45 protein-coding genes and 2 riboswitches are annotated in these 56,480 nt (G+C 65.8%); of the genes, 29 read left to right on the forward strand and 16 right to left on the reverse strand.

What is annotated here, in order from left to right:
- Positions 1-35: 35 nt before the first annotated feature.
- Positions 36-638, reverse strand: coding sequence for a mycothiol transferase (locus AD89_RS0110085; RefSeq protein WP_025778479.1), 603 nt, complete (start codon positions 636-638; stop codon positions 36-38).
- 125 nt (positions 639-763) lie between these two features.
- On the opposite strand from AD89_RS0110085, the gene AD89_RS0110090 reads away from it, so the two are divergent.
- Both AD89_RS0110090 and AD89_RS0110095 read left to right on the forward strand, forming a co-directional pair.
- A complete protein-coding gene (locus AD89_RS0110090; RefSeq protein ID WP_025778482.1) occupies positions 764-1,807 on the forward strand; it encodes a helix-turn-helix transcriptional regulator in 1,044 nt (347 codons plus the stop codon).
- Between the two features lie 131 nt (positions 1,808-1,938).
- The gene (locus AD89_RS0110095; protein ID WP_025778484.1) at positions 1,939-2,328 is read left to right on the forward strand and encodes a universal stress protein; all 390 of its coding nucleotides are present in this window, start codon (positions 1,939-1,941) and stop codon (positions 2,326-2,328) included.
- A gap of 68 nt (positions 2,329-2,396) precedes the next feature.
- Here the strand turns inward: AD89_RS0110095 and AD89_RS0110100 are convergent, their stop codons facing one another.
- Positions 2,397-5,507, reverse strand: a complete 3,111-nt coding sequence (locus AD89_RS0110100; protein WP_231488572.1) for an FAD-binding and (Fe-S)-binding domain-containing protein — start codon at positions 5,505-5,507, stop codon at positions 2,397-2,399.
- 350 nt (positions 5,508-5,857) lie between these two features.
- Between AD89_RS0110100 and AD89_RS20140 the strand changes: the two genes are divergently transcribed.
- The 7 genes from AD89_RS20140 to AD89_RS19920 all read left to right on the forward strand — a co-directional run bounded on the left by AD89_RS20140 (position 5,858) and on the right by AD89_RS19920 (position 12,586).
- Entirely contained in the window at positions 5,858-6,010 is a 153-nt protein-coding gene (locus tag AD89_RS20140; protein ID WP_197021738.1) for a hypothetical protein, read from the forward strand.
- A 526-nt stretch (positions 6,011-6,536) separates the two neighbouring features.
- Positions 6,537-7,502 (forward strand): inositol monophosphatase family protein, encoded by a 966-nt coding sequence (locus AD89_RS0110110; protein ID WP_025778487.1) that lies wholly within the window; start codon positions 6,537-6,539, stop codon positions 7,500-7,502.
- A gap of 169 nt (positions 7,503-7,671) precedes the next feature.
- Positions 7,672-8,661: a siderophore ABC transporter substrate-binding protein gene (locus tag AD89_RS0110115; protein WP_025778489.1), complete on the forward strand. Its 990-nt coding sequence runs from the start codon at positions 7,672-7,674 to the stop codon at positions 8,659-8,661.
- Positions 8,662-8,849: 188 nt separating this feature from the next.
- A complete protein-coding gene (locus AD89_RS0110120; RefSeq protein WP_051505203.1) occupies positions 8,850-9,791 on the forward strand; it encodes an ABC transporter permease in 942 nt (313 codons plus the stop codon).
- Positions 9,792-11,006 (forward strand): iron chelate uptake ABC transporter family permease subunit, encoded by a 1,215-nt coding sequence (locus AD89_RS0110125; protein WP_025778493.1) that lies wholly within the window; start codon positions 9,792-9,794, stop codon positions 11,004-11,006.
- Positions 11,003-11,758, forward strand: coding sequence for an iron ABC transporter ATP-binding protein (locus tag AD89_RS0110130; protein WP_025778495.1), 756 nt, complete (start codon positions 11,003-11,005; stop codon positions 11,756-11,758). The genes AD89_RS0110125 and AD89_RS0110130 overlap by 4 nt, the downstream gene beginning before the upstream one ends.
- A gap of 513 nt (positions 11,759-12,271) precedes the next feature.
- Positions 12,272-12,586: a hypothetical protein gene (locus AD89_RS19920; protein WP_155807407.1), complete on the forward strand. Its 315-nt coding sequence runs from the start codon at positions 12,272-12,274 to the stop codon at positions 12,584-12,586.
- A gap of 227 nt (positions 12,587-12,813) precedes the next feature.
- Here the strand turns inward: AD89_RS19920 and AD89_RS0110135 are convergent, their stop codons facing one another.
- A complete protein-coding gene (locus tag AD89_RS0110135) occupies positions 12,814-13,305 on the reverse strand; it encodes a hypothetical protein (RefSeq protein WP_025778498.1) in 492 nt (163 codons plus the stop codon).
- Positions 13,306-13,483: 178 nt separating this feature from the next.
- Between AD89_RS0110135 and AD89_RS0110140 the strand changes: the two genes are divergently transcribed.
- Complete coding sequence (locus AD89_RS0110140) at positions 13,484-15,403, forward strand: amidohydrolase (RefSeq protein ID WP_025778500.1); 1,920 nt, start codon at positions 13,484-13,486, stop codon at positions 15,401-15,403.
- 98 nt (positions 15,404-15,501) lie between these two features.
- The gene (locus tag AD89_RS0110145) at positions 15,502-16,815 is read left to right on the forward strand and encodes an acyltransferase family protein (protein ID WP_025778502.1); all 1,314 of its coding nucleotides are present in this window, start codon (positions 15,502-15,504) and stop codon (positions 16,813-16,815) included.
- Between the two features lie 109 nt (positions 16,816-16,924).
- Here AD89_RS0110145 and fabG read toward each other — a convergent pair whose 3' ends face one another.
- The 5 genes from fabG to AD89_RS18435 all read right to left on the reverse strand — a co-directional run bounded on the left by fabG (position 16,925) and on the right by AD89_RS18435 (position 21,276).
- Positions 16,925-17,734 carry a 3-oxoacyl-ACP reductase FabG gene (gene fabG, locus AD89_RS0110150; protein WP_081770423.1) on the reverse strand — a complete coding sequence of 270 codons (810 nt, stop codon included), beginning with the start codon at positions 17,732-17,734 and terminating at the stop codon, positions 16,925-16,927.
- Positions 17,731-17,853 (reverse strand): hypothetical protein, encoded by a 123-nt coding sequence (locus AD89_RS20485; protein ID WP_269320684.1) that lies wholly within the window; start codon positions 17,851-17,853, stop codon positions 17,731-17,733. The genes fabG and AD89_RS20485 overlap by 4 nt, the downstream gene beginning before the upstream one ends.
- A 28-nt stretch (positions 17,854-17,881) precedes the next feature.
- Positions 17,882-19,045 (reverse strand): acyl-CoA dehydrogenase family protein, encoded by a 1,164-nt coding sequence (locus AD89_RS0110160; RefSeq protein ID WP_025778515.1) that lies wholly within the window; start codon positions 19,043-19,045, stop codon positions 17,882-17,884.
- A gap of 31 nt (positions 19,046-19,076) precedes the next feature.
- Complete coding sequence (locus tag AD89_RS0110165; protein WP_025778516.1) at positions 19,077-20,312, reverse strand: CaiB/BaiF CoA transferase family protein; 1,236 nt, start codon at positions 20,310-20,312, stop codon at positions 19,077-19,079.
- A gap of 406 nt (positions 20,313-20,718) precedes the next feature.
- Entirely contained in the window at positions 20,719-21,276 is a 558-nt protein-coding gene (locus AD89_RS18435; protein ID WP_025778520.1) for a DUF1990 domain-containing protein, read from the reverse strand.
- A 165-nt stretch (positions 21,277-21,441) separates the two neighbouring features.
- Here AD89_RS18435 and AD89_RS0110180 point away from each other — a divergent pair, with 165 nt between their 5' ends.
- Positions 21,442-22,260, forward strand: a complete 819-nt coding sequence (locus AD89_RS0110180; protein WP_025778524.1) for an SDR family oxidoreductase — start codon at positions 21,442-21,444, stop codon at positions 22,258-22,260.
- Between the two features lie 10 nt (positions 22,261-22,270).
- Here the strand turns inward: AD89_RS0110180 and AD89_RS0110185 are convergent, their stop codons facing one another.
- Positions 22,271-22,885, reverse strand: coding sequence for a TetR/AcrR family transcriptional regulator (locus AD89_RS0110185; protein WP_231488574.1), 615 nt, complete (start codon positions 22,883-22,885; stop codon positions 22,271-22,273).
- A gap of 282 nt (positions 22,886-23,167) precedes the next feature.
- Between AD89_RS0110185 and AD89_RS0110190 the strand changes: the two genes are divergently transcribed.
- The 14 genes from AD89_RS0110190 to thpD all read left to right on the forward strand — a co-directional run bounded on the left by AD89_RS0110190 (position 23,168) and on the right by thpD (position 41,499).
- Entirely contained in the window at positions 23,168-24,916 is a 1,749-nt protein-coding gene (locus AD89_RS0110190; protein WP_025778528.1) for a class I adenylate-forming enzyme family protein, read from the forward strand.
- 58 nt (positions 24,917-24,974) lie between these two features.
- On the forward strand, positions 24,975-25,754 hold the full coding sequence (locus tag AD89_RS0110195; protein ID WP_025778535.1) for an SDR family oxidoreductase: 780 nt from the start codon (positions 24,975-24,977) through the stop codon (positions 25,752-25,754).
- Entirely contained in the window at positions 25,751-27,010 is a 1,260-nt protein-coding gene (locus AD89_RS0110200) for an acyl-CoA dehydrogenase family protein (protein ID WP_025778536.1), read from the forward strand. The genes AD89_RS0110195 and AD89_RS0110200 overlap by 4 nt, the downstream gene beginning before the upstream one ends.
- On the forward strand, positions 27,007-28,089 hold the full coding sequence (locus AD89_RS0110205; protein WP_025778538.1) for a phosphotransferase family protein: 1,083 nt from the start codon (positions 27,007-27,009) through the stop codon (positions 28,087-28,089). Before AD89_RS0110200 ends, AD89_RS0110205 begins: the two co-directional genes overlap by 4 nt.
- Positions 28,090-28,180: 91 nt before the next feature.
- Complete coding sequence (locus AD89_RS0110210; RefSeq protein WP_051505199.1) at positions 28,181-29,470, forward strand: MFS transporter; 1,290 nt, start codon at positions 28,181-28,183, stop codon at positions 29,468-29,470.
- A 303-nt stretch (positions 29,471-29,773) separates the two neighbouring features.
- Positions 29,774-29,888, forward strand: a riboswitch (glycine riboswitch).
- 98 nt (positions 29,889-29,986) lie between these two features.
- Entirely contained in the window at positions 29,987-32,920 is a 2,934-nt protein-coding gene (gcvP, locus tag AD89_RS0110215) for an aminomethyl-transferring glycine dehydrogenase (RefSeq protein ID WP_025778542.1), read from the forward strand.
- Positions 32,920-34,182, forward strand: coding sequence for a glycine cleavage system aminomethyltransferase GcvT (locus AD89_RS0110220; protein ID WP_025778544.1), 1,263 nt, complete (start codon positions 32,920-32,922; stop codon positions 34,180-34,182). The genes gcvP and AD89_RS0110220 overlap by 1 nt, the downstream gene beginning before the upstream one ends.
- A gap of 108 nt (positions 34,183-34,290) precedes the next feature.
- Positions 34,291-34,689 carry a glycine cleavage system protein GcvH gene (gcvH, locus tag AD89_RS0110225; RefSeq protein WP_025778548.1) on the forward strand — a complete coding sequence of 133 codons (399 nt, stop codon included), beginning with the start codon at positions 34,291-34,293 and terminating at the stop codon, positions 34,687-34,689.
- A 150-nt stretch (positions 34,690-34,839) separates the two neighbouring features.
- Positions 34,840-36,309, forward strand: coding sequence for an L-serine ammonia-lyase (locus AD89_RS0110230; RefSeq protein ID WP_025778550.1), 1,470 nt, complete (start codon positions 34,840-34,842; stop codon positions 36,307-36,309).
- A gap of 670 nt (positions 36,310-36,979) precedes the next feature.
- Positions 36,980-37,375, forward strand: coding sequence for a diaminobutyrate acetyltransferase (gene ectA, locus AD89_RS0110235; RefSeq protein ID WP_231488576.1), 396 nt, complete (start codon positions 36,980-36,982; stop codon positions 37,373-37,375).
- 163 nt (positions 37,376-37,538) lie between these two features.
- Entirely contained in the window at positions 37,539-38,843 is a 1,305-nt protein-coding gene (gene ectB, locus AD89_RS0110240) for a diaminobutyrate--2-oxoglutarate transaminase (protein ID WP_025778554.1), read from the forward strand.
- Between the two features lie 171 nt (positions 38,844-39,014).
- Positions 39,015-39,422: an ectoine synthase gene (locus AD89_RS0110245; protein WP_025778555.1), complete on the forward strand. Its 408-nt coding sequence runs from the start codon at positions 39,015-39,017 to the stop codon at positions 39,420-39,422.
- Positions 39,423-39,686: 264 nt separating this feature from the next.
- Entirely contained in the window at positions 39,687-40,385 is a 699-nt protein-coding gene (locus AD89_RS0110250; protein WP_025778557.1) for a hypothetical protein, read from the forward strand.
- A 202-nt stretch (positions 40,386-40,587) separates the two neighbouring features.
- Positions 40,588-41,499: an ectoine hydroxylase gene (gene thpD, locus AD89_RS0110255; RefSeq protein ID WP_025778559.1), complete on the forward strand. Its 912-nt coding sequence runs from the start codon at positions 40,588-40,590 to the stop codon at positions 41,497-41,499.
- A gap of 154 nt (positions 41,500-41,653) precedes the next feature.
- On the opposite strand, the gene AD89_RS0110260 is transcribed toward thpD, so the two are convergent.
- Complete coding sequence (locus AD89_RS0110260; protein WP_025778561.1) at positions 41,654-43,147, reverse strand: alanine/glycine:cation symporter family protein; 1,494 nt, start codon at positions 43,145-43,147, stop codon at positions 41,654-41,656.
- Positions 43,148-43,487: 340 nt separating this feature from the next.
- Between AD89_RS0110260 and AD89_RS0110265 the strand changes: the two genes are divergently transcribed.
- On the forward strand, positions 43,488-44,348 hold the full coding sequence (locus AD89_RS0110265) for a glycerophosphodiester phosphodiesterase (protein ID WP_025778563.1): 861 nt from the start codon (positions 43,488-43,490) through the stop codon (positions 44,346-44,348).
- Positions 44,349-44,372: 24 nt separating this feature from the next.
- Here AD89_RS0110265 and AD89_RS0110270 read toward each other — a convergent pair whose 3' ends face one another.
- Together AD89_RS0110270 and AD89_RS0110275 are read right to left on the reverse strand one after the other, a co-directional pair.
- A complete protein-coding gene (locus tag AD89_RS0110270) occupies positions 44,373-44,825 on the reverse strand; it encodes a pyridoxamine 5'-phosphate oxidase family protein (RefSeq protein ID WP_025778565.1) in 453 nt (150 codons plus the stop codon).
- A 183-nt stretch (positions 44,826-45,008) separates the two neighbouring features.
- Complete coding sequence (locus AD89_RS0110275) at positions 45,009-45,962, reverse strand: hypothetical protein (protein ID WP_025778567.1); 954 nt, start codon at positions 45,960-45,962, stop codon at positions 45,009-45,011.
- Between the two features lie 112 nt (positions 45,963-46,074).
- Between AD89_RS0110275 and AD89_RS0110280 the strand changes: the two genes are divergently transcribed.
- Positions 46,075-48,543, forward strand: coding sequence for a thioredoxin domain-containing protein (locus tag AD89_RS0110280; protein ID WP_025778569.1), 2,469 nt, complete (start codon positions 46,075-46,077; stop codon positions 48,541-48,543).
- A 10-nt stretch (positions 48,544-48,553) separates the two neighbouring features.
- Here the strand turns inward: AD89_RS0110280 and AD89_RS0110285 are convergent, their stop codons facing one another.
- The 4 genes from AD89_RS0110285 to AD89_RS0110300 form a co-directional block, all read right to left on the reverse strand.
- Positions 48,554-50,320 (reverse strand): ABC-ATPase domain-containing protein, encoded by a 1,767-nt coding sequence (locus AD89_RS0110285; RefSeq protein WP_025778571.1) that lies wholly within the window; start codon positions 50,318-50,320, stop codon positions 48,554-48,556.
- Positions 50,321-50,351: 31 nt separating this feature from the next.
- Positions 50,352-51,143, reverse strand: a complete 792-nt coding sequence (locus tag AD89_RS0110290) for an amidohydrolase family protein (RefSeq protein ID WP_025778573.1) — start codon at positions 51,141-51,143, stop codon at positions 50,352-50,354.
- Positions 51,144-51,241: 98 nt separating this feature from the next.
- The gene (gene thiC, locus AD89_RS0110295; RefSeq protein WP_025778575.1) at positions 51,242-53,050 is read right to left on the reverse strand and encodes a phosphomethylpyrimidine synthase ThiC; all 1,809 of its coding nucleotides are present in this window, start codon (positions 53,048-53,050) and stop codon (positions 51,242-51,244) included.
- Positions 53,046-53,154, reverse strand: a riboswitch (TPP riboswitch). (Overlaps the previous gene by 5 nt.)
- Positions 53,155-53,228: 74 nt before the next feature.
- Complete coding sequence (locus AD89_RS0110300) at positions 53,229-54,533, reverse strand: M18 family aminopeptidase (RefSeq protein ID WP_025778577.1); 1,305 nt, start codon at positions 54,531-54,533, stop codon at positions 53,229-53,231.
- 144 nt (positions 54,534-54,677) lie between these two features.
- On the opposite strand from AD89_RS0110300, the gene AD89_RS0110305 reads away from it, so the two are divergent.
- Entirely contained in the window at positions 54,678-56,417 is a 1,740-nt protein-coding gene (locus tag AD89_RS0110305) for a DUF1684 domain-containing protein (RefSeq protein ID WP_025778578.1), read from the forward strand.
- Positions 56,418-56,480: the final 63 nt, after the last annotated feature.

Consider the following 56,480-nt stretch of genomic DNA (forward strand, 5'->3'; position numbering starts at 1 on the left):
GCCGTCAGGTAGTTCTGGGGGTAATTCGTGGGGACTCAGGTCCAGTCGATGCCCTCGGGCGGCCACGGTTCGGCGTCCGCCTGAGCATTGAGCTGGTAGGCGATCGCCCCGTCGATCGATTCGCGGATGATGTCAGCGTGGCCGGCGTGGCGGGCGATCTCGGTGGCCAGGTGCCATAGGATCCACCGCACGGTCATATCGAAGTCATCGGGCATCCACGGGTTATCCGGCATCGGCACTTCGGTGCCGAGATCGGTCCCAGTCTCTTCGACAGCCGACCGAGCCTCCTCGATCCCGTCGATGACCGTGTCGAAGATCGCGACCGCCTCGTCGATGTCGAGGTCGGGGAGGGCCGACCCGTCGAACATCGCCGTGAGTCCCACCTTCTCGTTGACCGCCCGGTAGTCGTCTTCTCCGACCTCTCTAGTCGGATCCTTGACTTGGATGAGCCAGTTGTTGACCACCTGAGCGCCGTGGACGATGAGCCCGAGGATGCTCAATCCACTGGTCGTCGGCGTGCTGCGAGCCTGCGCATCGGTCAGGCCCTGCGCCGTGAGCTTGAGCTGGGTGCACTGCTGGGTGAGGTAGGTGAACGCGGCGTCGGCTTCGCTCGTGACGGAAGGGGTGAAGAACGGCATGATCTCTCCTTTGCGATGTCCGCCGGGGCCGGATGGCTGAAGCGGTGAACCTATCGTCAGGTGTGATGCGGACATATACTGTCCGCATCAATAAGTCCGGCGAAAGTTTCTCATTCGGAGGTGGAATGCAGTCGGAGACGCGGCTCTTGAGTCTGCTCGGTCTGTTCGCGTCCGGCAGGAGCTGCACTGCCGTCGAGCTCGCCTCCCGCTTCGACGTTACCCCACGTACCATCCGTCGAGATATCGCCGCGTTGCGCGATCTCGGCTACATCATCTCCTCGGCACCGGGCCTAGCCGGGGGCTATCGCGCCGAATCGCGGACGGTGCTGCCGCCGCTGCAGCTCGAGGCAGGCGAGGCACTGGCCACGGCGGTCGGTCTGGTGCTCCTGCGTGGGGCCGGCCTGGACACCGAACACGCGGAATCGGCGACGACGAAGTTGCAGACGATGCTGCCGGCGGCCATGCGCGCGACCGTCGCCGATATCTCGACGGCTGTGTCCGTGTCCGAAGGCCACGCACCCGGAGTCGACATCAGCGCGGTCATCACGCTCGCCTCGGCGATCAATGCGTCGACGATCGCGACCTTCGACTACCGGAAGATGCAACGCCCTGACGTCGACGACCCCACTGTCACCGGCCCGACCGGCGACCCGACTGTCGACACATCCCGTACGGCGACTGCCGCTCCGACCGGCGACCACCCCTCGACACCCCGTCGCGTTGAACCGATCCGTCTCGTCGTCTTCGGTGCGCACTGGTACCTCTTCGCCTTCGACCTCGATCGCGACGACCATCGGGTCTTTCGCCTCGACCGCATGAACCGGGTTCACGCGACGACATTGAGCATCACCCCACGTGAGCACCCCGACCCCGAGGCGGCTGTGTCCGCAGCCGTGACCACCACCGCGTATCCGCACACCGTCGTTCTGCGCACGGCCGCCTCGGCGCGGGAAGCGAAGGAATGGTTCCCCACCCGCAGTGCCACCATCACCGAGGCGGCCGATGGTGCGCGCATCACCTGCGGATTCTGGGACCTCAGGTGGGTCGCAGCCACCCTTGCGTCCATCCCTGCCGAGATCGAAGTGCTCCACCCACCCGAGCTCATCGACGCCCTCCGCGACCACGCAGAGAGAGCGCAGGCGGTCGTCGAAGCATCTAGAACTACCTGACGGCGGCCCAGCAACCTCGCGCGAGGTTGCTGGGCCGCCGTCAGGTAGTTCTGGGGGTGGGGCGGCGGTTGCCTGACCGTAGAGTGATCCCGAAGTGAACGAATCATGGATGAGTCCATATACTGGGGGCCATGACGATTCTCATTGGCTACCTACCCGCTCCCGAGGGTGAGGCTGCTCTGCGTGCGGGTTTCGCAGAGGCCGAACTGCGGTCGAGCGCCGCCGTCGTGATCAACTCACAGCGACGAGGTGCCAGTGGAGCTCCGACCGAGATCGGTGAGGACGAGATCAAGCGGATCGTCGACCTCGGCAGGGAATCGGACGTCGAGGTCGAGGTGCTCCAGCCCGATCACGAAGACGATCTGCCCGGCACGCTCAATGACCTCGCCGAGGAGTACGACGCCCAACTCATCGTCATCGGCCTGCGCAAACGCTCGGCGATCGGGAAGTTCATCCTCGGCTCGCAGGCACAGCGGATCCTCCTCGAAGCCGAAGTCCCGGTGCTCACCGCCAAGGCCTGAGACGACGGCCAAGGCCTGAGACGACGGCCAAGGCCGGAAGCCTCGCCGAGGCGGCCCTGACCTCGGACTCAGCGCCGCGGTTCCAGCCCCCACCCCCACGCGAGGAGCTCGGCCAGCGACACCCCCGCAGCGTCGCTGAGATCCGTGATCTGCGTGCGGCACGAATACCCGTCGGCAAGAACGACCTGCAGCCGCCCCTCCGCGCCTGATCCCGTGGCACGAGTGCGCGAAGCATCTGAGACAGCCTCCGTCGCACGATGAGCTGAAGCGTCGGTATCGGTATCGGTATCGGCAACGGTGACGCTATCGGAATCGGCCCGAGCCTCCACACCGGTGGCCCGTCCGCGTCTGCGCAGAGCCGGCAGCAGAGCCACCTCGGCGACGGCGACCGAAGTCTCGAAATGACCGTCTTCGACGCCGAAGTTCCCGGCCAGACCGCAGCACCCGCCGAGGAACTCAGTGTCCGCTCCGGCCCGGGCCAGCAGCTCCTGATCGGCGGCGTTGCCGAAGATCGCCGACTGGTGGCAGTGCGGCTGCACGAGTGCTTCGACCCCGGACAGGTCCGGCAGTTCGGCACCGATGCTCAGCAGATACTGGGCCAGGGTCTGCACCCGGTTCGCCACCCGGTGCGAGGCCTCATCGGCGACGAGCTTGAGCGAATCATCCTTGAGCGTGGCCAAACACGAGGGCTCGACGCCGATGATCGGCACATTCTCTGTCGCATCGAGAGCGGTGATCGTCTCCGACAGATTCGCCTTCGCCGCATCGAGCTGACCGGTCGAGATGAGCGGCAGTCCGCAGCACACCGTCTGATCGATCACCCGCACATGCACCCCGGCCTGCTCGAGTACGGCGACGGCCGCAGCGAGGATGCGCGGAGCGAAATGGTTCGACCAGGAATCGGCGAACAGCACGACCTCAGCCGTGGGCCGCAGCGAGTCCGCGGCCGGTGACGAATCCGTGCCCGGTGACTCGGCGCTCGCACGCGACTCAGCGGGGGAGTGCGACTTCGGTGCCGCCTCGGCGGTGGTGGCCCACCATTTCCTGAACGTCGTGGACGCGAACTGCGGAATCGACCGGCGGACGTCGATGCCGGCCATCCTCTTCGCCAGCGTCGTCAGCCCCGGCAGCCCCGAGACCCGGTTGACCGCGGGCGCGAGCGGAGTGATGAGACGCGCGAGCTGCGGAAGGAACCCGAGCGAATAGTGCTGCATCGGCCGCAGCCTGCCCTTGTACGACTGGTAGAGCACCTCGGCCTTGTACGTGGACATGTCCGTGCCGGTCGGGCATTCGGTCCCGCAGGCCTTGCACGACAGGCACAGGTCGAGAGCCTCGTGCACCTCGGGGGAGTCCCAGCGAGGCTCGAGCAGATCCCCGGACACCATCTCCTGCAGCACTCGCGCACGCCCCCGCGTCGAATGCCGCTCATCCCGTGTGGCCTGGTACGACGGGCACATGATGCCGCCGCCGGCCGCCGAATCCGCACGGCACTTGCCGACCCCGGTGCACCGGTGCACCGCCGACGCGAAACCGGCGGACTCGCCCTCGTAGGCCATCGCGAGGGTTCCGGGCAGCTCCTGACGCAGCGGCAGCTGAGTGAGACGGACCGACTCGTCGAGGGCGTCCGGGTCGACGATGACACCGGGATTGAGCAGATGCTGAGGATCGAAGAGCCGCTTGACCTGGGAAAACAGGTCGAGCGCCGCCGGGGTGTACATGAGGCGCAGCAGTTCGGAGCGGGCCCGACCGTCCCCGTGCTCCCCGGAGACCGACCCGCCGTAGCGCGCGACGAGCTTCGTGGCCGCGACCATGAAATCGCGCATCACCTGCCCGCCGTTCGGATCCTCGAGCGGGAAGTCCACGCGCATGTGCAGGCAGCCGTCGCCGAAGTGCCCGTAGGGAATCGCCCACAGCCCGTGCTCCTCGAGCAGCTCCATGAGGTCATGCAGATAATCGCCGAGGTGGTCCACCGGAACCGCCGAATCCTCCCAGCCGGCGTGGGCGTCGCGCCCATCGGGGGTGCGCGAGACGAGACCTGCGCCATCGGCGCGGATCGCCCACACCTCGGCCGCGGCCCGGGCGTCGAGGACTGCGGAGTCGCGTGACGTCGATTCGGAGATGAGGCGCTGAGTCTCGGTCTCGAGCGCGGCCTCGTCCTCACCGGTGAGTTCGACGACGAGCCAGCCCGCACCCTCGGGGAGGGGCGGGACCGCCTCGGCGCCCTTGGTGTCGATGACCCGGTCGAGCATGCGCGAATCGAGGCCCTCGCAGGCGGCGACGGGGAAATCCTTCAGCAGCGGCGCATCGTGGGCGGCGGCGACCATGTCCGCATAGCCGAGCACAACCGCCGAGGTGAAGCTCGGTTCCTTGACCAGCCGCATCTTCGCCGCGAGGATCACTCCCCAGGTGCCCTCGGTGCCGGCGAAGGCGCGGCGGACGTCGAAGCCGTTCTCCGGAAGGAGGGACTCGAGTCCGTACCCGGAGACCTGACGGGAGAACGTGCCGAAGTTCGTGCGGATGGTGCCGAGGTTCTGTGCCACGAGTTCGTGCAGCCGCGGGAACGTCGTGGAGGCGTCCGTGTCATCGAGGGTGACGACGGTGCCGTCGATGAGCATGATCTTCAGCGCGAGAACGTTGTCGCCCGTGCGTCCGTAGCCCAGCGCCCGGGGCCCGCAGGCATTGTTGCCGATCATCCCGCCGATCGTGCAGCGGGTGTGGGTGGACGGGTCCGGGCCGAAACGCAGACCGTGCGGTTTGGCCTGTTTCTGCAGGTGGGCGTGGACGCAGCCGGACTGCACCCAGGCCGCCTGCTCATCCGGATCGAGGTCGAGGACCGCGTTCATGTGGAGAGAGAAGTCGAGGACGATGCCGCGGCCGATGGCGTTGCCGGCGATCGATGTGCCGGCACCGCGGCTGGTGATGGGCACACCGAGGCGGCGCGCAACAGACAGGACACGAGCCACCTCGCCCTCGTCGTGAGGGAAGACGACGGCGGCAGGGACAAGGCGGAAGAGAGAAGCGTCGGAGGAGTATGCGGCGCGGTCGGTGTCGTCGATGCTGAAATCACGGATGCCTGCGGCACGGAACTGTTCGGCGAGTGCGGTGGGAAGCGGCGTCTGGGACTCGTCTTCGTCGACGGTCGCCCGATTCGCTCCAGTGGGATCGGCCATAGTCGTCATGTCCGCATTGTGCCACTTGGGTTGCCGGAACAGCGATACCGTCCACGCCGGGAAGCGGCGAGCGAAGGTCATCGGTGAAATCCAAGTAATGTTATATATTCGTTATCTTGCGTGCTCAGAACGGTGCTACACAGTAGCCCGAGTTCCTATATTCGGGAATTCTTGGTGTCTTGACATATTCGTGGTATCTAATGGGACTACACCAATTCGTGGCAACGGGCCACACCATGAATGCAGGGGAAGAAAACATGTCTCGTCGAGCTCGTGAATTGACAGTTGATCAGGCGGCATTAGTCGGTGCGGTCCGAAAGGTCGCACGGCAGCGCTCCAAAATCAACACCGACTATGTGATGGCGATTCTGCGCGCCCGCGAAGAGGGTGCGACCTTCGGTGCGATCGCCGAGGCGGCGGGCACCTCTTCGCAGGCCGTTCAGGAGATCGTGCGCAGGCACGGACCGGTCAAGCGCAGTAAGCCGAAGGCCGGGGTCGCCGACCCCGCCTGACCTCAGGAGCCACAGGGGAAGAACGGCACTCGCCTGCCCCCTCTGTGTCCGCACTTCCCGCGCAGAAACCAGGGCGGTGATCCTTATTCGGTATGGATCACCGCCCTTGTGCGATTCATGGACGGTCTCTGACGGTTGCGTGACCGATTCATCGAGGTGCCGGAAGCGGGAATTCTCGTTCCGGGGACAATGGCCCTGTTGGGTGAACACATTTCCGAAGCGAAATTCTGCTCGAGGCATGGAAATCGCTTCAGGATTCGACACTTCCTCGTTTGTGAAATCACCTGGATCGAAGTGCGGTGACGGCAACCGCAGGTGCGTTTCCGGGAGGCGTGAATAGCTGTGCGATCGGAGTTCCTGAGGCCCCTGGGCGGATTAGATACAAGAAGTACATAGTCGCCGATGTATTGCAGTCTTGTTACACAGGGGGCGGACTGAGGCCGTGGGAAGCGGACTGCGCGGACGGGCAGGATTCTGCCGGCGGACGCTTAGGCGAGGGGCGCGGCGGGGTGTCTAGAGTGACCGTATGAACTCCGAGCTCGAATCCCTGCCCGCTGAGATCGTCGACCACTCTCTGATCCGCATCGCCTCCGACCTCTCAATCATGGCGTGGGAGCAGATGCTCGCTTGGAGGCCGATGCTCGGCGCGCGCCTCGACGCCAATGTCGTCGACACGAAGACCTCGCCGAATGACCTCGTCACTCGCGCCGACGCGCAGATCGAGGCGCTCGTGCGCGGCTACCTCAACCAAGTCAGGCCCCATGACCTCATGGTCGGCGAAGAGGGTTCGGAAGCCCTCGACCCGGTCGCATTCTTCCCTGCGGACTTCCTGCTGGGACTCAACGCATTCGATCCGGAGACCGGTGCGCTCAACGAGATCGCTGACGACGGTCCGCGGCTGGAATGGCATATCGACCCGATCGACGGCACCGTCAACTATGTCCGCAGCATCGAACACCATGCCTTCTCCGTCGGCGTCTGCGCGGTGGCAGATGAGAAGGACGCCGGCCTCGGACTCGGCGACTGGCAGATCGGACTCGTCGCCTCGCCCGGGCTGGACGCCACATGGCTGGCGGCCGCGGGCCTGGGTGCCTTTCGGATCGACGGACGTCTGGCCGACCACCGCGAGACCGGTGCCGCCATACCGGCACGACGACTGCGCGGGACTCCGCCCGGGCTGTCCGGCAGGCTCCTGGCCACCGGTTTCGCCTATGCCCTGAGCAACCGCGGAGTCCAACTGGCCAAGCTCGAGAACCTCATGGCCGGATACGACGACATCCGTCGCTGCGGCTCGGCCGCACTCGACCTGTGCATGGTCGCCGAGGGCCGAGTCAACGGCTACGCCGAACGCGGCCTGGGCATCTACGACTACGCCGGTGGGGCTGTCATCGTCGAAGAGGCCGGACTCAAGGTCAGTCGCGGAGGATCCGGCGGCCCGACAGCCGCCGCCGACACCCAGGACGAGGTCGACAGGCTCATCGCCGCCATCTGACCAGGGCGCAGCGGAGCCTGCCGCCCGCCCGCACGCCCATCCGGCCCCACTTCAGGTGTGATGCAGATAACGTCACACTTCTTTGACTTTATTTTTGAAGCATAGGCTAAGCTTACTTTCAGTGTGTGCACACGCTCGACCTATTCGTTCATTCCTGAAAGTGGGACCCATGGTTTCGACTCGCCTTCAACTGAGCGCCCTGGCAGGCGTTGTCGCTCTCACCCTGGCAGGCTGCGGCTCTGCCGACTCCGATTCGGCGCAGGCCGATGACTCCGGCTCCACGATCGAGGTCGAGGACAACAACGGCAAGCAGACCGTCGCCTCTCCGCCGCAGTCCGTCGTCGCCACCGACAACCGCACGTTCCAGACCCTCAGCGACTGGGGCATCGAACTCAGCGGCGGCGCCGTCGCCCTGATGAGCGACGACCTCGACTACACCCAGGACGACTCGATCCTCGACCTCGGCAATCACCGCGAACCCGACCTCGAGAAGGTCGTCGAAGCGGAGCCCGATCTCATCGTCAACGGCCAGCGATTCGCCCAGTTCCACGACGACCTGGCCAAGCTCGCTCCCGACGCGACGGTGCTCGAACTCGATCCCCGCGACGGTGAGGACTTCGACGCCGAACTGCGCCGCCAGACCGAGGTGCTCGGCGAGGTCTTCGGCAAGCAGGACGAGGCGAAGGCGCTCGTCGACGACCTCGACGCCTCAATCGAACGTGCTCAGTCCGCCTACGACGACAGCGACAAGGTGATGGGCCTGATCACCTCGGCCGGCGACATCGGCTACGCAGCACCATCGGTCGGCCGCACCGTCGGTCCCGTCTTCGACATCCTCGATCTCGACCCGGCCCTCGAGGTCGACGAGGGCAGTGAAGACCACCAGGGCGACGACATCTCCGTCGAAGCCATCGCGAAGTCGCAGCCCGACCTCATGATCGTCCTCGACCGCGACGCGTCCTTCGCCCCAGAGGACCGCGACGAAGGCTCCGCCCCGGCCGCCGAAGTTCTCGAAGACTCCGAAGCGCTCAAGGATGTCCCTGCGATCAAGGACAACGCGATCGTCTACTTCCCCGAGGACACCTACCTCAACGAAGGCATCCAGACCTACACCGAATTCTTCAACGACTTCGCCGACAAGCTCGAAGACCAGAAGTGATGACCCTCGCCGAGGCGGCCCGCCGTCGGAACGAAGCCCGACGCAGCCGGACGGCTGAGTCCCCACAGGGAACGGTCGCCCCGTCCCCAGCCGGGACGGCGGATCCGTCCCCGGGTGGGACGGAAATTCCGTCCCCGGCTGGGACGGAAGTTTCGCCCCCACGTGGGGCCGCCTCGGCGAAGGCACCCCTGTTCGGATGGCCGCTTGTGCTGGGCATCCTCGGGGTCGCCATCCTCCTCGCGATCTCGCTGCTCACCGGCGTCTATGACGTCTTCGGCGGCGACGGCGGGGCGGAGATGTTCCAGATCACGCGGATCCCGCGCACGATCGCCCTCGTCCTGGCCGGTGCCGCCATGGCGATGTGCGGACTGGTCATGCAGCTGCTGACCCAGAACCGCTTCGTCGAACCGACGACGACCGGCACCACCGAATGGGCGGGTTTGGGCCTCATGCTCACCGTCATCATCTACCCCGATGCCTCGATCGTGGCGCGGATGGTCGGGGCGATCATCGCCGCGTTCGTCGGCACCCTCGTCTTCTTCGTCTTCCTGCGCCGCGTGTCCTTGAAGTCCTCGCTCATCGTGCCCATCGTCGGCATCATGCTCGGCGCCGTCGTCGGTGCCGTCTCGACATTCATCGCAGTGCAGACGGACATGCTCCAATCCCTGGGCATCTGGTTCGCCGGCAGCTTCACCTCGATCCTGCGCGGACAGTACGAGACCCTGTGGATCGTCGCGGCCGTCGTCGTGGCCATCTTCGTCCTCGCCGATCGCTTTACCGTGGCCGGACTCGGCAAGGAGATCGCCACCAACGTCGGCCTCAACTACAACCAGATCCTGTTGCTGGGCACCGTGTTCGTGGCGATTGCGACCGGAGTGGTCACCGTCGTCGTCGGCAACCTGCCGTTCCTCGGCCTCATCGTGCCCAACATCGTCTCGCTCATCCGCGGCGACGACCTGCGCTCGAATCTGCCGTGGGTGTGCCTACTCGGCATCGCGATCGTCACCATCTGCGACCTCATCGGCCGTATCATCGTCATGCCCTTCGAAGTGCCCGTGTCCCTCATCCTCGGCGTCGTCGGAGCGGCCGTGTTCGTCGCCCTGCTGCTGCGTCAGCGGAAGGTCGGGTGAGTGCCGATGCGAGCGAAGGACGAATCCCCGGTCGACACCGGCACCGAGGCGGCCGACCCGACCGCGGCCACCGTCGTGAACGGCGGGGATCGGTCCACCGGCACCGAGGCGGTCGACCGAGATCGTCCCACTGTCACTGACCCGACCGGCACGGAGCGTTCCGGTGCGGGCGCACGGGTCGTTCGGCCGCCTCGGCGAGGGTCTTCGCCCGCTCAGCGGTCGTCGGGTCCGCTGCCGACGGCGAAGTCCGTGCGGCGGTACTGGACGATGATCATCGTGCAGTCGGTCGCCTCGGCGGGGATCGCTCTGGGCATCCTGGCCTGGGACAATCCGATGCCGATCACGGACCCGGGGTTCTGGCTGATCGCGGAGCTGCGGCTGACGAACCTCGTCGTCATCGCCCTGGTCGCGCTGTGCCAGTCGTTCGGCACGGTCGCCTTCCAGACGGTGACGAACAACCGGATCATCACGCCCTCGATCATGGGATTCGAATCCCTCTACGTGGCGATCCAGACCTCGGCGATGTACTTCTTCGGGGTCACGGCGATCGTCGAGCTCAAGGGACTCGTGCCCTTCGTCGTCCAACTCATTCTCATGGTCGGGCTGTCGCTGGCGCTCTACGGGTGGCTGCTGTCGGGGCGGCATTCCTCGGTGGCGCTCATGTTGCTCATCGGCGTGGTCATCGGCGGCGGACTCGGATCGGTGGCGACATTCATGCAGCGGACGCTGACGCCGAGCGAGTTCGACATCCTCTCCGCACGCCTGTTCGGGTCGATCTCGAATTCGGATTCGAGCTACCTGCCGGTGTCGATCCCGCTGTGTGTGCTGGCCTGCCTCGGGCTGTACCTGAGCTCGTCGCGCTTGAATGTGACGGCGCTGGGGCGGGACATGACGAGCAACCTGGGGCTGAGCTACAAGCGAGAGCTCATCAGAGTCCTCTTCTTCGTCTCCATCCTCATGGCGGTGTCCGTGTCGATGATCGGACCGATGGTCTTCCTCGGCTTCCTCGTCGCGATGCTCGCCTACCAGTTCGCCGACACCTATGACCACAAGCGTCTCTTCCCGATGGCCGCCCTCCTCGGGTTCGTCGTCCTCGGTGGGGCGTACTTCGTCATGAAGAACATCTTCTACGCCGAGGGGGTCGTGTCGATCATCATCGAGATCGTCGGCGGCGGCGCCTTCCTGCTCGTCATCCTGCGAAAGGGGCGCCTGTGATCACGCTCGAATCGGTCCGCAAATCCTACGACGACGAGGTCTCGATCGGACCCGTCGACCTGCAGATCCCTGCCGGGGGAGTCACCGCCCTGGTCGGGCCGAACGGTGCGGGGAAGTCGACGCTGCTGACGATGATCGGGCGGCTGCTCGGGCTCGATTCCGGTGCGATCTCGGTAGCCGGCTATGACGTCAGCTCGACGAAGTCCAAGGACCTGGCGAAGATCGTATCCATCCTGCGGCAGGAGAACCACTTCATCACTCGGCTGACGATTCGGCAGCTCGTCGGCTTCGGTCGCTTCCCGCATTCGAAGGGACGCCTGACGGCTGCCGATGAGGAGGTCATCTCGCAGGCGATCGACTTCCTCGAGCTCGGTGAGCTGGAGAATCGGTTCATCGACGAGCTCTCCGGCGGGCAGCGGCAGCGTGCCTATGTGGCGATGGTGCTGGCGCAGGACACCGACTACGTGCTGCTCGATGAGCCGCTGAACAATCTCGACATGAAGCGATCGGTGCAGATGATGCAGCACCTGCGCCTGGCGGCGGCCGAGATGGGCAGGACTATCGTCATCGTCCTCCACGACATCAACTTCGCCGGTCACTACGCCGACCACATCTGTGCGGTCAAAGACGGTGCGGTGGTCGAGTTCGGCACGCCCGAGGAGATCATGACCGGCGAGGTGCTCTCCCGGGTGTTCGACACTCCCGTCGACGTCATCGACGGCCCTCGAGGCCCGCTGGCGGTGTATTTCTGAGTCCGGGCCTGTCGGTGGGAACGGCTGTCCGTTTGTGAGGTCTGTCCGTGCGGTGGCTGGGGGTGCCCGGGGCGGCCGGGGCACCCATTGGGCAACTTTCGGGCGCTCATCGCCTTTTGACCGAACCATCGAGTTCGAACCCGATTCATGGATCAAAAGGCGATGACGGTTCGGACGAAAGTCGATCACGGATGGCGCAAAAGGCGATTACTGGACTTGCACATTCGTGGACTGAGTTCTCACCCGCGCACCAGACGCTGTGGAAGACCTGCTCGTCCGGCGACTTGCGAGAATCCAGACAGTCAGTGCGAGATTCGGTTCCGACGGACGGAACCCATCGCAGCGGTGCTCAGCAGGTGCGTGATCTCAGAAACTGTTGTGCGGAGCCGTTCATCAGCGGCCTGGGGAGAAGAACTCGACTCGTCCGTCGTTGACTTGTGGACGACGAAACGTTGTCCACGACCCTGGCGCAAGGGCTTCTGAACTCGAGCCGCTGTTGCCGATACTCGCCAGATGAAGAATACGATCTATCGCGAAGAAATCAGTGCCGCCAGCATCTATTCCAACACGATCAAGAGTGCGTTGGACTGTTGTCTTATTCGACTCTGCCGCGGAGTGTACTCGGTGATCCGCGAGTGCCGAGTGAAAGACCACAGCCGAATTGCGGCATTGATCAGCGACCTCGACTGGATCAACTTCCATGTCGACAGAACTCCATCCGATTTGAAGCATGATTTCAGGTACCAAACTCAGCGAGCTGTTGACCACCGGGTTTTGTGCAGTTGGGTATCGAGTTTTGTGTGGTGCATCGAGTTTTTTTACCGATGATCTGATCAGAAAGCGATTATTCGCCGAGGAGGCCGCTGAGTGACGACGCCTCGGCACTCGGTGGGGGTGCCGTTCAGTGCCAATTCCTGCGTCGGCCTCCATTGGCCACTCGAAGAGAACGGCGCTGATGTTCGTGACCGCCGGATCCTTTTTGCGGCCTTCCTCAACCAAAGTGAGGACGCGGAAGGCGGCTGCGCTTTCGGTCTGAGCAGACCCGGCGGCCTCCTCTATTTGTCGTCTGCCTCGACGGCCGGGCGGACCGTCACCCAACGGCGCACTGCGAGCACGAGTGCTGCGATGAGTCCGACGATGAGCAGCCCGTCGGCGGCGATGTAGAACAGGTGCAGGGCCGAACCTCCGTCATCGACCCCGGCGAGCACGGCATCGGTGCGCTGGTTGAGCAGCGGTCGGATGACGATGACCTTGTTGATGAGCACCGCGATGAGACCGCAGGCCACACCGCGGTAGGCGCGGTCGACTCCCGACTTGAGCAGGGCCCACAGCAGGATCACGGCGATGACCAGCTCGACCCAGTTCATCACGCCGAACACCAGCCGCCCGATGCCCAACCCCAGCGGAATCGTGATGCCCGGGGCCGTGAACTTCAGCGGCGCCTCGATGAGTGAGATGCCGATGATGAGCCCGAGCCAGACGGCGGGCAGGATGATCCGAGCGCTCGCCGCCAACCGCGAGTCATCGGTGCTGAAGAAGTGAGTCATAACCCCGATTCTACTCCTCGTAGAAAAGACGGGCTGCGCCCTCACCTTCGCCCACCAATTACTACCCGACGGCGGCGCAGCAACCATGCGAGGTATCTGGGCCGCCGCCAGGTAGCAAGGAAGCGGTGGTGATCGGCCCACTCAGCGACTTCGCCGCACCCGCTCTAAACTGGTGTCCATGCGTCTGTTCTCCAACGCCGTGGTGCGCACTTTCGCACCCCGAGCCGCCTCGAGTGCCCCCGCCTTGAGCACCCCCGCCTCGAGCACCCCTGCGTCGATCGCCTCCGACCCGAGCGCATCGAACTCAGACACCCCCGCCGCAGCTCCCACCTCGACCGTCGACCTCACTCAGCCGGCCCCCGACGCGATCCTCGTCGACGGGGAGACCATCGTGGCCATCGGCACCCGGGCCGAACTGCTCGACATCGCCGCCGCGCAGTCGTCGACGACGGCGGCGCTCGCCTCGGCGGGTGGGGTCGGTGCGACCACGGTCATCCCCGGACTCGAGATCGACGAAATCGACTGCGGCGGACAGGTCATCCTGCCCGGTTTCGTCGACGGTCACATCCACTCGATCATGTACGCCGACTCCCTGACTGACCTCGATCTGTCCCAGACGAAATCGCTCGCCGAGGCGGTCGCACTCATCCGCGAACGTGCCGATTCCCTCCCGGTGGGCACGTGGGTGGTCGGCTCCGGGTGGGACCTCAACAAATGGGAGGATCCGAGCTATCCGGACCGGACGCTGCTCGACGCCGAGGTTCCCGACCATCCCGTGGCGATGTGGTCACTCGACCTGCACACTCTGTGGGCCAACGCCCACGCCCTCGAGATCGCCGGAATCGACTCCACGACCGATGACCCCTCGGGCGGCAGCTTCGTCCGCGACGACGACGGCCAGCTCACCGGTCTGGTACGCGAAGACGCCACCGACCTCGTCGCCCGCTTCATCCCCGAACCCAGCCGCGAGGACCAGGTCGAACGGCTGGCCACCACGCAGGAACTCTTCCTGTCCCAGGGCCTGACCGGGATCCATGACTTCGACGGCATCTCCGCGACACTGGGGTGGAACGACCTGCACGAAGCCGGTCGACAGGACATGCGGGTCACCCTGTTCCTCCGCTCACCCGAGGTGCCGTGGGCGATCGAGACCGGCTGGCACACCGGCGACGGAGACGACTGGCTGCAGTGCGGCGGGCTGAAGCTGTTCTCCGACGGGGCGCTCGGCTCGCACACCTCGCATATGTCCTCGCCGTTTCCCGAAACCGACGGCGAGACCGAGAACTTCGGCATCGCGCAGATGACCGAGGACGAGCTCTTCGATCAGGCGCACATCGCCACCGAGGCGGGCATCTCCGTGGCCATCCACGCCATCGGCGACCAGGCGAACCACCATGTGCTCGCCGTCTATGAGCGACTGCAAGGCACCACGCGGGCCGCGGAGGAGAAGTTCGGCCGACCCCTGCGTCACCGCGTCGAACACGCCCAGTTCATCCAACCGTCCGACGTCGCCCGATTCGCCGAGCTCGGGGTGCTCGCGTCCATGCAGCCACGCCACTGCATCTCCGATCTGCACCTGCTCCACCTCATCGACGAGTCCGCGCAGCTGGCCGCCTATGCCTGGCCGGACCTGCTCAAGGCGGGCGCGCACGTCGTCTTCGGCTCCGACGGGCCCGTCGAACCCGCCAACCCCTTCGCCGCGATCTATGCGGCGATGACCAGGGCGGACATCTCCGGTGAGTCATCCACAACCTTCCAGCCGCACCGCCGCCTGAGTGCCGTCGAGGCCATCCGTCTGCACACTCAGGGACCGGCGTTCGCCGCCGGCCTCGAGGACCGGCGCGGATATCTGGCGCCGGGCATGGATGCCGACTTCATCGTCGTCGACACCGATCCGTGCACCGCCGAAGGGCTGAGCAGCGACGCCCTCAACACCGAGGCGGCCGCACAGTCGAGCGACCTGAACGGCTCGCGCACGCCGACCGACAGCCTCCTCGGCTACGATTCCGAAGAAGCCCTGTTCGCCCACGCCGAGGCGATCCGCGACACCCGAGTCGCGCTCACCGTCGTCGGCGGCGAAATCAGATACCGCGCCTGACCTCGCCGAGGCGGCCGGCTGCCTCGGCGATGGATGCGACCCGCACCGGCCGTTCCCTCACACACCGTTCCCCGACCAACCGATAAGGACATCCCCGCATGCCCCGCTCGTTCCTGGCCCAGGCTCGCAAGGTCGATGAGGCGACCCCGGATTCTCGCAGCCGCGAGGTCGACTTCCTCCGCGCCGCGGCGATCACCGTCGTCGTGCTCGGCCATTGGACGATCATCGCCGTCAGCGCCACCGACGGCATCGAACCTCACGGATTGCTCGACCAGGCCAGGTGGACGCACCCTCTGACCTGGGTGTTCCAGGTGATGCCGATCTTCTTCCTCGTCGGCGGCTACTCCAACGCGCTGTCCTGGCGTTCGGCCCGGCGTCGGCAGACCGGCTATGCCGAATGGCTGCGGGCGCGCCTGCGCCGCCTCGGGCTTCCGCTCATCCCGCTGCTGCTCGTCTGGCTGGCCACCTGCGTCATCGCCCTGGCCGCCGGCGCCGAACCCGCCTCGGTCCAGCTGGCCTCCCAGATGGCACTCGTGCCGACCTGGTTCCTCGCCGCGTATCTGCTCGTCGTCATCGTCGCGCCGCCGTGTTTGATCCTGTGGGAGCGATGGGGCTGGTGGTCGATCATCGCCGGCATCGGCTTGGCCGGCATCATCGACCTCATCAGCATTGTCACCGAGAGCACTCTCGCCGGCTATCCGAACTACCTGCTCGTCTGGGCGAGCTTCCATCAGTTCGGCTATGCCTGGCTCGACGGCCGACTCTCCAGCATCAGACGCTGCCTGTTGCTCTTCGTCATCGGCGCCGTCGGGCTCGGGCTCCTCGTCGGCTTCGGCCCTTATCCGGTGTCGATGATCACCGCCGGCACCGACACGATCTCGAATTCCGCCCCGACCCGTGTGACCATGGGCTTCCTCGGCATGGCTCAGGCCGGAATCGTGCTCATGCTCCAGCGCCCACTGGCGAAACTGCTGCGCAGCCCGGGACTGTGGTTTCTCACGGTGCTCGTCAACCAGCGCATCATGACCTGGTTCCTCTGGCATCTGACCGCACTGACGGCCCTGGCCAACGTCCTCATCGGCCTCGACGCCGATGCCCTGCTGCCGACTCCGCTGACCGGAATCTGGTGGCTCACCCGTCCGCTGTGGGCACTGGTTCTGCTGGCGATCACCGGGGTGCTCGTGGCGATCTTCGGCCGGTTCGAAACGCCTGCTCCCGACGATCGTCCCGCCCCTCCCGTGTGGATGCCGATCGCCGCCTCGGCGGCCATCTGCGCGGGCCTGGCGATCATGGCCGATACCGGTATGGTCAGCGAGCACGGGGTCACCTGGATCTGGCCGCTGCTGCCGCTCATCGGCATGGTCGCCTTCGGCGTGGTCCGCCTGCCCGGACGGCGATCCGCGAAGAGCTGACCTTCGCCGAGGTGGCCCATCCGCTGCACGAGGAATTCGGAGGGAGAGAAGTGTTGATTTCCTCGGTCGAAATCATCATTCTTCTCCCTCCGAATCGACATGCCCCGGATCAGATATTGCGACCGCCGGAGATCTCGGTGACGGTGCCGGTGAGGTAGCTCGACAGGCCGGAGGCCAGGAACAGCACTACGGAGGCGACCTCTTCGGGTTCGCCGGGGCGGCCGAGCGGGATCTCGGCGAGCTTCGAATCGATCGCGTGCTGGGGCATGGCCGCGGTCATGGCGGTGTTGATGAAGCCGGGCTGGATCGCGTTGATGCGGATGTCCTTGAACGCGACTTCCTTGGCCACGGCCTTCGTCATGCCGACGATGCCCGCCTTCGCTGCGGAGTAGTTCGACTGTCCGGGGTTGCCGACCTTGCCGCTGATCGAGGACACGTTGATGATCGAGCCGCCGCGGTCCTGCTCGCGCATGAGCGCGGTCGCGACCTTGAGTCCGTTCCATGTGCCGCGCAGGTGCACGGAGATGACGTCGTCGAACTGCTGCTCGGTCATCTTCCGGATCGTCGCATCGCGGGTGATGCCGGCGTTGTTGACCCAGATGTCGATACCGCCGAATGCGGTCGTGGCCGCCTTCGCGAGCTTCTCGACGGCCTCGAGGTCAGAGACGTTGCACACGGCGCCGGTGGCGACGCCGTCTCCGCCGAGTTCGATCACGGCCGCCTGCAGGCTCTCCTCATTCATATCGGCGAGGACGACCTTCGCTCCGGAGTCGACGAGGCTGCGGGCCATCGCCAGGCCGAGCCCCTGGGCTCCGCCGGTGACGACGGCGACCTTGTCGGCAAGCAGGCCGGGGATGGCGGTGACTCCGCCGGTTTCGGTGACGGTGATACCGGTGTTCGCTGCGGTGGTGTCGGTCATGGTGATTCCTTTCGTTCGTGGATGACCAGGCGGTCGTGGGTGACCAGGCGGTCGTGGGTGACCAGGCGGTCGTGGGTGACCAGGGCGGGGCCGGACCTCGCCGAGGCGGTCCGTGTCATTGGTCGTGCAGAATACGGTCCGTGCAGCTCAGAGGTTGAACTGCGGTTTGTGCGCGCCACCCAGCAGCTGCTTGGCGACGACGACGCGCTGGACCTCGGAGGTGCCTTCGTAGATGCGGAAGAGGCGTGCGTGGCGGTAGAAGCGTTCGACCGCGGACTCGCGCATGTAGCCCATGCCGCCCTGGATCTGCACGCCCTTGTCGGCGATTCGGGCCAGTGCTTCGGAGGCGAAGAGCTTCGCCGAGGAGGGACCCAGCTTGCGATCGGTCTCGGCGTCCCAGCGCTGTGCGGCCGAGAGGACGAGGGCCTTGGCGGCGGCGACATCGGTGTAGATATCGGCGAGCATCGCCTGGACGAGCTGGAACCGGGCGATCGGCTCGCCGCCCTGTTTCGCCTCGGCGGCGAAGCGCACGGATTCGTCGAGGATGCGGATCGACTGTCCGACGCAGATCGCGGCGATGTGCAGGCGGCCCTTGTTGAGCGAGGCCATGGCCGCGTAGAAGCCCTTCTCCTCCTCGTCGCCGATGAGGTTGGCGGCAGGCACGCGCACGTCGTCGAAGAAGATCTCCGAGGTCCAGGCACCGGCCTGACCCATCTTGTGATCGTGTGGGCCGACGGTCACGCCTTCGGACTTCGTGGGCACGAGGTAGACCGAGATGCCCTTCGAACCGGTGGCGTTCGGATCGGTGCGGGCGAAGACCATGAGCACATCGGAGGCCTCGGCGTTGGTGATGAACCGTTTGGAGCCGTTGATGATGTAGTCGTCGCCGACGCGTTCGGCTTTGGTCCGCAGGCCCGAGGGGTCCGAACCGGCCTCGGATTCGGTCAGCGCAAAGGACGCGACGACCTCGCCGGAGGCCAGACGGGGCAGCCAGTCGGACTTCTGCTCGTCGGTGCCGTAGTTGACGAGCACCTGCCCGGCGATGCCGTTGTTCGTGCCGAACAGGGACCGGAAGGACGGGGTCGTGTAGCCGAGTTCCATGGCGAGCAGCGCGTCCTGTTCGGCGTTGAGCCCGAGCCCGCCGTACTCCTCTGGCAGGGCCCAGCCGAAGAGGCCCATCTCGGCGGATTCCCTGATGATGGCTTCGGGGAAGGCATCCTCGTCTTCGACCTCGGTCTCGAGCGGAACGACTTTCTCGCGGACGAACTCGCGGACGGCTGACAGGATGTCGTCGAGTTCCGTGTTGTCCATTGTTGGATCTCCTTCGTCTGTGGTGAACGGTTCAGAGGCTGTCGAGCCAGGCACGGACCCGATCGGAGTCGGCTCCGAGCTCCGGGGGAGCGAGGTCGTAGGCGACCTGCGACCTCGACAAGGTGATCGGGTTGCGGATGGTCGGGATGATGCGCTCGCCGCTGCCGGTGTCCACGACCGGTGACAGGCCGAGGCCCGTGGCGTGGTCGACCCCTTCGGCGATCGTGTTGATCGGTGCACAGGGCAGGCCGGCGGCCGAGAGCTTGTCGAACCATTCGTGGGCGGTGTGGGCCTGCAGGGCCTCGAGAAGTTCGGGCTCCAGGGCGTCGCGGTTTGCGTTGCGGTTCTTTGCCTGGGCGAATCGTTCGTCGTCGCACCAATCGGGTCGTCCGACCACCTCGGCGAGGATCCGGAACTGGCCGTCATTGGCGGCGGCGACGATGATCTCACCGGACTGCGTGGCCATCGGCTGGTAGGGGTAGAGGCTCGGGTGGGCGTTGCCCATCCGGGTCGGATTCACGCCTGCGGCGGCGTAGGCGCCGGTCTGGTTGGCCAGGCCGGACATCGCCGAGGACATGAGGTTGGTTTCGACGAGCTGGCCCTCGCCGGTGAGCGTGCGGTGCTGGATCGCGGCGAGGACGCCGATCGTCGTGTGCAGGCCGGTCATGACGTCGAAGACGGCGACTCCGGCGCGGTACGGCGAGCCGTCGGGGCTGCCGGTGACCGACATGAACCCGGACAGCGCCTGCACGAGGAGGTCATATCCGGGCAGCGGGTTCTCACGTCCGAATCCGGTCACCGAGGCATAGATGACTGCCGGGTTGGTCGCGGCGACGCTGTCGTAGTCGAGGTCGTACTTCGCCAGCCCGCCCGGTTTGAAGTTCTCGACGACGATATCGGCCTGCGCCGCGAGCTTCTGCGCGGTGGCGAGGTCATCGGGGTCGGTGAAGTCGAGGACGAGGTCGTATTTGTTGCGGTTGATCGACAGATAGTAGGTGGCATCCTCGTCGCGCACCGGTGGTGCCCAATGTCGAGTGTCATCGCCCTTCGGTCCTTCGACCTTGATGACGGTAGCCCCGAGATCGGCGAGCATCATCGTCGAGTATGGGCCGGCGAGGACACGGGAGAAGTCGACGATGATCTGCCCCGACAGCGGACCTGAACCCGCGCGCGGGAGGAACTCCTCGAGGCGGTCATGGGCAGGCGACCGGTGGTGGTCGTGGCCAGGGCAGCTGTCGTGGTGTTCAGAAGTGGTCGACTGCTTCATCGTCGAATGTCTCCCTCTCGTCGGGCCGGCGGCGCTGCCGCATGCTGCCGGGCTCGGAACGCCCGGCTCGCGCACGCTGTCTTGAGCGCCCTGTCTCGAGCACGCAGGGTGCGCGTATGGTCCATCCCACCATATATCGAATCAGTCAATAATGTACATGCATTCATGACTGAAGAGGTATCGGATCGCTGCTGGACGCATGGCCGACGGGTACTGCGGCCAGATGCTGCCGCCGTTCAGTTCGACTTCGGACGCCGGCGACTGCCGGACGTGCTCACTGCTGGGCGTTCCATTCGTCGAGGCGGCGGCCGCCTCGGGGGAGCCGAGCTGCACGAGACCTGACGGCACCAGGTGAGGTCGACTCCCCGTGGTCCCCGGCTCGCGGGTTGGGCGATGTCCGAGTTGTTCAGGTGCGCGGTGTGGGCGATGAGGCGGGGGACGAGATGGCCGAGGCCAAGGCGAGGGCGCGGCCGTGACGTCTGCTGCCGGCGGCGCTGAGCTGCCGTTTCAGGCCCTCGGCATACCGCCTGGCCATCATCTCCTGTCCGGCCACCGTCACCGGAGCGCCCAGGCGAAGCAGCGGATGCGCGGGAACGGAGTCAGCGGTGATGGTCACGGCCAGTCGACCGTCGGTGCCGATGGAGACGAGGAAGGTCTCCTCTCCGTCCTCGAGGTGACCCGGCAGGGTGCGATAGGTGAATCCGGCGCGATCTGCCTCATCGATCGCCCGGGTCACGACGCACGAACCCACGGGCACGAGCAGATCGTGACCGCGCAGCCGCCTCGGCGAGGCCGGCCATCCGGGATTGAGTCGCAGAGCGACGATCTGGCCCTCGACCACCCGGCGAGACGGGCGGACGACGACGCCGGCGAGCTCCTGCAGCGCCCACGAGAAGACCGCCTCGCGGGCGAGTGGGAATTGTGCGGCCGGGCCGAGGTCGAGATGGAACTCGAGATGATTCATGACTCCATTCTCGTCCAGTGCGCTCGCTTGGTGCCGGAGTCCTTGTCTTCCTCCGACGGCTGTGCCTACGATGAGAACTGATCGCTGAACGAACGCTCGCTTCACGGCGACTCGCCAGGTCAGCGCCGAATGACCATGTCACTGCACGAACACTGGAGTTCATCAATGTCAGACAGCACCTCAGCAGCACAGCCGACAGCCGCCTCGGCGGAACCGAAATCCGGTCGTCGTTTCGACGGCCAGGTCGCCGTCATCACCGGTGCCAGCCGCGGTATCGGGCTCGGAATCGCGCATCGTCTGCAGGCCGAGGGGGCCACCGTCATCCTCACCGCGCGCAAGCCCGAAGCACTGGGCGAGGCAGTCGCGGAGTTCCCCGAGGGCACGGCGATCGGCATCGCCGGCAAGGCCGACGACCCGGCTCATCGGGCAGAGGTGTTCGACACGATCGCTGAGAAGTTCGGTCGCCTCGATGTGCTCGTGGCCAACGCCGGAATCAACCCGGTCTACGGTCCGCTCGTCGACATGGAGCTCGACGCCGCGCGAAAGATCTTCGACGTCAATGTGCTCGGCACGCTGGCCTGGGTGCAGGACGCCGTCCGTCATCAAGGCCTGAATTTCCGCGAGAACAGGGGACGGGTGGTGGCGATCTCCTCGGTGGCCGGGCAGGTGCCGAGCGAGGGCATCGGCTTCTACGGAATCTCGAAGGCGGCGGTCTCGCACCTGACAAAGACCCTCGCCGTCGAGCTCGGTCCCGACATCCGTGTCAACGCCGTCGCCCCGGCAGTGGTCAAGACGAAGTTCGCCACCGCGCTCTACGAGGGCAGGGAAGAGGAGGTCGCCTCCGCTTACCCGGTCAAGCGCCTCGGCACTCCTGAGGACATTGCCGGTGCCGTCGCCTATCTGGCGTCGGAGGACGCCGACTGGATCACCGCGCAGGTGCTCACCGCCGATGGGGGAGTCGTCACCGCCGGCGGCAGCGCCTGAGGGGCACGCGCTACCTCACCGGAAGGCCGGCGGCATGGGCGCAGATCTCGCCATAGCGTTCGGCTACGCCAGCAGGATCAAGCTCACCGCCGGCCCGGTACCACTGCGAGACGCCCGTGCAGATCGTCGTGATCGCGCGTGAGGCATCCCGCGGGAACTCCGTGGTGAAGCTGCCGTCGGCAACGCACTCCTCGACCACCTCGTCGAGGAGTTTCTGCTGCCGGTCACGAGCAGCGATATGAGCATCCCGGTGCTGGCCCTGCAGGCTGCGGATCTCGCTGAAGGCGATGAAGGCGAGATCGGACTGGTGCGCGTGGAAGAGCAGCAGGCATTCGATGAGTCTGTCGAATCGTGCCACCGGCTCCTGCCCGCCGTCGGCGAGTGCCGCGACGCTGCGCTGCCACAGATCCTCCATCGCCAGCCGGTCGATCTCGGCGAGGATCGCATGCTTCGACGCGAAGTGGTGATAGAGACCGGGCACTGACAGCCCGGCCTCGCCAGCCAGCTGGCGGATACTCGTGCCGTGGAATCCGCCCGTGACGAAGCTGTTGAGAGCGGACTGAAGGATCGGCGACAGCAGCGGGGCGTCGTAGTCCCGCCAGTTCGTCATGGTTGCATTGCTCACGAGTGGTTCCTGCCTGCTCCGTCTCACTGTCTTCTCATCCCTAATCTACGGCCATTCGGACCCCGCGGTTCCATTCGCCCCCCTCGGCGGCTTTATTCGACCCACGAAACGTCCCTCCATCTCTGAGCCCGATCGCTTTGCTGCTCGAACGGTCGACATTCATGCCCGGCCGCCCTTGCACCCGACCATCGTGTGACCTACGATACAGAACTAACCGAGCGAGCGCTCGGTCGGCCGAAACAGAGATGTTCCGGTCACGACACGATGAAGGGCGACAGTTAGATGGCAGCCGACAACACCTCCACCGCTACGCAGCACGTGTGGACGCGGCTCTACCCCGCCGGAGTAGGCGAGGCGCCGGATATCCACGACGAGTCCACTGCCCATGCGTGGAATGCCCGCGTCGAAGCGGCCCCAGGTCAGACCGCCGTGACCTATCGCGGCCGCAGGTTCACCACCGCCGATATCGACCGTGAAGCCGAGGCGCTCGCCGCCGGGTTCCGCTCCCGTGGCCTGCAGAAGTCGAACATCGTCGGCGTCTACCTCCAGAACGTCCCGCAGTTCGCCGTGGCACTGCTCGCGGCCTGGAAGATCGGCGTCGTCCCCCTCGTCCTCAACCCCATGTACCGCGGCCGCGAACTGCGCGCGCTCATCGACGATTCGGCCGCCTCGGCGATCATCTGCGACGAAGCAGACCTCGGTCAGGTTCGCGAGACACTGATCGGCAGTTCTCTGACCTGGGTGCTCACCACCGATGACGACGAATACGACCGCGACCCTGCTGACTTCACCGGCGATGCCAAGGCCGCAGCCTCCCGTGAGTCAGAGGCCACCCTCGCCGAGGCGACCCCGGCCGAGTCCGGGATCGCCGTCGACGCGTGGGGTCCCTTCCTCGACTGCTACCGCAGCGACGATCCCAGTCACCGCACCGAACTGCTGCCCGGCCTCGATGACGCCGCACTGCTCACCTACACTTCGGGCACGACCGGGCCGGCCAAAGGCGCCGTCGGCACCCACCGCAATGTGCTCGCCGTGGCCCGGTCGTACGGAGCGTGGATGAGTCTCGGCGAAGGCGACGTCATGCTCGCCATCGCCCCGCTCTTCCACATCACCGGAGCCGTCGCATGCGCGGCGACCTCCCTGATCTTCCCAATCACGCTCGACTTCCTCGGCCGCGTCAATGCGGACAAGATCGTCTCCGCGATCCGCGACGACAAGGTCACGGTGACCATCGGCTCGATCACCGTCTATAACGCCCTGCTCGAACACGAATCGGCCACAGCCGAGGACCTGCAGAGCATCCGCTACCTCTACTCCGGTGGAGCCCCCGTGCCGCCGGCCACGGTCGAGCGGTTCCGGAAGCGGTTCGGCCATTACATCCACAACATCTACGGAATGACTGAAACCGCCTCGGCGGTCATCGGAGTCCCGCCCGACACCGAGGCACCCGTCGACCCGGCTACCGACACCCTGGCCATCGGCGTGCCGTTCCCCGGACTCGAAGCCCGCATCGTCGACGTCGCCGACGGAACCGTCATCACCGATTCCACCGCCGGTGAACTCGAGCTGCGCGGGCCTCAGATCACGCCCGGCTACCTCGGCAAACCCGAGGCAAACAAGACGGCCTTCGACGATGGCTGGCTGCGCACCGGCGACGTCGGAGTCATGGACGCAGCCGGCTGGATCTACCTCGTCGACCGGATCAAGGACCAGATCAACGCCTCCGGGTACAAAGTGTGGCCGCGCGAGGTCGAAGACGTGCTCTACGAGCACCCTGCCGTGCTCGAAGCCGCCGTCGTCGGCCAGCCCGACGACTACCGCGGCGAGACCGTCGTCGCCTACGTCTCCCTGCGTGCCGGGCAGCAGGCGAGCCCCGAAGAGCTCATCACGTTCGCGAAGGAGCGGCTCGCCGCCTACAAGTACCCGCGCATCGTCCACGTCATGACCGACCTGCCCAAGACTCACACCGGCAAGATCCAGCGGAGGATGCTCCGCGAAGCCGGCACCGAGGCGACCCCGACCGAATCCTGATCCCGCCGTCACCGAGGCGGTCAGATCCACAGACCACAACGCAACACAGGAGAAACACATGAGCGAAGCATCGTTCGGACGCCGTTTCGAGGGTCAGGTCGCCCTCGTCACGGGATCGAGCCGCGGAATCGGCCTCGGCATCGCCCGGAGACTGCAGGCCGAAGGCGCCACCGTCGTCCTCACCGCACGCAAGCCCGAACCGCTGGCCGAGACCGTCGCCGAATTCCCCGAGGACACTGCGATCGGCATCGCCGGCAAGGCCGATGATCCGACTCACCGCGACGAAGTCTTCGACACTATCGCGAGGAAGTACGGTCGCCTCGACGTGCTCGTCACGAACGTCGGCATCAACCCGGTCTACGGTGACACTGTCGACATCGAGCTCGATGCCGCCCGCAAGATCCTCGAAGTCAACGTCCTCGGCACTCTGGCCTGGATCCAGGGGGCCGTCCATCACGAGGGACTGAAGTTCCGGGAGAACAAGGGTCGGATCCTGTCCATCTCCTCGGTCGCCGGACAGAACCCCAGCGAAGGCATCGGCATGTACGGCGTCTCGAAGGCCGCCGTGGCCCACCTCGTGAAGACCCTCGCCGTCGAACTCGGACCCGATATCCGCGTCAACGGAATCGCCCCTGCTGTCGTCAAGACCCGGTTCGCCACCGCGCTCTACGAAGGCAGAGAAGCCGAAGTCACCGCCGCCTATCCGGCCGGCCGGCTCGGCACTCCCGAGGACATCGGCGCAGCTGCGGCCTACCTTACGTCGTCCGACTCCGACTGGATCACCGCCCAGATCCTCACCGCCGACGGCGGACTCATCACAGCAGGAGGCACAGCATGAGCCACATTCCAGCAGACGTCGAAGAGCTGCGCCAGCGCACACGCACCTTCATCCGCGACGTGGTCATGCCCGCCGAGCCCCATCCCGGAGACTACCTCGACGAAGCGGTCCTGACCGACCTCAAGGGCAAAGCCAAGGAGGCCGGAGTCTTCGCTCCACACGTGCCCACCGAGTGGGGCGGCCAGGGCGTGCCGATCGAATTCTGGTCCCCGGTGTTCCAGGAGGCAGGATACTCGCCGATCGGGCCCGCCGTTCTCAACTGCATGGCACCCGATGAGGGCAATATGCACATGCTCGCCCAGATCGCCACGCAGGAGCAGAAGGAGCGGTTCCTCGCCCCGCTGGCCGCCGGCGACGTCCGCTCGTCGTTCGCCATGACCGAACCACATCCGGGCACCGGCTCCGACCCGTCGGCGCTGGCGACCCGCGCGGTCAAGGACGGCGACGACTGGGTCATCAACGGAGACAAGCGCTTCATCTCCGGCGCCGAACTGTGCAGCTTCTTCATCGTCATGGCCGCCACCGACCCCGAAGAGACGGCCGCGACAACAGATGGCTCCGGCTCGGCCCAGGCCCGCAAGGGCCAGGCCGCCACGATGTTCCTCGTACCCAAGGACACCCCGGGCGTCAGCGTCGGACGGCCGATCCACACAGTCGACCGCACGATCGCCGGCGGCCACCCCTACGTCCACTTCGACGACGTTCGCGTCCCCGCCTCGGCGATCCTCGGCGAACCCGGCAAGGGATTCGCCTACGCTCAGGTCCGCCTGGCCCCCGCCCGACTCACGCACTGCATGCGGTGGTTGGGGCTGGCCCGCCGCGCACTGGACACGGCACTCGACCGTGCCGAGCACCGTGAGGCCTTCGGCGACATCCTGGCACGTCAGGGGCTCGCCCAGGAGCTCATCGCGCAGTCGGTCATCGACATCGAGACCTCGGACGCGATGATCACGAAGACTTCCGAGGTGCTCGCCACCGATGCGAAGGAAGCGAACTCGCGATCGTCGATCGCGAAGGTCTACTGCTCCGAAGCCGTCTACCGTGTCATCGACCGCGCCATCCAGATCACCGGCGGGGACGGAGTCTCCGACCAGCTGCCGCTGATCCAGTACCTCAACGACGTCCGCCCGTTCCGCATCTACGACGGCGCCACCGAGACGCACAAGTTCGCGATCTCCCGTCGTGCCTCATCGAAGCGGCGCAAGGAAGTCGCTGCGGGAGCTCCCCGCCTCGACATCGTGGGGGAGGCCCGGTGACCGAGAAGCTCGTCGACGTCGTCGACACCGCCGCCGAGGCGCGCGCCCTGACCACTCCGCCGCTGCTCATCGTCGACGTCATCACCGACTACCTCGACGAACACGGGCTGGGCTCCGGCCCCGTCCGCTGGGACCGCATTGGCGAGGGCCAGTCGAACGTGACTTTCCGCATCCGCCGCGACGACATCGACGTGGTGCTGCGCCGTGGGCCGCGCCCCCCTATCCCGAAATCGACCCACGACATGGTCCGCGAGGCGAAGATCCAGAAGGTCCTCGGCGCCCAAGGCGTGGCCGTGCCGACCATCCTCCATGTCTGCGAGGACGAGTCCGTGCTCGGTGTGCCCTTCTACATCATGGATTTCGTGCCGGGCACCGTGGTCACCGACACCCTGCCCGATTTCCTCGCCGAGGCGGCCGACCGGCGAGCTCTGAGCGAAGCCCTCGTCGACCGCCTCGTCGACCTCCACTCGGTCGACGTCACCGTTCCCGAAGTAGCCGCGCTTGGTCGACCGGACGGATACCTGGAGCGCCAGGTGAAGCTGTTCGCCTCCCTCTGGGAGAAGAACACTCAACGGTCGCTGCCCCAGGTCAGCCGCCTCGGTGGGTGGTTGGCCGCGAACATTCCGGCCACTCAGCGTCACGCGGTCGTCCATGGCGACTACCGTGCCGGCAACGCGATGATCGCGTCCTCGACGCCGGTCGAGGTCGCAGCGATCCTCGACTGGGAGATGTCGACCCTGGGCGATCCGCTCGCCGACCTCGGCTACTTCCTCGTCACCTACACCGACCGCGAGCATCCGCGCACGGTCATGGACCTCACCCCGGTCACGGCGGGGGAGGGGTTCCTCACCCGTTCCGAACTCGCCGAGCGCTACCAGCGGAAGACGGCCCTCGATCTGTCCGTGTTGCCCTGGTACGAGGCCTTCGCGCTGTGGAAGGCCGCGATCTTCAGCGAAGCCATCTACACCAGATGGCTCAACGGAGAGGCGCCGTCGGCCGGTGACTTCACCGGCAGCCTCGAGACCGGGGTCCCCGAACTTTTCGCAGCCGCCGAAGCCATCGCCGCCACCGTCGTGTGACGGCGAGCGAGATAGGAGTATCCGCACCACCGAGCACCATCCCAGAGATATACAGCACTACCACCTCCAACAAAGCAGTGGAAAGGAAGCCATGACCGACACGATCGCAGAGACAAAGGTGCCTCTGCAGCTGAAACGGCGATCCGTCGTTGCGAGCACCATCGGCAATATCCTCGAATGGTACGAGTGGAGCGCCTACGCGGTGTTCACGCCGTTCATCGCGGCCGCCATGTTCAACAGTGAGGACCCGGTCTCCTCCGTCCTCGCAACCCTCGGCGTCTTCGCTGTAGGGTTCCTCATGAGACCCCTGGGCGGCATCGTGTTCGGCAAGATCGCCGATGTGAAGGGGCGCAAGTTCGTTCTCATCGTCACGATGCTCATCATGGCAGGCGGTTCGTTCCTCATCGCCGTCCTGCCCACCTACGGACAGATCGGCGTCTTCGCCTCACTGATCCTCCTCCTCATCCGAGTGGCACAGGGCTTCGCCCACGGCGGAGAGTCGGCAACGGCGAACTCCTATATCGCTGAGATCGCTCCGGCCCACAGACGCGGTTTCTGGGGCTCCATCGTCTTCGTCGCCATCTTCGGCGGTTCGGTGGTCGCCTACACGATCGGGGGCGTAATCACGAATGTCTTCTCCGAGGCGGCGGTTTCCGATTGGGCATGGAGGATTCCGTTCGCGCTCGGCGGTCTGCTCGCGCTCGTTGCGCTGTGGATGCGGCGCGGAATGGTCGAAAGCGATGTCTTCGAATCCGATGAAGCGGAAGACGTTGTCGACCCGACCCCGCTGGATCGCGGCCGTGTGGCTCGTGCGATCGTCCTCGTCGTGCTCATGACCTCGGGTATCACTGCGGCTCACTACACCTGGACGTCGTACGCGTCGACCTTGGCGATCACCGAGCGCGGTATGGATGCGCAGACCGCCTACTGGGCGACCGTCGGTGCGCAGATCATCGCACTCGCGTCGCTGCCCTTCTGGGGATTCCTCTCCGACCGGATCGGTCGTCGGCCGGTGCTCATCGGATTCGGAGTGCTCATGGCGATCCTGCAGTATCCGCTCATGGGCATGATCACGGACACCGGCTGGACGTTGTTCGTTGCGTCGACGCTGGCACTGCTCGTGGTCTCGATGGCAGGAGCCTTGCTGTCGGCAGTCCTGTCCGAGGCCTTCCCGACGAAGGTCCGCACCCAAGGAATCGGGTTTGCATACTCAGTCTCTGTGGCTGTGTTCGGTGGAACGGCACCGTATCTCAACGGACTGTTCAACTCGCTTGACCTCAGCTGGCTCTCCAGCGGCTGGGTGGTCCTGCTCTGCCTGGCAACGATCGTCGCCGTGGTCAAGCTGCCCGAGACCAAGGGCAAAGACCTCAACGCGATCTGAACATCGCAGCGGGACGGGAGCGCCGCCTCGGGGAGGGCGATCCTGAACTGACCGCACAGAATATGGGTCGCTATCGGATACTTCTGAGCAAGCAGAGTATCCGATAGCGACCTATTTCTGCATCAGAGTCACAGGAGAGCTGCCGCGGGGAGCTGGGCCTCGCAGCGGTCCGACGAGCGGTCACGGCGAGAGGGCCAGCAGGAGGTTTGTCGGGGGTGATTTCATTCACTAGAATCGGAGGCGCAGTCTCAGCCGGGGCCACCGAGGCCCACTTGGCTGTGCACATAACTTCATACGCCGCTAAGACAAGACGTGGGAGAGCTGCCGCTGTCAGGCCGAATCGAGCCGGACACCGAGCAGCGCCGTAGGTGCAATTCCCTCCCCGGGAAACTCTCAGGCCCAGTACCACCGATTGCAGGCATATCTGAAGGACTCCGGTCCGACAGATCGGGGAGGACACTCAGCGAACGCTGCGTCCTCCCATCGGTGGACGCGACACCGACCCTAGGACGGCAATTGACCAGTTCACTCGCCCATACGACGCAGGCAACAGGGGACACCGCGCGCCCCTTCTCCGACCGCCACATCGGCCCCCGCGCCGACGACGCCCGGGCCATGCTCGCCGAACTCGGCTATGACTCCCTGGAAGCACTCTCATCCGCTGCCGTCCCGGAATCCATCCAGAACGACGAACTCAACCTGGCCGCGGGCCGCTCCGAATTCGACGTGCTGAACGATCTGCGCGATCTCGCCTCACAGAACGTCATGCGCACCCAGCTCATCGGCCAGGGCTACTACGACACCATCACCCCGGCCGTCATCCGCCGCAACCTGGTCGAGAACCCCGCCTGGTACACCGCCTACACCCCCTACCAGCCCGAGATCTCCCAGGGCCGACTCGAAGCGCTGCTGAACTTCCAGCAGGTCGTCCAGGACCTCACCGGCCTCGACATCGCCAATGCCTCCCTCCTCGATGAAGCCACAGCCGTCGCCGAGGCGGTCCTGCTCATGCGTCGCGCCGTGAAGAAGGGGACAACCGTCGTCCTCGACTCCGAACTCCACCCGCAGACCATCGCCGTCGTCCGCGCCCGTGCCAAGGCCATGGACTTCCGCGTCACCGTCGCCGACCTCGCCGAAGGACTCGTCGGCGAAGACATCTTCGGCATCGTCTGCGCCCAGCCCGGCACCACCGGCGCCATCCGCGACTTCACCGAGGCCGTCGACGGCGCGCATGACCGCGGGGCGCTCGTGACCTTCGACGCCGACCTGCTGGCCCTGACCCTGCTCAAGGACTGCGCCTCCCAAGGTGCGGACATCGCCGTCGGCTCGGCCCAGCGCTTCGGTGTGCCCCTGTTCTTCGGCGGCCCCCACGCCGGTTTCATGGCCGTGAAGTCCGGACTCCAGCGTCAGCTGCCCGGCCGCCTCGTCGGAGTGTCCAAGGATGCCCAGGGCAAGCCCGGCTACCGCTTGGCCCTGCAGACCCGCGAACAGCACATCCGCCGCCAGAAGGCGACATCGAACATCTGCACCGCGCAGGCGCTGCTCGCCAACGTCGCCTCCATGTACGCCGTCTACCACGGCCCCATCGGCCTGACCCGCATCGCCTCCCGCGTCCACCGCCTCGCGCACGCGTTCGCCGGTGCCGCGGACACAGCTCCCGGCGCCGAGGTTCTCACCTGGGATTTCTTCGACACCGTCGCACTGCGCGTCGCCGATGCCGAAGCCGCCCGCTACGTCGCCGACCAGGCCGGATTCAACATCCGCGTCATCGACGACACCACCGTCGGCGTCTCCTTCGGCGAACCCCACACCGTCGCCGATGCCAACGGTCTGCTCGAAGCCCTCGGCATCATCGCCCGGGTCGACGCGGACGACTTCGAAGCCGCCTCGGCGGGGACCTTCGGAGCCAACGCCGTGCCGGAGCCCGCATACGATGCGAAGTTCCACCGGGACACCGAATTCCTCACCCACCCCGTCTTCAGCGCCCACGGCTCCGAGACCTCGATGATGCGCTACCTGCGCACCCTGGCCGACCGTGACCTCGCACTCGACCGGACGATGATTCCGCTGGGCTCGTGCACGATGAAGCTCAACGCCGCCGCCGAGATGGAACCCATCACCTGGCCGGAATTCGCCTCCATCCACCCCTTCGCCCCGGCCGAGCAGACCCAGGGCTGGCGCGCACTCATCGGCCGCCTCGAGGACTCGCTGACCGAGGTCACCGGCTACGACCGCGTGTCCCTGCAGCCCAACGCCGGCTCGCAGGGTGAGCTGGCCGGACTGCTCGCCATCCGCGCTTATCACGTGGCGAACGGCGACGACGCCCGCACCGTCGTGCTCATCCCGCAGTCCGCTCACGGTACGAACGCCGCCTCAGCAGTGCTCGCCGGACTCCAGGTCCAGGTCGTCGGCACCGCCGATGACGGATCCGTGGACATGAACGACCTCGATGCGAAGATCGCCAAGCACGAAGGTGCGATCGCCGGCATCATGATCACCTACCCGTCGACCCACGGTGTGTTCGAACCGCAGATCCGCGAGGTCTGCGACAAGGTCCACGCCGCCGGCGGCCAGGTCTACGTCGACGGTGCGAACCTCAACGCCATGGTCGGACTCGCCAAGCCCGGCGAATTCGGCGGTGACGTCTCCCACCTCAACCTGCACAAGACCTTCTGCATCCCCCACGGAGGAGGCGGACCCGGAGTCGGCCCCGTCGCGGTGCGCGAACACCTCGCCCCGTACCTGCCCGGCGATGCCACGCTGCCGGAACTCGTCGCCGGCGACCCGGAGGCCATGGAGCTGCCGATCTCCGCATCGATGTTCGGCTCCGCAGGAGTCCTGCCCATCAGCTTCGCCTACCTCGAACTCATGGGCGCCGAAGGACTGCGCGAAGCCTCGCGGGCCGCCCTGCTGGGGGCGAACTACCTGGCGAAGAAGCTCGGCGACGTCTTCCCCATCCTCTACTCGGGTGAGAACGGACTCGTCGGCCACGAAACGATCCTCGACCTCCGCGCGATCACCTCGGCGACGGGAGTCACCGCCGAGGACGTCTGCAAGCGCCTGATCGACTTCGGCTTCCACGCCCCGACCCTGGCCTTCCCTGTGCCCGGCACCCTCATGGTCGAACCCACCGAGTCCGAGGACAAGGACGAACTCGACCGCTTCATCGAGGCCATGCGCACCATCCGCGCCGAGATCGACGAGATCGGCAATTCGTATACCTACGAAGAGTCGCCGCTGGCCCTCGCGCCGCACCCGGCGACCGTGGTGATGGACGACTGGGACGGCAAGTACAGCCGCGAGACCGCGGTGTTCCCCGTTCCCGGACTGCGCCACACGAAGTACTTCCCGCCGGTCAGCCGCATCGACGGAGCCTACGGCGACCGCAACCTGGTGTGCTCCTGCCCGCCGCCAGAGGCCTTCGAAGAGTTCGAGGAAGAGGACAAGTGATGACCGACACCACCGGAAACACACCCAAAGAGACTCCACTGCACAGCATCCACGCCGAGCTCGGTGCCTCGTTCACCGACTTCGGCGGGTGGGACATGCCGCTGAAGTACGGTTCGGAACTGGCCGAACACCGTGCAGTGCGTGAGGCCGCCGGCCTCTTCGACCTCTCGCATATGGGTGAGGTGCGCATCAGCGGAACCGACGCCGCCGCCTTCCTCGACTACGCACTGGTTGCGAAGTACTCGAAGATGAAGATCGGCAAGGCCAAGTACGGAGTCATCGTCAACGAGGCCGGCGGCCTCCTCGACGACCTCATCACCTACCGCATCGGTGAGGAAGAGTTCCTCATCGTCCCCAACGCCTCGAACACACCCACTGTGGTCGCAGCGCTGAAGGACCGCGTGCACCAGTTCGTGCAGACCGTCGCCCCCGGCTCAGATGTGCACCTGACCGATGAGTCCGATGCCACCGCGCTCATCGCCGTGCAGGGCCCGAACTCGGAGGCGATCATCCTGCGCGCCCTCGACGAGTCCGGCCACGGCGAATTCGGACCCCGCACCGGTGCCGACGACCAGGCGAAGGCCCAGGTCACCGACGATGCCAACGGGGGAGCCACCTCGGCGGGGGATGCGAAGATCACCATCGGTCGGGCGGTGCGCGAACTGGGGTACTACGCGTGGATGCCGCTGACGATCGCAGGGATCGACCTCATGCTCGCCCGCACCGGATACACCGGTGAGGACGGGTTCGAGCTCTACGTCCCGAACATCGGCGCCACCCGCCTGTGGAACACGCTCGTGACCTCGGGCGCCGACTACGGACTCGTGCCCTGTGGACTGGCCGCGCGCGATTCGCTGCGGCTCGAAGCCGGGATGCCGCTCTACGGCAACGAACTCGATGAGAACACCACCCCGTTCGACGCGGGGCTGGGCCGGATGATCGGGTTCAAGACTAAGGACGAGTTCTTCGCCCGCGAGGCTCTGGCGAAACTCGGTGAGACCGAACCGCCGCGCGTGCTCGTCGGCCTGAGTTCGGAGGGGCGCCGTGCCGCCCGCTCCGGAGCCGCCGTGTCGATCGACGGCGCCGAGGTCGGCACCGTCACCTCCGGTCAGCCCTCACCGACGCTCGGCCACCCGATCGCCCTGGCCTACATCGACCGGGACCGCGCCGAGGTGGGCACCGCCGTGACCGTGGACATCCGCGGCAAGGCGCACGACTTCACCGTCGTCGAACTGCCGTTCTACAAGCGCCAGGCCCACTGAGGCTCACCCAAAGTTCATCCGGACGGGACCGGTGACTCGTAGACTGGTCCCATCCGGCACAACAACGTCGTGACCGTCGCTTGCCGGCAGTCACAGTAAGGAAGACAGATGGCACAGCTGCCCCCGCTCCCGCAGAACTTCACCTACTCCGCCGAACACGAATGGGTCGACGGCGCGGCCGATGAGCTCGTCGGCAAGACCGTCAAGGTCGGCATCACCGCCGTCGCCGCCGATGCCCTCGGCGAGGTCGTCTACGTCGACCTGCCCGAGGTCGGCGACACCATCACCGCAGGTGAGACCTGCGGCGAGGTCGAGTCCACGAAGTCCGTGTCCGATCTCTACACCCCGGTGACCGGCGAGGTCGTCACCATCAACGAGGCGGCCGTGGACTCACCCGGACTGCTCAACTCCGACCCCTACGGCGAGGGTTGGCTGTTCGAGGTCGCCGTGACCGAGGTCGGCGAAGTCATGGACGCCGCCGCCTACGCCGAGGCGAACTCTCTCTGAGCCTCAGCCTCCGGGCGGAGTACACAAACCCTGAAGCGGGGTCGGCCGAGGTCGGTGCCGACACATCGTCGGCATCGGCACGCCATGCACGTGAGTGCACGGCTGTTCGGTCGGCCCCGTCGTCATCTCATCAGAAACGAAGTGATTGCCATGCCATTGAGTGTCTTCGACCTCTTCACGGTCGGCATCGGACCGTCGAGCTCCCACACCGTCGGGCCGATGCGTGCCGGCGCGAGCTTCATCGACCTCCTCGGGGAAACACTTGGATCCGTGGCGGATCTGCGCGTCGACGTGTTCGGCTCCCTGGCCGCCACCGGCGCCGGCCACGGGACCTTCGACGCCATCCTCATCGGTCTCGAGGGCTGCCGACCCGATCTCATCGAAGCCAATGAACTCACCGCCCGCCGGACGCGGATGTCCGAGACCGGGACGATCATCCTCGGCGACTCGACCGGCAACGGCGTCGAGCTCACGTTCACCGAGGATGACATGGTCAAACGACCGCTGACCGTGCTGCCGCGCCACACGAATGCCATGACCGTGACCGCCTATGACGCCGCCGGGGAAACGCTGGCCGAGGAAACGTACTACTCCGTCGGCGGCGGATTCGTGACCTCGGAGACCGAATTCCTCGAGAAAGAGAAGACCGCCGAGGCTGGTGACGACGGCGGCGGTGCCGAGTTCGCGGTGGCGGACTCTGTCGTCGATGCCGAACTCGAGTCCTACGACGACGAGCTGCCCTATCCTTTCCACTCCGGTGTCGAGCTGCTTCAACGCTGCCGCGAGAACGACCTGTCGATCGCCGAGATCATGCACGCCAACGAACTGTCGATGCGTGACGAGGACGAGATCCGGCACGGCCTGCTCCACATCTACTCGGTGATGGAGGAATGCGCTTCGGCATCCCTCGACCGCTCGGGTTATCTGCCCGGAGGGCTCAAGGTCCGCCGCCGCGCACACGACTGGTACCTCAAGCTCAAGGCCGAGGACCCCGACCGGGACCCCGGCTACTACCTCGAATGGGTCAACCTCATCGCGATGGCCGTCAACGAGGAGAACGCCTCGGGCGGCCGCGTCGTCACCGCGCCGACGAATGGGGCGGCCGGCATCATCCCCGCCGTGCTGCACTATGCGCTCAACTACGTTCCCGCGGTGGTGGAAGGCGGCGAGTCCGCGAAGCACCGGGCCATCGTCGACTTCCTGCTCACCGCGGCGGCCGTCGGCGTCCTGTACAAGGAGCGGGCGTCGATCTCCGGCGCCGAGGTGGGCTGTCAGGGTGAGGTCGGATCCGCCTCGTCGATGGCCGCCGGGGGACTGGCCGCCGTGATGGGCGGGACGCCCGAGCAAGTGGAGAACGCCGCCGAGATCGCGATGGAGCACAACCTCGGCCTGACCTGCGATCCGATCTCCGGACTCGTGCAGGTGCCGTGCATCGAACGCAATGCAATCGCCGCTGGCAAGGCCATCAACGCCTCCCGCATGGCACTGTGGGGTGACGGCCAGCACCGGGTCAGCCTCGACGAGGTGATCGAGACGATGCGCCAGACCGGTGCGGACATGTCCTCGAAGTACAAGGAGACAGCGATGGGCGGCCTCGCCGTCAACGTCGTCGAGTGCTGAGGCGGGTGCGTCTTGGGGTGTGGGGCTGGCAGCCCGCGGGGATTACCTGACTGTGAACCAGTCGCCCACCTAACCACCAGCCGCCTGCCTAGTGGCCAGCCGTCTGCCTGCCCGCCGGCCGCCTGCCCTCGAAGAATAGGTCGCTATCGGATACTTTCAGCGCTGAAAAGTATCCGATAGCGACCTACATTTGCGTGCAGGCATCCGAAAGCGACCACATTTCGCGCTACCCATCGCGCTGCCCAGGCGACCTGATCTCCGAAACCAACGCGAAGCCGCTCACAGGGCCTCGGATACCCTGCGGACCAACAGGCCTCCTTGCTGTCCCAATTCAGGTGAAGTGACATGGAACACGTGGAACCCTTGTTCCAACGCCGCGAAAATGTAACGAAACGATAACGAACCTCTGGCGCGGTATGAGCGCGAAGAAGCGCCCCGACGCATCCCAGAGATGCCATGGGGAAAGTCGGGTCTGTTACATGTCGGCAGGCCGGGGGCAGCGTTGTGAAAGTGGCCCGGAATCGACGGTTTCGAGGTTGACGCTCATTCTCATCCCGCTAGGTTTGTTGGCGTGATTAACGCACTCGCTGAACCGAAGACGCAAATCGACGTCCGGACTCCTGAGCTGGAGGACGGGCAACATCTATGGCGGCTCGCGAAAGACACAGCCGTGCTCGATCTGAACTCCTCGTACTCGTACCTGCTGTGGTGCCGTGACTTCGCGGACACCTCGGTGATCGCACGGATCGGCGGAGAGCCCGCCGGCTTCGTCACCGGCTACACCCGTCCGGAGAATCCGGACACCCTGATGATCTGGCAGGTCGCCGTCGACGAGAACTTCCGCGGACACGGACTCGCATCGACCATGCTCAACGAGCTGGCCGACCGTACCGGTGCTCTGAGGATGGAGACGACCATCACCGATGACAATGCGGCGTCCAACCGTCTGTTCCAGACGTTCGCGGAGAAGCGCGGGGCCGGTTTCGACCGTCGCCCGCTGTTCACCCCGGACCTCTACCCGGACGGCCACGACACCGAGTACCTCTACGAGATCGCACCCCTGTAACGAGCCCCACCCCGGCGCCGCGCGGACCCCTGCTGCAAGGGAGCGGACGCGCCAGGTGCCAGGAGGCGGAAGAGGTCGCCCGCAATAAGCGGCGGCGGCCACCGCCTTAAGCGACTGCATCCGATGCAGACGCACAACTTTGGAAGTCGAAAGGACTCAAGTCATGACTGAAAGCGCCAAGCCCACACCAACTGACAAGCCCGACATCTTCGAAACTCGCGAATCAGCGGTTCGCAGCTACTGCCGTTCCTGGCCGGCGACCTTCGCCCGGTCGCAGGGCGCCAAGCAGTGGGACGAAGACGGCAACGAATTCCTCGACTTCTTCTCCGGTGCCGGTGCACTCAACTACGGCCACAACAACCCGGCCGTGATCAACCCGCTGATCGAATACCTGCAGTCGGGTGCCGTGCTCCACTCGATGGACATGAAGACCCCGGCCAAGCGTGAGTTCCTGCAGACCTTCCAGGACCTCATCCTCAAGCCGCGCGGACTCGACTACTCCGTCATGTTCCCCGGGCCGACGGGCACCAACACCGTCGAGGCGGCTCTCAAGCTCGCCCGCAAGGTGACCGGACGTCAGCACATGCTCTCGTTCACCAACGCGTTCCACGGTATGACGCTGGGATCGCTGTCGGTGACCGGCAACTCGATGAAGCGAGAAGGCGCAGGCATCCCGCTGACCAACAGCTCGAAGATTCCCTATGACGACTACTTCGACGGCGAGGTGCCCGACTTCCTGTGGCTGGAGAAGGTCCTCGCGGACTCCGGCTCGGGCGTCGACAAGCCTGCCGCCGTCATCGTCGAGACCGTGCAGGGCGAGGGCGGACTCCGTGCCGCTCGCGCCGAATGGCTGCGCGCTCTGTCCGATCTGTGCAAGAAGCACGACATCCTCCTCATCGTCGATGACGTGCAGGCCGGCTGCGGCCGCACCGGCTCGTTCTTCAGCTTCGAAGAGGCTGGCATCGAGCCCGACATCGTCTGCCTGTCGAAGTCGATCTCCGGTTCGGGTCTGCCGCTGGCACTGACTCTGTTCCGTCCCGAGCTCGACGTCTGGGAGCCCGGCGAGCACAACGGCACCTTCCGCGGAAACAACCCCGCGTTCGTCACCGCGACCGCCGCCATCAAGACCTTCTGGGCCGACAATGAGTTCCAGAATCAGCTTGCCGATACCATCGCCGCGCTGCACCAGCGCCTCGACGGAATCGTCGAGAAGGCCGAAGGTGCTTCGATCCGCGGGCGCGGCCTGCTGGCCGGGCTGTGCTTCGAGGACCTCGAGGTGGCCGAGAAGGTTGCCGCTTACGCCTTCGAGAACGGTCTCCTGCTCGAGACCTCGGGCGCCGATGACGAAGTCATCAAGATCATGCCGCCGCTGACGATCGACTCGCGCGATCTGCAGGCGGGTCTGGACATCATCGAGGCCGGAGTGGCCAAATTCGCTCCCGCCGCAGCCACGGCCGCACTGGCCTGACCCACCTCTGCCGGGCCGGCGTCGCAGCTGTGGCGCCGGCCTGAGCTTTGGGCGGAATCGAGCTCACCTGTTCGATCGTCCACCCGGGCCGAGGGACGCCGTTGATGTGCGACGGACGTCCGCGGCCCACCCCCTGAACACTTTCACCGACCTTTTGCGAAAGGACCACAGATGTACGTAGTCAACCGCGATGACCTCAACGACACCGACCGCGATGTGAAGTCCGAGACCTGGCGCTCACGCCGCATGGTGCTCGGCAAGGAGCGCGTCGGATTCTCGTTCCACGACACCGTGATCTACGCCGGAACCACCTCGACGTTCCACTACCAGAACCACGTCGAAGCCGTGTACTGCGTGCAGGGCAAGGGAACGCTGACCGACCTGGAGACCGGGAAGGAATACCCGCTCCACGATGGCGTCATGTACCTGCTCGACGGAAACGAGAAGCACACCGTCGTGGCCGAGGAAGAGCTGCGCATGGCCTGCGTGTTCAACCCGCCGGTCACCGGTCGCGAGGTTCACGACGAGAACGGCGTGTACCCGCTCATCCTCGAGGATGAAGCAGCACCTGCGAACTGATTGAGTTCCCCTTGAAGGCTGAGTCGGCGAAAGCCGACTGAGCTTCACTCGCCGAGGCGGCCCGAGCATTGCGCTCGGGCCGCCTTTTCGCTTGTGGTTGAGGCTTCCGGGTGAACGGCACCATTGAGCGGGGGCCGGATGGACTGCAGGTGTGATAATCTTCGGCCATACAACTTTCAAGTTCGTGACTTCTCGTTGCCGATTACACATTCGTTGACTCCGACTCAGGCACCCTCTTCCATCCCATCTTCAGTTGGAGTCTCCATGAAGTTCCTCAAGCGCGCCCTTGTGGCGTCCGTTGCTGCTCTTGCTCTCGCCGTCGGTCCCGCCGTCTCCGCCGAGGCGGCGAGTGCGAAGTTCGACGTCACGAAGCTCTCTACCAAGAGCATGGTTGTCTCCAGTTCGAACTGCCGCAACGTCGACGTGACGATGGCTCACAAGAAATCGGGTGTTTCCGAATGGTTCGTCGATGTTGATGTCACTCGGAGCGGCGGAATAGTCGACTACGTGTCTTTCAGTCATGACGGCAACACGAAGCGAGCGCGTTCGATGGTCTGCCCGGACTGGTCGGGGCTCGGAAAATACACGCTCGGTCCGTCAGATGTCTGGGCGAACAATTCCAGCTTCTTGAAGTACGTCGACCGTACCGACTACACCAAGGGGTACTTCTACGTTCGCGGCAAAGCGTATGCGTCTTTGTCCTTGAAGCGCAGCGGCAGCACGGTCACGCTGACCTCCTCGTCGAAGGTCTACCATCCGGAGCACTACGGGAAGATCAAGTACAGCCCGAAGGTGAAGTTCCAGGTCAAGTCCGGCAGCAAATGGAAGACGCTGAAGACGGTCTCCGCGAAGAAGGGCAAGGCCACCTACAAGGTGAAGTCGAAGAGCAAGAAGTACTACCGTGTCACCTTCAGCCAGGTCGGCTGGGCAACCGGAGCGACCTCGAAGTCGGTCAAACGCTGACCGTCCAAAGAATGGCCGGCCCCTTTGGAGGCGATTCATCTCTGTTGGATCGCACCGAGGGTGCCGGTCTCTCTGTCCTGGCTCTGACCGGGGTACCGGGGACGATGTCTTCCTGTTACGGTGGCCGCACAACCCGATCTGCGGGGCCGATGAGCAGTTACGCCACCGGACCGGCAGACGGCACATAGCGAAGGAAAGAGAAATGATGACAGCAGTATCAGCTGCGACCGCAACCACAGATCTCTATCCGACTCGCTCCGGTGAGACCACAGAGGTTCTCCCGCGCACGGGTCCGATCGTCTTCGGCTCTCCCGAAAACGGCCCCCTCGAGGCGGCTGATCTCAAGCACTTCGAGGACACGGGCTATCTGACGATCGATCAGCTCATCACAAGCGAAGAGCTCACACTCTTCACCGACGAGCTTCAAAGGCTTTCGCGTGACCCGGAGGTGAAGGCCGATGAGCGTACCGTCGTCGAAGCCGAGTCCGACGAGGTCCGGTCGATATTCGACATCCATCGCACCAATGAGATCTTCAGAAAGATCGCGAACGATCCGCGCCTCGTCGACCGTGCACGTCAGATCCTCGGAACCGATGTCTATATTCATCAGAGCCGGATCAACTACAAACCGGGATTCGTGGGCAAAGAGTTCTCCTGGCATTCGGACTTCGAGACCTGGCATGCTGAGGACGGAATGCCCACTCCGCGCGCGGTGAGTCTTTCGCTGTCGCTGACGGACAACTACTCATTCAACGGCCCGCTGATGATCATGCCCGGTTCGCACAAGCGCTACATCAGCTGCGTGGGAGGCACTCCCGAGGACAACTATCGGAAGTCACTTATCATGCAGGGTGCGGGCACCCCGGATCGTCAGACTCTCAGTGACTTCGCCGACGAATACGGCATCGACGTGCTCGAAGGAGCCGCAGGCGGAGCGATCATGTTCGACTCCAACTGCATGCACGCCTCGAACGGCAACGTCACTCCGTTCTCACGCTCGAATATCTTCATCGTGTACAACTCGGTGGAGAACACCTGTGTGGACCCCTTCGCAGCGCCGAAGCCGCGTCCGGAGTTCGTCGGCAGCACGGACTTCACTCCTGCGGGCCGCTGACGACTCACGCTGACGCCTCATGCAAATACCGGATCTCCCGATGAGGTGAGCGCATCAGCGCAGTGGGGCCTGGCACCGTCTCGACGGTGCCAGGCCCGACAGCCGTGTGCGCGGTGTGCACCGACAACGTCGATCGCTGTCGGAAAGCACCCTGTCACTGTCCGTCTTCGCGAACCTTCTTCCCGCGGTCCTGCCAGAACTTCGCGGTGGTCACCTCGTCGGTGCCGTCCCAGGCGTCGACCTCGGTGTTGATGCGCTTGAACGTGGGCAGATCGCCGCGGTGGAAGACGGGTTCGAAACCGGCTCGGCGCTGCTGCTGGTAGTTCTTCAACAGCGAGAACACCAGCGGCGAGAGCATCAGCAGAGCGAACAGGTTGATGAGCGCCATGATCGCCATGAAGATGTCTGCGGCAGTCCAGACCAGGTCGAGCGCCGCGATCGCACCGATGAACACCGAGACCATGACGATGACCTGATACACCCGCAACGCGGCGCGGTTCGTCGTCAGATGCTCGATGTTCGCTTCGCCGTAGTAGTAGTTGCCGAGGATCGACGAGAACGCGAAGAGGAAGATCGCGAAAGTGAGGAAGTGGATCGCCCACTGCCCGAGCTGACCGCTCAGCGCCGTCTGCGTGAGCTGGATGCCCTCGGCAGAGCTGCCGTACTCCGGGTTCGACAGCAGGATGATGAACGCGGTGATCGAGCAGACGAGGATCGTATCGAAGTACACGCCCAGCGCCTGCACGAAGCCCTGCTTGGCCGGGTGCGAGGCCGATGCGGTCGCTGCCGCGTTCGGGACCGAACCGATGCCGGCCTCGTTGGAGAACAGGCCGCGCTGCACACCGATGAGCATGATCGAGCCCAACGTGCCGCCGGCGAGCGAATGCATGCTGAACGCATCAGCGAAGATCGTTGCGATCATCGACGGAACGGCACCGATGTTCATCGCCACGACGATGATGCCGACGATGAGGTAGAGGCCGGCCATGATCGGCACCAGATAAGCCGAGATGTTCGAGATGCGCTTGGCACCGCCGGCGAAGATCGCGAATGCGGCGACGGCGATGATGGCACCGGCGACCGCGGCGAAGACGCCGTCCGAATTCTCGACTCCGAAGGATGCGCCGACGGCGTCGACGATGGAGTTCGACTGCACGGAGTTGAACACGACGCCGTAGGTGATGGCGACGATGACGGCGAAGACCAATCCGAGCCACTTCATGTTCAGCCCGTGCTTGATGTAATAGGCGGGGCCGCCGCGGAAGTTCGGGCCGTCCTTGAGTTTGTACAGCTGGCCGAGGGCGGACTCGGCGAAGGCCGTGGCCCCGCCGACGATGGCCGTCAGCCACATCCAGAACATCGCCCCCGGACCGCCGAGCGAGATCGCCAATGCGACACCGGCGATGTTCGCCGTCCCCACTCGCGAGGCCGCGGAGATGGAGAAGGCGCGGAACGGCGAGATGTTCCGGTTGCCCTCGGAATCCCGTCCGCCCGGCTCCGTCAGGGTGCGGAGCATCTCGGGCAGCAGGCGGATCTGCACCACTCCCGTGCGGATCGTGAAATACAGACCAGTGGGGATGAGAACAGCTACGAGGATGTATGACGATACGGTGCTGACACTGTCGAATGCACTCTGGAGCATCTCCATTGAACTGCGCCTCCTTCGGCAATCGTGCTGGAGAGGATCGGAGGTGCGGAACGCGAGAACTCCGTCCGGGGTTATCCCCAGTCTGCCACCCCACCCCCTGCCGGTGTGGCATCGGCCCCTGCTGTGAGTGATGCCGGTGGTTCGCAGCCGAGTCAGCATCGGCTCAGGCGACGGCCAGTGCCGACACCGGCAGGATTCATGTCCCGTCCACTCGCGCATCACCCGGGCCTTGCTCGGGCCGCCTAGTCTGGGCGGCCTAGTACTCATCGTTCGGTCGCCTAAGCAGCAGTTGGATCCGGTGCCCGAACGCCACCCGCAGTCTCCGTGGAGGAGTTCTGAAATGCCCATCACCCTCGCCACCCCCACCTCCGATCCCTCGCCCAGAGACCTCAGCTCCGGCACCGCCGACGCTGTGATCGATCCTGCCCGCGTTCGGGTTCCGCCCCTGGTCATCGCACACCGAGGTGCGTCCGCCGAGTGGCCGGAGAACACGATCCCCGCGTTCATCGCCGGCATCGACCAGGGTGCGGACATGATCGAAACCGACGTCCACATGAGCGCCGACGGCGAGCTCGTGATCATGCACGACACCACCGTCGATCGCACGACCGACGCCCGCACCCTGTACCCGAACCGTGAAGACCGCAGCATCGCCGGTATGAATGCCGCCCAGATCGCCACGCTCGATGCCGGAAGCTGGAAGGGCGAGGAGTTCGCAGGTGTCCGTGTGCCCCGCCTCGCCGAGGTGCTCACTCTCGCCCACGACACCCGCACCGGTCTGCTGCTCGAGGTCAAGCACCCCGAGATCTATCCCGGAATCGCCGAGGCGGTCCTGTCCGCTCTGCGCGCCGTGCCGAACTATCTCGACCGGGCTTTGGCCGCCGGCATGCTCGTCGTCCAGTCCGCGAACTGGGCGTTCGTCGCCGAATTCCACGCGCTCGCCCCGGAGATCCCGGTCGGCGTGCTCGGGCGCCCGTGCCCGGACGAACTCCAGGACTTCGCCGACTGGGTCGACCAGGTCAACCCGGAATTCTGTGCCGCCGACGAGGACTTCCTCACCGCCATCCACGAGCTCGGAATGACGAGTCTGGTGTGGACCGTCGACGACATCGGCGAGATGGAACGGGCCATCGATGTCGGCGCCGATGGCATCATCACCAACGCCCCCGACCGCCTCGTCGAGGTCGTCGAAGCCCTCTGATCGACGAAGAGCCGGTCGACGGCGTCACTCGTGCGGTGCGCGTGCCACGTCGCGCAGCGCTGACTTCCACGTCGCGGGATCGGTCACCGGGAAGCTCCTGCCGGTGACCTCCTCGGCGAGGATCCGGACGAAATGATTCTTCGTCCCGGCCTGCAGCGGGGAGACGTCGAGGGAGACGGTGTCGCGCAGTTCGTCGGGAGCCTTGATCTCCTTCGCGTCGCCTTTGACGACGACGCTGAACGCGGTCTGCCCGTCGACGCCGTCGACTTCGAAGGCGACGCGGGGATGGCTGCGGACGGCGTCGATCTTCGTGCCATCGCCGGTGCGGATGACGAGTGCGGAATGTTCGACGGTGAAGTTCACCGGGAAGATCTCCGGGGCACCATCGACGATGACAGCCAGGCGACCGACGGAGGCGGATCGCAGGAGGTCCCAGCAGTCCGTGGCGTCGAGCGTCCAGGGTGATTCGGCGTTCATTGTCGTTCTCCTGTCTCCCAGCGGCGGGCACCGGGATCGGTTCCCTCTCCACTGAGTTCTACATAGTGTAGAAGAATGCCGGATGCGGGAGAAGAGGGAACTGCGACGCGGATGATGCCGTCTCGGCAGGTGGTCCGGCTCAGGTTTGGGCGGCCGGCTGCTCGCCTGGGCAGAGCTTGTCGCTCAACCAGCTTCCGCTGTCGGGGCGATGTCACCGGTCGGGGCGCAGTTGAGTGTGCGGATTGCGAGCACGAGGCTGCCGAGGACGAGGCCGAACATGGAGACGACCCAGCCCGAGTATCCGAAAGTGAAGGCCGGTGGGTATCCGACCGCCAGTATGGCCGACTCCCGGCACAGGTACAGTCCGCAGACGATGACGACGAACGCCAGAGTGCGAGCAGATCGAGGCGTGGTGCCGGACGGCGCCGAGCCGACGGCCGGTGCATCGGCAGGCAGTGATCGGGACTCGGCGATGAGCCGCAGGGCGAGGACGGCGGAGACGATTCCGGCCGCTGCGCCCAGAGCATTGAAGGCATCACCGTACTCGAACAGGAACAGGGCGTCGACGAATATGGTTCGCAGCAGCCAGACGAGGAGCACGATCCCGACCGCCACGAACAATCCGATGGCGGCGGCACGGGAACGGCGGCGGAGGACTGCGGGGGCGGCCGCCTCGGCGACGGGGACGAGGCGGGCCGTGACCGCGGCCAGGGCAAGGGCCACAACGATCGGGAAAGCGACCGCGACGATGAGATTCAGGACGCCCAGGGCCGTGATGAGCGCGGGATTGTCGGCCAGAACGGCGAAGTCGGCGCCGAACGTGTCGATGGTGAAGATCGACTTGAGCGCTTCGACGGCGCAGAGAACCACGGTGACGACGATGAACACGCTGCGGGGGATCGGGCGAAGACCGCGGGCGATCGTGATCGCGGCGGCGCCGGAGACCGCGATGAGCGCGAGGCGAAGGAGGCTCGGACCCGGTGACGACACAGAGGAGTCTTGAGTCTTGACCTCGAGGATCCCTGCACCGATCCACGTGGCGAGGAATACGACGGCGGCAACGATGGTGAGGGCCATTCTGCGGGCGTCGAGGCCGATTCTCGCGTCGGGGGCGTCGGTGTCCGGTGCGGTGCTCATGGCCCCATGCTCCCATAAAAACCAGCTGCCTTGTCGGCGGGAGGGAGGCGATCTCTGTCGGTGGGCGGGAGATGACCTCGCGCGTGATCGCTCGAAGTGAGACGCTGGGGTCATGCCGAACGAACTCGCCGACTCGACCAGCCCCTACCTGCGCGCGCACGCGGACAATCCCGTGGACTGGCGGATGTGGACGAAGGAAACCCTCGCCGAGGCGGCCCGCCGTGACGTCCCCCTCCTCATCTCGATCGGGTACTCCACCTGCCACTGGTGCCACGTCATGGCGCACGAATCCTTCGAGGACGAAGCAGTCGCGACGCTGATGAACGACCGGTTCGTGCCCGTGAAGATCGACCGCGAGGAACTGCCGGACATCGACGCCTATTACATGAACGCGCTGCAGGCGATGACCGGCCAGGGCGGCTGGCCGATGACGATCTTCGCCACCCCGAGCGGCAGCCCCTTCTACGCCGGCACCTATTTCCCGCCCGCGCCGCGAGGAAACCTGCCCGCATTCACGCAGGTGCTCTCGGCCGTATCGGCGACCTGGACGGACCGCCGCGACGAAGTCAACCAGATGACGTCCCGGATGGACCGCGGGTTGGCCGAAACGGCCGATGCAGTGACGAGTGCTCTTCCCGCCGAGGCAACCGCGGAGTCATTGACCCCGGATGAACTCGATTCCGCCGCCGCGGCGCTCCTCGATTCCTACGATCCGGCCTGGGGCGGATTCGGCGGGGCCCCGAAGTTCCCGCCGATGATGAACGTCCTCCAGCTCCTCGCGGCGTTCGTGCGCTTGGGTGGTACCGCCTCGGCGGGTGAGGGACCCGACAGCGTTTCGGCGAGCTCGGAAACGGACAGCGCCGCCTCGGCGAGTGGGGGAGGGGACGGGGAACACCCGATCGATCGGGTTCGGGCCGAAGGCCGGCTCGGCTGGCTCGGTGCGGACGGGCACCTGACCGGCGAACTCGTCCTCGACTGCCTCATCGCGGTGCGCTCGACCTTGGCCCGGATCGCCAGCGGCGGCATGCGCGACCAGGTGCGCGGCGGGATCGCCCGCTACAGCGTCGACCGGCAGTGGTTCGTGCCGCACTTCGAGAAGATGCTCTACGACAATGCCCTCTACCTGCGTGCCGTCGTCGCCTGGGCGAAGGTCGAACGCGCCCTGGACCCGGCGTCCAAATGGCTCGCATTGGCCGAACGCGAGATCGCCGACACCGCGAACTTCCTGATCAGCGACCTGTCGACCGACGACGGGTTCATCGCCGCACTCGACGCGGATTCGCTCAACTCGGCGGGAGACTCCGAAGAGGGCGCAGCCTACGTCTTCACCCCCGAGGAATTCGCGGAAGCCGGGCAGGCCGGTCTGCTCGGGCTTGTCGATTCCCCGGCCGGGGGCGAACTATCCGGCCAGGTTGTCGCGGCCGTGCGCATCATCGACTGGCTCGGCATGGAAGACGTGCCCTTCGACGCCGAGCACCCCGCGCCCTGGGACATCGAGGCGACGAGACGTCAGCGCGAAGTGCTCGAGCATCTGCGCGCTCGCCGGTCGCAGCCGGCCCGTGATGAGAAGATCATCACCGAATGGAATTCCCTGGCCGTCACCGCCCTCGCCGAGGCGGCCCTGTACTCCGGTGCGGGCGCTGAGTCTGACGGTGGTGCCGATTCGGCGGGGCGTGCGGAGTCGACCGGTGGTGCGATCACAGGGAACGCCGGATCCGCGGATTCGGCGCGATGGGCAGAAACCGCCGTGCGGTTCTGGACGGCGATGGACGAACGAATCAAGCGGGCAGGAGCGACCGCCGGTTCGGCGGAGCCTGCCGAATCGATGGAGCAGGCCGGCTCGGCCGTGATCGATGTGCGGCGCAGCTTCACCGGCGGAGTCGCCGGCCCCGGGCAGGGCGGGCTCGCAGACTGGGCGCAGACGATCACCGCTGGGATCACTGTTCGGCAGCTGTCGGGCGGGGTCGCCTCGGTGAGGGTGGGGGATCTGGTCGACCTCGCGGCGACGATGCTCGACCTCTTCACCTCCGAACGCGGGGACGGGGTTCTCGAGGCGGTCGATTCGCTCGGTGACGGGATCATCGATGTGAAGTCGGCGGACCCCGTCGACAACACCGTGCCGTCGGGACGATCGGCGGCCGCCGAGGCGGTGCTGCTGCTCGCCGAGCTCGGCGTCGACGCTGCGACGCCCGGTGGTCCGGAACCTGGTGCGACGCCTGGTGCGGCAGAGTCGTCAGGTGAGGCGGCCGCGTTGGATACCGGACGGCTGTTGGAGGTGAGGGATCGGCTGCTCGGGGTCTATCGGGCACTGGCCGGGCAGACTCCGCGCGGGTGCGGCCATGCGCTGTGGCAGGCCGAGCGGGCCCTGTCGCCCGTGCGGGTCGCCACCGGCGACGAGGCGCTGCGGACCATCGCTGCCCGGCATCCAGCGGTCACTCTGCTCACCGCTTCGACCGGGGTGCCCGGACCGGACGGTCGGGAGGTCGAAGTCCCCGCGGGGACGGCGATCGTGTGCCGAGGGACCTCCTGCTCACTGCCGGTGGGCACAAACGCCGAGCTGGTTGGGCTGTTGGATAGGTAGGTCGCGCTCGTCAGCGTTCGAGGTTCAACCCGCGGTAGCGGTTGAGAGCGGCGGCGATCTCCTGCCGGCGCGGCCGGGTCAGGTGGCCCGGATGGTCGCGGTGGCCGGTGATTCCGTCGAGGCCTTCGGCATCGAGCATGTCCTCGACTTCGGCCAGCGCCTCGGTCAGCGAGGTGCGTCCGTCGAAGATCTCCGCGAGGTATTCGAGGGCTTCGGCCACGCCCGCCGCCTGCTGCGTGTCGATGAGTTGAGCGATGGCGATGAGGTCGATGAATTCGCGGCCGAACTGGATCCGATCGGATCCCTTCGCTCGAGCGGTCTTCGTCTTCGACGACGGTCGCAGCGCCTTCGCCGTCGGCACACGCGGTGCGGCGGTGAAAGCGGGGGCGGCGGGGGAGTCCGAACCGGAGTCCGGGGCGCTGGCGGTTGGAGCCGTTTCGAGGTCGGATGCGGTGACGCCGACGAGCTCATGCGCTTGGTTCGTGACTTCGCTGGGCACATAGGCGTCGAGGGCGATGACGTGGTCGGCGACTTCGAAGAACGCGCTCGATCCGCCGGCGACGAGCACCGTGGATACGCCCTGCTCGGTCAGCAGAGGACGGACGCGGTCGACGAACGGGGTGATCGGTTCCCGTTCGGCGGGGATGAGCGCGCGCATGCGTTCGTCGCGGATCATGAAGTTCGTCGCCGAGGTGTCCTCGTCGATGAGCAGGGTGCGTGCACCCGCCTCGATCGCTTCGACGAGGTTGGCCGCCTGCGAGGTCGATCCGCTGGCATTCGTGGTGGAGAAAGATCTCGTGTCAGTGCCCGAGGGTAGGTTGTTGATGAACGCCGAGATGTCGTCGCCCGTCACGGCGCGACCGTCCTCGGCTCGGATGGAGGTGGCAGTCGGGTCGCTGATGACCCATTCGCGCCCGTCGCCGGCGATATGCGGGTAGACGCCGCGTTCGAGCGCGCGCAGAATCGTCGACTTCCCGTGATAGCCGCCTCCGACGATGACGGTGACCCCGCGGGGAATGCCCATGCCGGTGACGCTGTGGCCGCTGGAGAGACCGACCGTGTGTTCGAGTTCGGGAGGGGAGGTGAAGGCCACCGCATCGGAGGATGTCATCGGCAGGTCCGAATCCCCGGATTTCCGCGGCAGAATCGCCCCGTTGCCGATGAACCCGATGAGTCCGGCCTCGCCGAGGCGGCTGCGCAGTTCCAGCTGATCCCGATGCAGCTGGACGTGGTCGGCGAGCCCGTGGGCCGATGGGGCGGGAGTGTTCCCTCCCCTGCCTGCCGGGGCGTCCGACCAGCGGTCGAAGAGAAAGAGTCGTTCGGCGAATTCGGGCAGATCGCGAGTGAGGATGTCGGCGGCCTGGTGGCCGAGGATGCGGCGGCCGCGGGCCGGAAGATTGACGAGCAGACGTGCCTCGAGCCCGGCGTCGTCGATGAGGATGTTCGTCCGTTCGAGGATCTCCTGCCCGGGGCGGCCGAGGATCAGTGCGCGTTGATCGAGCTTCGCGAGCACCTCATTGCCGGCACGGAGAAGGTAGTCGGCCGCTGCGATGCGATCGGCGCGCTCGGTGGTGAGCTCAAGCGGAACCTTCGCATCGGCACGATCGACACGGACCCGGACCTTCGACGGGGAGGCGAACGGATCGGCCTGGACCCGATCGATGAACACGGTGACCGGTCCGAAGGTGTAGCGGCCGCGGATCTGTTTGAGATTGCCGTAGCTGCGACCGTCGAGGGTGTGCAGAGTGGAGGCGAGATTCGACTGACGTGAACTCATCTCACTCATGCTACTGGGCGGAGATGAACGTCTACTCAGCGGATGACGGTTCGAGGCCGTAGAACCTCGCCGCATTCGACCAGAACACGGCGTCCGCCTCGGTGGGGGTGAGCACCTGGAGGAGGAGGGCGAAATCAGCATCGGCGAAGGGGCGACGCGCCCGCGTCGACGGTAGATCCGTGCCCACCATGAGCGCGGTCGGGTCGGTGTCGACGATGCGACGGACCGCCGCGGCGGGGTTGAGTTTTACGCGACCGAAACCGGTGGCTTTGACCTTCACCCCGGCCTCGACGAGGCGCAGCAGGGTGGGCAGTCCGTCCTCGTGCATGCCCAGGTGGTCGATGCTCACCGCCGGCAGTGCGGCGATGCGTGCGGCGAGGTCGGCGTCGATGGTGCGGGCGTCGATATAGAGCTCGGCATGCCATCCGACGAGGTCATGGACCCGGCGGGCGAAGCTGTCGAGGGCATCGAGAGTGGCCGAACCACCGCGGGCGATATTGAAGCGCAGCGCCTTGATGCCGGCCTCGTCGAGGCGCCGGATCTGATCATCGGTGGTCTCATCCGGCAGCTGGGTGACACCGACATAGCTGTCGCCGAGCTGGCCCAGCGCCTCGACGAGGTACCCCTGGTCGAAGCCCTGGAACGAGCCGGAGACGACGGCACCTCCGGCGACGTCGACTCCCACCTCGGGCAGGCTCTGCAGCCTCGCGCGGTAGTCGGCGACCGTGAATGGGTCGGGCAGATAGCCGTTGTTCTCGATGACGGGATGGGTCGGATCGATGATGTGCAGATGCGCGTCGAAGGCACGCTGGAGTTCGCTCATGCCGTCAACCTACATCGCCTCCGCAACGCTCGGTCACGGCGTGGCGCGTCTGTCGAATCGTGCACACTGCGATAGACGCGCCACGCCCTGAACGACGGTCAGTCCGCCTTGAGGCCGACGGTCGGATCGGGCAGGTAGACCTCTCCGCCCGAGGCGAGGAATTCGCGGCTCTTCTGCTGCATTCCCGCCAGGGCCTCCTGAGTCTCGGCGCTGCCGTAGGTGTCGCGGATGTCCTGGGAGATGCGCATCGAGCAGAACTTCGGCCCGCACATGGAACAGAAGTGCGCGGTCTTCGCGGGTTCCGCCGGCAGCGTCTCGTCGTGGAACGCCTCGGCAGTCCCCGGATCGAGGCCGAGCGCGAACTGATCCCGCCAGCGGAACTCGAACCGGGCCTTCGACAGCGCGTCATCGCGGGCCGTCGCGCCGGGGTGGCCTTTCGCGATATCAGCGGCATGCGCGGCGATCTTGTACGTGATCACCCCGGTTTTGACGTCGTCGCGGTCGGGCAGGCCGAGGTGCTCCTTCGGGGTGACGTAGCAGAGCATCGCCGTGCCGTAGCGGGCGATCTCGGTCGCCCCGATCGCCGAGGTGATGTGGTCGTATCCGGGTGCGATGTCCGTGACCAGCGGACCCAAGGTGTAGAACGGTGCGCCGTGGCAGAGTTCCTGCTGGCGTTCGACGTTCTCCCGTACGAGGTGGAGCGGAATGTGCCCGGGGCCTTCGACCATCACCTGGACGTCGTGGGCCCACGCGCGTTCGGTGAGTTCGGCCAGTGTGTCGAGTTCGGCGAACTGGGCGGCATCGTTGGCATCAGCGATGGACCCTGGTCGCAGTCCGTCGCCGAGTGAGAACGCGACATCGTATCGGGCGAAGATCTCACAGAGTTCGTCGAAGTGGGTGTAGAGGAAGTTCTCCTCGTGGTGGGCAAGGCACCAGCCGGCCATGATGGACCCGCCGCGGGAGACCATCCCGGTGACCCGGTCGGCCGTGAGGGGCACATAGCGCAGCAGCACACCGGCGTGGACGGTCATGTAGTCGACACCCTGCTCGCACTGTTCGACGACCGTGTCGCGATAGATCTCCCAGGTCAGCGCGTTCGCATCACCGTCGACCTTCTCCAGTGCCTGATAGATCGGGACGGTGCCGATGGGGATGGGGGAGTTGCGGATGATCCATTCCCGGGTGGTGTGGATGTCATTGCCGGTCGACAGGTCCATGAGGGTGTCGGCACCCCACTTCGCGGCCCACCGCAGCTTCTGCACCTCCTCGGCGATGGAGCTGGTGACTGCGGAATTGCCGATGTTCGCGTTGATCTTGACGAGGAACGCCTTGCCGATGATCATCGGCTCGGATTCGGGGTGGTTGATGTTGTTCGGGATGATCGCCCGACCGGCGGCGAGCTCGGCACGCACGAGCTCGACATCGCACTGCTCGCGGAGCGCGACGAACCGCATCTCCGGGGTGATGATTCCCTGCCGGGCGTAGTGCATCTGGGTCACCGTGCGGCCGGCCTTGGCGCGACGAGGAACAGGTTTGCGTCCGTTCCACTGCTGAGACGGGGCACCCCGGCGGACGGCTGCACGACCGTCATCGGCGATGTGGTGGCCGCGGGCTGCATACGTTTCGGTGTCGAGGCGGTTCTCGACCCACGGAAATCGCAGAGCAGGCAGTCCTTCTTCGGGAATGCTGCCCGGTCCGACTGTGCGGTAGACATCGACGGGATCGTTGGCCCGGCCGTTCGAGTCCTCGAGTTCGATGCGGGTCACGGGAACGCGGATGCCGTGGTCCGTGTCGTCGACCCATGCCGGCGAATGCGTCGGATACTGCTCGAGGGTGAATGCGTCGTGCGAATCTGCGTCGGACGAAGTCGTTGCAGGGGCAGGTGTTTCAGGGGTGAATGCAGTCATCTGCAGTCCTCACTTCCTACGCCGGTATCAACCGGATCAGGTTCTACGGTCTCGGACGAGGCAGTCCGATCTCAGCCCGTGCAGCGGGCTCCCGTGGGGTCGTGCAATTCGTATCACGATTGTCGTGGTGAGGACAACCGCGGTGTCGGCGACATCGAGTCCCGCCGGGGGTGCGAGGTCAGCTGCCCTGGAGGAATGCCTTCGCTACGGCACCGAGGGCGAGCACATCGGAGACCGCGACCATCTCGCGGGCCGAGTGCATCGAATACAGGGCCGGACCCACGTCGACAGTCGTCATGCCCAGCCGGGTCGCGGTCAGCGGTCCGATCGTCGACCCGCAGGGCATCGCATTGTTCGACACGAAATCCTGGTACTCGACCCCGGCGGCCGCGCATGCCTGCGACCACACGGCCGTGCCGACCGCATCCGTGGCGTAGCGCTGCTGAGCGTTGAGTTTGAGCAGGGGACCGCCGCCGAGGCGGGGGCGCACATGCGGGTCATGGCGTTCCGGATAGTTCGGGTGAGCAGCATGCCCGGCATCGGAGGAGACGCACACCGAGGAGGCCATCGACGCGAGATAATCGCTGCGCGTCGACTGCGGCAGCAAGGAGGCGACGATGCGTTCGGTGACGTCGGCGAGGAACGGGCCGCACGCCCCCGACCGCGAATTCGACCCGATCTCCTCGTGGTCGAAGGCCGCGAACAGGGGGATGCCGTCGAGGCCGTCGGCATCGAGCTGGGTGAGCGCGGTGACACCGGCGTGGACGGACAACAGGTTGTCCAGCCTCGGCGAGGCGAAGAACTCCTCGGCCGCACCGAAGAGGGCCGGTTCCTGAGTGGGGATGGTGTAGACATCGTGACCGACGACGGTCTCGGCATCGACTCCGGCGGACGCGGCGAGCAGTTCGACGATGTCCGCCTCGGCGAGGTCGGTCAGGCCGATGACGGGAGCGGTATGACGCTGCTTGTCCAGGGCCAGCCCCTCGTTGACCTGCCGGTCGAGGTGGATCGCCAGCTGCGGGATGCGGGCGATCGGTCCGGTGCGGGCGAGCACGATGCGGCCGTCGGCGAGGCCGAGACGACCGGCGAAGGCGAGCTCACGATCGAGCCACGAATTCAGCAGCGGCCCACCGTAGACCTCCACCCCGACCTGGCGGGTGCCCTCAGCGGTGTACTCGCCGCCGGGTTTGAGTTTGAACGCCGGGGAATCGGTGTGGGAACCGAACACACGGAACCGGTCAGCCGCCTCGGTGACGGTGGGATTCATCCACGCGATGAGCGCGCCGTCCCGGATGACGTAGTGCCCGGCCCCGGGCGTCAGCGCCCAGGGAACGGACTCGTCGAGGCGGGAGAATCCGGCCTTTTCCAGGCGTTTCGCGGCGGTGGCCACCGCGTGATAGGAGCTGGGGGAGGCGCTGACGAAGTCGCCGAGGTCGGCCGCTGTCGTCGCGGCCCGGTCCGGTCTCGGGAGTGATTCATTCATTTCCCCAGCCTATCGTTTGCGGTAGTTTGGAGGTGAAGAAGATCAGGTCTCAAGCGCCGGGTTGCCACCGCGTCCAAGAATCAGGCGGGGCGGCGACCCTGGGCGACCCTGCAACTGCACCAGCGACGGCAAGGAGTGTTCGACGTGAACCAGTTCGTGACGGAGTGGAACACCTGGCGCGACTCACGGAACTCGGCACTGGCGAAACCGTTCGGCTGGCTCAGCGTCGTCGGCCTGCACTGGCTCGATGGCGAATCGACCTGGGCCGACGCTCCCGGCACTTTCACCGTCGACGACGGGTGGGTGACCGTGTCCCTGGATCCCGGCATCAAGGCCGGCCCTGCTGCGGAGACGTTCGACCTGCTCAGCACGGTCGGCGACGGCCCAGACGGGTCGGATCCGGCTGGTTCAGGGGCTGGATCCGGGACTGGTCCTGGGAATGGGGCTGGCTCTGAGGTGAACAGCGCAGGTGCGAACGGCGCGGCTGCAAACGGCGCGGCTGCGACCAACTCGGGGCCGACCCGGGAGACCAGCCCGGCAGTGCCCAGCGACACCTCGACCCTGCCGAGGGTCACGGACCAGACCGGCGCGGCCGGTGCGGGCGCTGATTCTGCGGATGGTGCGGATGGTTCTGCTGGTGCGGAAGCAGGTGCGGGTGCCGGTTCACAGGCGACCGGCGGACACGACGCCGTGCCCGCCCGACCTCAGGTCCGCGTCGAAGAGAACGGGTTCAGCGCGAAAATTCCGACCGGCGGATCGCTCAACTGGTTCACCGTCGGCAACGTCCTCTACGAACTCATCGACCGGGCCGGCCGCCTCGGTGTGCGTGTGCGCAATTCGAAGTCCCCGCTGTTGGGCAAGTTCTTCGAGGTTCCGGTCTTCGACCCGGACCCGGACTTCGTCTTCCTCGCCCGATTCACCCGGTTCGACCCGTTCAAGACCTACCCGATCGAAACCGCTCAAGAGGATCTGCAGCTGCAGACGCAGGCGGCGGGAATCGTCACGTTCGACACTCAGCACGGTGAGGTGAACCTGCTCGCCACCGGGTGTCCGAAGACCGGGCTCCAGCTGGACTTCCACGATTCGACGAACGGGAGCACCACCTCGGCGTGGCGGACCATCGATCTCGGAGTGCCGAATCAGGACGGGTCGCTCGTCGTCGATTTCAACCGTGCGGTGAACTACCCGTTCGCGTTCACCTCGTTCGCCACCTGCCCGGCCCCGATCGAGGGAAACGTCGTTCCCTTCGACGTCACCGCAGGTGAGCGGCGTCCTCCGTTCTTCTACTCGGAGGCCGGGATCAACGTGCCGTTCCTCTTCTACGTGTGGTGGGACGAAGACAGCGCCGAGGTGACTCGCCCCTGGTATTCGCGTTTCGGCCTCGACATCACCATCCTCAACCCCAACCACGACGACGGGCGGATCTCGCTGGTCGGCTTCGACGGGGTCGCCATGTCCGGTGGGGATCTGTCCCCGCTGGGGCGCAAGGCCCGGTCGCGGCTGATCGATGTCGCCACCGAAGCGCTGACCTCACGGATTCCGGTCATCGGCATCGGCGCATACTCGGCGTTCGTCATCCAGGCCCAGCGCGAGCTGCGGTCGCAGCAGGGGTATGTCGATGGCATCGAGACCGAATACGAGGCGTCGGCAGACCGGCTGCTCATCGTGATGAACAACGAACTCGACCCGAAGCAGGCCGGTTTCGACATCGTCCACACCGACGCCAGCGGGCTGCTCTACGTGGAGATGCCCTTCGACATTCCGCTCGAATCCGATCGCACCGAGGTCGAGGATTTCCAGGCGGCGATGGAATCCGGTGCCTCGATCTCGAGCTGGCAGGAATTCGACTACCGCATGGTCGCCCTCATCCGCCACCACCGCTGAGTCACTCGACTCGGACCCCGGGCTCCCAGCGCCCGTTTCCTCCCCGAACTACCTGACGGCGGC

The organism is Brevibacterium sp. VCM10, from assembly GCF_000583215.1.
In the GTDB taxonomy this organism is placed as follows: Bacteria; Actinomycetota; Actinomycetes; order Actinomycetales; family Brevibacteriaceae; genus Brevibacterium; species Brevibacterium linens.

What these genes read in the sequence shown, in the direction of transcription:
- AD89_RS0110275 (WP_025778567.1), bottom strand. Translation starts at nt 45,962, where the DNA reads ATGAGCACCGCACCGGACACCGACGCCCCCGACGCGAGAATCGGCCTC.
- AD89_RS0110180 (WP_025778524.1), top strand. Translation starts at nt 21,442, where the DNA reads ATGTCAGACAGCACCTCAGCAGCACAGCCGACAGCCGCCTCGGCGGAA.
- thpD (WP_025778559.1), top strand. Translation starts at nt 40,588, where the DNA reads ATGATGACAGCAGTATCAGCTGCGACCGCAACCACAGATCTCTATCCG.
- AD89_RS0110160 (WP_025778515.1), bottom strand. Translation starts at nt 19,045, where the DNA reads ATGGACAACACGGAACTCGACGACATCCTGTCAGCCGTCCGCGAGTTC.
- AD89_RS0110265 (WP_025778563.1), top strand. Translation starts at nt 43,488, where the DNA reads ATGCCCATCACCCTCGCCACCCCCACCTCCGATCCCTCGCCCAGAGAC.
- AD89_RS0110095 (WP_025778484.1), top strand. Translation starts at nt 1,939, where the DNA reads ATGACGATTCTCATTGGCTACCTACCCGCTCCCGAGGGTGAGGCTGCT.
- gcvH (WP_025778548.1), top strand. Translation starts at nt 34,291, where the DNA reads ATGGCACAGCTGCCCCCGCTCCCGCAGAACTTCACCTACTCCGCCGAA.
- AD89_RS0110140 (WP_025778500.1), top strand. Translation starts at nt 13,484, where the DNA reads ATGCGTCTGTTCTCCAACGCCGTGGTGCGCACTTTCGCACCCCGAGCC.
- AD89_RS19920 (WP_155807407.1), top strand. Translation starts at nt 12,272, where the DNA reads ATGAAGAATACGATCTATCGCGAAGAAATCAGTGCCGCCAGCATCTAT.
- AD89_RS0110100 (WP_231488572.1), bottom strand. Translation starts at nt 5,507, where the DNA reads ATGACGACTATGGCCGATCCCACTGGAGCGAATCGGGCGACCGTCGAC.
- AD89_RS0110115 (WP_025778489.1), top strand. Translation starts at nt 7,672, where the DNA reads ATGGTTTCGACTCGCCTTCAACTGAGCGCCCTGGCAGGCGTTGTCGCT.
- AD89_RS0110280 (WP_025778569.1), top strand. Translation starts at nt 46,075, where the DNA reads ATGCCGAACGAACTCGCCGACTCGACCAGCCCCTACCTGCGCGCGCAC.
- AD89_RS0110195 (WP_025778535.1), top strand. Translation starts at nt 24,975, where the DNA reads ATGAGCGAAGCATCGTTCGGACGCCGTTTCGAGGGTCAGGTCGCCCTC.
- thiC (WP_025778575.1), bottom strand. Translation starts at nt 53,050, where the DNA reads ATGACTGCATTCACCCCTGAAACACCTGCCCCTGCAACGACTTCGTCC.
- AD89_RS0110085 (WP_025778479.1), bottom strand. Translation starts at nt 638, where the DNA reads ATGCCGTTCTTCACCCCTTCCGTCACGAGCGAAGCCGACGCCGCGTTC.
- AD89_RS0110300 (WP_025778577.1), bottom strand. Translation starts at nt 54,533, where the DNA reads ATGAATGAATCACTCCCGAGACCGGACCGGGCCGCGACGACAGCGGCC.
- AD89_RS0110165 (WP_025778516.1), bottom strand. Translation starts at nt 20,312, where the DNA reads ATGAAGCAGTCGACCACTTCTGAACACCACGACAGCTGCCCTGGCCAC.
- AD89_RS0110090 (WP_025778482.1), top strand. Translation starts at nt 764, where the DNA reads ATGCAGTCGGAGACGCGGCTCTTGAGTCTGCTCGGTCTGTTCGCGTCC.
- AD89_RS0110210 (WP_051505199.1), top strand. Translation starts at nt 28,181, where the DNA reads ATGACCGACACGATCGCAGAGACAAAGGTGCCTCTGCAGCTGAAACGG.
- AD89_RS20485 (WP_269320684.1), bottom strand. Translation starts at nt 17,853, where the DNA reads ATGACACGGACCGCCTCGGCGAGGTCCGGCCCCGCCCTGGTCACCCAC.
- AD89_RS0110245 (WP_025778555.1), top strand. Translation starts at nt 39,015, where the DNA reads ATGTACGTAGTCAACCGCGATGACCTCAACGACACCGACCGCGATGTG.
- AD89_RS0110135 (WP_025778498.1), bottom strand. Translation starts at nt 13,305, where the DNA reads ATGACTCACTTCTTCAGCACCGATGACTCGCGGTTGGCGGCGAGCGCT.
- AD89_RS0110145 (WP_025778502.1), top strand. Translation starts at nt 15,502, where the DNA reads ATGCCCCGCTCGTTCCTGGCCCAGGCTCGCAAGGTCGATGAGGCGACC.
- AD89_RS0110230 (WP_025778550.1), top strand. Translation starts at nt 34,840, where the DNA reads ATGCCATTGAGTGTCTTCGACCTCTTCACGGTCGGCATCGGACCGTCG.
- AD89_RS20140 (WP_197021738.1), top strand. Translation starts at nt 5,858, where the DNA reads ATGGCGATTCTGCGCGCCCGCGAAGAGGGTGCGACCTTCGGTGCGATC.
- AD89_RS18435 (WP_025778520.1), bottom strand. Translation starts at nt 21,276, where the DNA reads ATGAATCATCTCGAGTTCCATCTCGACCTCGGCCCGGCCGCACAATTC.
- AD89_RS0110290 (WP_025778573.1), bottom strand. Translation starts at nt 51,143, where the DNA reads ATGAGCGAACTCCAGCGTGCCTTCGACGCGCATCTGCACATCATCGAT.
- AD89_RS0110260 (WP_025778561.1), bottom strand. Translation starts at nt 43,147, where the DNA reads ATGGAGATGCTCCAGAGTGCATTCGACAGTGTCAGCACCGTATCGTCA.
- fabG (WP_081770423.1), bottom strand. Translation starts at nt 17,734, where the DNA reads ATGACCGACACCACCGCAGCGAACACCGGTATCACCGTCACCGAAACC.
- AD89_RS0110220 (WP_025778544.1), top strand. Translation starts at nt 32,920, where the DNA reads ATGACCGACACCACCGGAAACACACCCAAAGAGACTCCACTGCACAGC.
- AD89_RS0110200 (WP_025778536.1), top strand. Translation starts at nt 25,751, where the DNA reads ATGAGCCACATTCCAGCAGACGTCGAAGAGCTGCGCCAGCGCACACGC.
- ectB (WP_025778554.1), top strand. Translation starts at nt 37,539, where the DNA reads ATGACTGAAAGCGCCAAGCCCACACCAACTGACAAGCCCGACATCTTC.
- AD89_RS0110270 (WP_025778565.1), bottom strand. Translation starts at nt 44,825, where the DNA reads ATGAACGCCGAATCACCCTGGACGCTCGACGCCACGGACTGCTGGGAC.
- AD89_RS0110190 (WP_025778528.1), top strand. Translation starts at nt 23,168, where the DNA reads ATGGCAGCCGACAACACCTCCACCGCTACGCAGCACGTGTGGACGCGG.
- AD89_RS0110285 (WP_025778571.1), bottom strand. Translation starts at nt 50,320, where the DNA reads ATGAGTTCACGTCAGTCGAATCTCGCCTCCACTCTGCACACCCTCGAC.
- AD89_RS0110110 (WP_025778487.1), top strand. Translation starts at nt 6,537, where the DNA reads ATGAACTCCGAGCTCGAATCCCTGCCCGCTGAGATCGTCGACCACTCT.
- AD89_RS0110250 (WP_025778557.1), top strand. Translation starts at nt 39,687, where the DNA reads ATGAAGTTCCTCAAGCGCGCCCTTGTGGCGTCCGTTGCTGCTCTTGCT.